At 54.8% G+C, this 57,671-nt stretch carries 54 protein-coding genes (1 of these 54 running past the window's edge); 29 read left to right on the top strand and 25 right to left on the bottom strand.

Annotated features, from left to right (window positions below):
* Positions 1-78, top strand: partial view of an oxygen-dependent tRNA uridine(34) hydroxylase TrhO gene (trhO, locus tag DYU11_RS10170; RefSeq protein ID WP_119667581.1) — the 3' end only. It extends 891 nt beyond the left edge of the window; the window shows 78 of its 969 coding nt (coding positions 892-969); its start codon lies off the left edge, out of view; its stop codon occupies positions 76-78.
* Positions 79-202: 124 nt separating this feature from the next.
* Here the strand turns inward: trhO and DYU11_RS10165 are convergent, their stop codons facing one another.
* The 4 genes from DYU11_RS10165 to DYU11_RS10150 form a co-directional block, all read right to left on the bottom strand.
* Positions 203-1,111 carry a lysylphosphatidylglycerol synthase transmembrane domain-containing protein gene (locus DYU11_RS10165; protein ID WP_158600260.1) on the bottom strand — a complete coding sequence of 303 codons (909 nt, stop codon included), beginning with the start codon at positions 1,109-1,111 and terminating at the stop codon, positions 203-205.
* A gap of 15 nt (positions 1,112-1,126) precedes the next feature.
* Entirely contained in the window at positions 1,127-2,083 is a 957-nt protein-coding gene (locus tag DYU11_RS10160; protein WP_119667579.1) for a glycosyltransferase family 2 protein, read from the bottom strand.
* 314 nt (positions 2,084-2,397) lie between these two features.
* On the bottom strand, positions 2,398-2,841 hold the full coding sequence (locus DYU11_RS10155) for a cold-shock protein (RefSeq protein WP_119667578.1): 444 nt from the start codon (positions 2,839-2,841) through the stop codon (positions 2,398-2,400).
* A 205-nt stretch (positions 2,842-3,046) separates the two neighbouring features.
* Positions 3,047-3,550, bottom strand: a complete 504-nt coding sequence (locus DYU11_RS10150) for a GNAT family N-acetyltransferase (RefSeq protein WP_119667577.1) — start codon at positions 3,548-3,550, stop codon at positions 3,047-3,049.
* Positions 3,551-3,604: 54 nt separating this feature from the next.
* Between DYU11_RS10150 and surE the strand changes: the two genes are divergently transcribed.
* Positions 3,605-4,381, top strand: coding sequence for a 5'/3'-nucleotidase SurE (gene surE / locus DYU11_RS10145; protein WP_119667576.1), 777 nt, complete (start codon positions 3,605-3,607; stop codon positions 4,379-4,381).
* A 93-nt stretch (positions 4,382-4,474) separates the two neighbouring features.
* Positions 4,475-6,040: a GH3 auxin-responsive promoter family protein gene (locus DYU11_RS10140; protein WP_119667575.1), complete on the top strand. Its 1,566-nt coding sequence runs from the start codon at positions 4,475-4,477 to the stop codon at positions 6,038-6,040.
* A 37-nt stretch (positions 6,041-6,077) separates the two neighbouring features.
* Here the strand turns inward: DYU11_RS10140 and DYU11_RS10135 are convergent, their stop codons facing one another.
* Both DYU11_RS10135 and DYU11_RS10130 read right to left on the bottom strand, forming a co-directional pair.
* Entirely contained in the window at positions 6,078-6,716 is a 639-nt protein-coding gene (locus tag DYU11_RS10135) for a LysE family translocator (RefSeq protein WP_119667574.1), read from the bottom strand.
* Positions 6,717-6,791: 75 nt separating this feature from the next.
* A complete protein-coding gene (locus DYU11_RS10130) occupies positions 6,792-7,340 on the bottom strand; it encodes an NUDIX domain-containing protein (RefSeq protein ID WP_119667573.1) in 549 nt (182 codons plus the stop codon).
* A gap of 168 nt (positions 7,341-7,508) precedes the next feature.
* On the opposite strand from DYU11_RS10130, the gene DYU11_RS10125 reads away from it, so the two are divergent.
* Positions 7,509-8,516 (top strand): cation diffusion facilitator family transporter, encoded by a 1,008-nt coding sequence (locus tag DYU11_RS10125; RefSeq protein WP_119667572.1) that lies wholly within the window; start codon positions 7,509-7,511, stop codon positions 8,514-8,516.
* 120 nt (positions 8,517-8,636) lie between these two features.
* Entirely contained in the window at positions 8,637-9,173 is a 537-nt protein-coding gene (locus DYU11_RS10120) for a hypothetical protein (RefSeq protein ID WP_119667571.1), read from the top strand.
* Between the two features lie 41 nt (positions 9,174-9,214).
* On the opposite strand, the gene DYU11_RS10115 is transcribed toward DYU11_RS10120, so the two are convergent.
* Positions 9,215-11,038: an AMP-dependent synthetase/ligase gene (locus DYU11_RS10115; protein WP_119667570.1), complete on the bottom strand. Its 1,824-nt coding sequence runs from the start codon at positions 11,036-11,038 to the stop codon at positions 9,215-9,217.
* A 229-nt stretch (positions 11,039-11,267) separates the two neighbouring features.
* On the opposite strand from DYU11_RS10115, the gene DYU11_RS10110 reads away from it, so the two are divergent.
* From DYU11_RS10110 to DYU11_RS10095, 4 genes are read left to right on the top strand one after another with little or no spacing between them, the layout of a single operon-like run.
* Positions 11,268-11,975: an SIR2 family NAD-dependent protein deacylase gene (locus tag DYU11_RS10110; protein WP_119667569.1), complete on the top strand. Its 708-nt coding sequence runs from the start codon at positions 11,268-11,270 to the stop codon at positions 11,973-11,975.
* Positions 11,972-12,385, top strand: a complete 414-nt coding sequence (locus DYU11_RS10105; protein ID WP_119667568.1) for a rhodanese-like domain-containing protein — start codon at positions 11,972-11,974, stop codon at positions 12,383-12,385. The genes DYU11_RS10110 and DYU11_RS10105 overlap by 4 nt, the downstream gene beginning before the upstream one ends.
* A gap of 55 nt (positions 12,386-12,440) precedes the next feature.
* The gene (locus DYU11_RS10100; protein ID WP_119667567.1) at positions 12,441-13,205 is read left to right on the top strand and encodes an endonuclease III domain-containing protein; all 765 of its coding nucleotides are present in this window, start codon (positions 12,441-12,443) and stop codon (positions 13,203-13,205) included.
* Between the two features lie 54 nt (positions 13,206-13,259).
* The gene (locus DYU11_RS10095) at positions 13,260-13,934 is read left to right on the top strand and encodes a putative outer membrane beta-barrel protein (protein ID WP_119667566.1); all 675 of its coding nucleotides are present in this window, start codon (positions 13,260-13,262) and stop codon (positions 13,932-13,934) included.
* An 18-nt stretch (positions 13,935-13,952) separates the two neighbouring features.
* On the opposite strand, the gene DYU11_RS10090 is transcribed toward DYU11_RS10095, so the two are convergent.
* Positions 13,953-16,367 carry a TonB-dependent receptor gene (locus tag DYU11_RS10090; protein WP_119667565.1) on the bottom strand — a complete coding sequence of 805 codons (2,415 nt, stop codon included), beginning with the start codon at positions 16,365-16,367 and terminating at the stop codon, positions 13,953-13,955.
* A 35-nt stretch (positions 16,368-16,402) separates the two neighbouring features.
* On the opposite strand from DYU11_RS10090, the gene DYU11_RS33195 reads away from it, so the two are divergent.
* Positions 16,403-16,564 (top strand): hypothetical protein, encoded by a 162-nt coding sequence (locus tag DYU11_RS33195; protein WP_158600259.1) that lies wholly within the window; start codon positions 16,403-16,405, stop codon positions 16,562-16,564.
* A gap of 50 nt (positions 16,565-16,614) precedes the next feature.
* Complete coding sequence (locus DYU11_RS10085; protein WP_119667564.1) at positions 16,615-17,535, top strand: NmrA family NAD(P)-binding protein; 921 nt, start codon at positions 16,615-16,617, stop codon at positions 17,533-17,535.
* Between the two features lie 42 nt (positions 17,536-17,577).
* On the opposite strand, the gene DYU11_RS10080 is transcribed toward DYU11_RS10085, so the two are convergent.
* A complete protein-coding gene (locus DYU11_RS10080) occupies positions 17,578-18,624 on the bottom strand; it encodes an LLM class flavin-dependent oxidoreductase (RefSeq protein ID WP_119667563.1) in 1,047 nt (348 codons plus the stop codon).
* Between the two features lie 442 nt (positions 18,625-19,066).
* Between DYU11_RS10080 and DYU11_RS10075 the strand changes: the two genes are divergently transcribed.
* The 9 genes from DYU11_RS10075 (at position 19,067) to DYU11_RS10035 (ending at position 27,106) form a co-directional block, all read left to right on the top strand.
* Entirely contained in the window at positions 19,067-20,791 is a 1,725-nt protein-coding gene (locus tag DYU11_RS10075) for a tetratricopeptide repeat protein (RefSeq protein ID WP_119667562.1), read from the top strand.
* 188 nt (positions 20,792-20,979) lie between these two features.
* On the top strand, positions 20,980-21,450 hold the full coding sequence (locus DYU11_RS10070) for a MarR family winged helix-turn-helix transcriptional regulator (protein ID WP_119667561.1): 471 nt from the start codon (positions 20,980-20,982) through the stop codon (positions 21,448-21,450).
* Entirely contained in the window at positions 21,447-21,890 is a 444-nt protein-coding gene (gene arr, locus DYU11_RS10065; protein WP_119667560.1) for an NAD(+)--rifampin ADP-ribosyltransferase, read from the top strand. The genes DYU11_RS10070 and arr overlap by 4 nt, the downstream gene beginning before the upstream one ends.
* A gap of 179 nt (positions 21,891-22,069) precedes the next feature.
* Positions 22,070-22,486 carry a ribosomal maturation YjgA family protein gene (locus tag DYU11_RS10060; protein ID WP_119667559.1) on the top strand — a complete coding sequence of 139 codons (417 nt, stop codon included), beginning with the start codon at positions 22,070-22,072 and terminating at the stop codon, positions 22,484-22,486.
* A gap of 89 nt (positions 22,487-22,575) precedes the next feature.
* Positions 22,576-23,022 carry a nuclear transport factor 2 family protein gene (locus DYU11_RS10055; protein ID WP_119667558.1) on the top strand — a complete coding sequence of 149 codons (447 nt, stop codon included), beginning with the start codon at positions 22,576-22,578 and terminating at the stop codon, positions 23,020-23,022.
* 284 nt (positions 23,023-23,306) lie between these two features.
* The gene (locus DYU11_RS10050; RefSeq protein WP_119667557.1) at positions 23,307-25,094 is read left to right on the top strand and encodes a S8 family serine peptidase; all 1,788 of its coding nucleotides are present in this window, start codon (positions 23,307-23,309) and stop codon (positions 25,092-25,094) included.
* A gap of 56 nt (positions 25,095-25,150) precedes the next feature.
* On the top strand, positions 25,151-25,909 hold the full coding sequence (locus DYU11_RS10045) for a hypothetical protein (RefSeq protein WP_119667556.1): 759 nt from the start codon (positions 25,151-25,153) through the stop codon (positions 25,907-25,909).
* On the top strand, positions 25,854-26,816 hold the full coding sequence (locus tag DYU11_RS10040) for an ATP-grasp domain-containing protein (protein WP_119667555.1): 963 nt from the start codon (positions 25,854-25,856) through the stop codon (positions 26,814-26,816). The genes DYU11_RS10045 and DYU11_RS10040 overlap by 56 nt, the downstream gene beginning before the upstream one ends.
* Before the next feature lie 17 nt (positions 26,817-26,833).
* Positions 26,834-27,106 carry a hypothetical protein gene (locus tag DYU11_RS10035; protein ID WP_119667554.1) on the top strand — a complete coding sequence of 91 codons (273 nt, stop codon included), beginning with the start codon at positions 26,834-26,836 and terminating at the stop codon, positions 27,104-27,106.
* A 14-nt stretch (positions 27,107-27,120) separates the two neighbouring features.
* Here the strand turns inward: DYU11_RS10035 and DYU11_RS10030 are convergent, their stop codons facing one another.
* From DYU11_RS10030 to DYU11_RS10015, 4 genes are all read right to left on the bottom strand, one after another.
* A complete protein-coding gene (locus tag DYU11_RS10030) occupies positions 27,121-27,474 on the bottom strand; it encodes a tellurite resistance TerB family protein (RefSeq protein ID WP_119667553.1) in 354 nt (117 codons plus the stop codon).
* Positions 27,475-27,522: 48 nt separating this feature from the next.
* Positions 27,523-28,371, bottom strand: coding sequence for a DUF6671 family protein (locus DYU11_RS10025; RefSeq protein WP_229365757.1), 849 nt, complete (start codon positions 28,369-28,371; stop codon positions 27,523-27,525).
* An 8-nt stretch (positions 28,372-28,379) separates the two neighbouring features.
* Positions 28,380-28,652, bottom strand: coding sequence for a hypothetical protein (locus DYU11_RS10020; protein WP_119667552.1), 273 nt, complete (start codon positions 28,650-28,652; stop codon positions 28,380-28,382).
* A gap of 198 nt (positions 28,653-28,850) precedes the next feature.
* Positions 28,851-30,287 (bottom strand): NADP-dependent isocitrate dehydrogenase, encoded by a 1,437-nt coding sequence (locus DYU11_RS10015; RefSeq protein WP_119667551.1) that lies wholly within the window; start codon positions 30,285-30,287, stop codon positions 28,851-28,853.
* Between the two features lie 93 nt (positions 30,288-30,380).
* Between DYU11_RS10015 and DYU11_RS10010 the strand changes: the two genes are divergently transcribed.
* From DYU11_RS10010 to DYU11_RS09990, 4 genes are all read left to right on the top strand, one after another.
* Positions 30,381-31,304, top strand: coding sequence for a LysR family transcriptional regulator (locus tag DYU11_RS10010; RefSeq protein WP_119667550.1), 924 nt, complete (start codon positions 30,381-30,383; stop codon positions 31,302-31,304).
* A 114-nt stretch (positions 31,305-31,418) separates the two neighbouring features.
* Positions 31,419-31,940, top strand: coding sequence for a GNAT family N-acetyltransferase (locus DYU11_RS10005; protein WP_119667549.1), 522 nt, complete (start codon positions 31,419-31,421; stop codon positions 31,938-31,940).
* A gap of 4 nt (positions 31,941-31,944) precedes the next feature.
* Positions 31,945-32,907 carry an NAD(P)-dependent alcohol dehydrogenase gene (locus tag DYU11_RS10000; protein ID WP_119667548.1) on the top strand — a complete coding sequence of 321 codons (963 nt, stop codon included), beginning with the start codon at positions 31,945-31,947 and terminating at the stop codon, positions 32,905-32,907.
* 374 nt (positions 32,908-33,281) lie between these two features.
* Positions 33,282-33,974, top strand: coding sequence for an FkbM family methyltransferase (locus DYU11_RS09990; RefSeq protein WP_158600258.1), 693 nt, complete (start codon positions 33,282-33,284; stop codon positions 33,972-33,974).
* 49 nt (positions 33,975-34,023) lie between these two features.
* On the opposite strand, the gene DYU11_RS09985 is transcribed toward DYU11_RS09990, so the two are convergent.
* Complete coding sequence (locus DYU11_RS09985) at positions 34,024-34,788, bottom strand: LytR/AlgR family response regulator transcription factor (RefSeq protein WP_119667545.1); 765 nt, start codon at positions 34,786-34,788, stop codon at positions 34,024-34,026.
* Between the two features lie 167 nt (positions 34,789-34,955).
* Between DYU11_RS09985 and DYU11_RS09980 the strand changes: the two genes are divergently transcribed.
* Positions 34,956-35,618: a hypothetical protein gene (locus DYU11_RS09980; protein ID WP_119667544.1), complete on the top strand. Its 663-nt coding sequence runs from the start codon at positions 34,956-34,958 to the stop codon at positions 35,616-35,618.
* A gap of 47 nt (positions 35,619-35,665) precedes the next feature.
* Here the strand turns inward: DYU11_RS09980 and hisS are convergent, their stop codons facing one another.
* Positions 35,666-37,027, bottom strand: coding sequence for a histidine--tRNA ligase (gene hisS, locus DYU11_RS09975; RefSeq protein ID WP_119667543.1), 1,362 nt, complete (start codon positions 37,025-37,027; stop codon positions 35,666-35,668).
* 152 nt (positions 37,028-37,179) lie between these two features.
* Between hisS and DYU11_RS09970 the strand changes: the two genes are divergently transcribed.
* Positions 37,180-39,462, top strand: coding sequence for a DUF11 domain-containing protein (locus DYU11_RS09970; RefSeq protein WP_119667542.1), 2,283 nt, complete (start codon positions 37,180-37,182; stop codon positions 39,460-39,462).
* Positions 39,463-39,531: 69 nt separating this feature from the next.
* Here the strand turns inward: DYU11_RS09970 and DYU11_RS09965 are convergent, their stop codons facing one another.
* Positions 39,532-41,061 (bottom strand): P-loop NTPase family protein, encoded by a 1,530-nt coding sequence (locus tag DYU11_RS09965; RefSeq protein WP_119667541.1) that lies wholly within the window; start codon positions 41,059-41,061, stop codon positions 39,532-39,534.
* Between the two features lie 184 nt (positions 41,062-41,245).
* Here DYU11_RS09965 and DYU11_RS09960 point away from each other — a divergent pair, with 184 nt between their 5' ends.
* Entirely contained in the window at positions 41,246-43,045 is a 1,800-nt protein-coding gene (locus DYU11_RS09960) for an IPT/TIG domain-containing protein (protein ID WP_119667540.1), read from the top strand.
* Positions 43,046-43,375: 330 nt separating this feature from the next.
* The gene (locus tag DYU11_RS09950) at positions 43,376-45,424 is read left to right on the top strand and encodes an LTA synthase family protein (RefSeq protein ID WP_119667538.1); all 2,049 of its coding nucleotides are present in this window, start codon (positions 43,376-43,378) and stop codon (positions 45,422-45,424) included.
* A gap of 99 nt (positions 45,425-45,523) precedes the next feature.
* On the opposite strand, the gene DYU11_RS09945 is transcribed toward DYU11_RS09950, so the two are convergent.
* From DYU11_RS09945 to DYU11_RS09920, 6 genes are all read right to left on the bottom strand, one after another.
* The gene (locus DYU11_RS09945; protein ID WP_119667537.1) at positions 45,524-46,690 is read right to left on the bottom strand and encodes a hypothetical protein; all 1,167 of its coding nucleotides are present in this window, start codon (positions 46,688-46,690) and stop codon (positions 45,524-45,526) included.
* 14 nt (positions 46,691-46,704) lie between these two features.
* Entirely contained in the window at positions 46,705-47,958 is a 1,254-nt protein-coding gene (locus tag DYU11_RS09940) for a YaiO family outer membrane beta-barrel protein (protein ID WP_119667536.1), read from the bottom strand.
* 27 nt (positions 47,959-47,985) lie between these two features.
* Positions 47,986-49,431, bottom strand: coding sequence for a glycosyltransferase family 2 protein (locus tag DYU11_RS09935; RefSeq protein ID WP_119667535.1), 1,446 nt, complete (start codon positions 49,429-49,431; stop codon positions 47,986-47,988).
* Positions 49,428-50,384, bottom strand: coding sequence for a HEAT repeat domain-containing protein (locus DYU11_RS09930; protein WP_229365756.1), 957 nt, complete (start codon positions 50,382-50,384; stop codon positions 49,428-49,430). The genes DYU11_RS09935 and DYU11_RS09930 overlap by 4 nt, the downstream gene beginning before the upstream one ends.
* Before the next feature lie 166 nt (positions 50,385-50,550).
* On the bottom strand, positions 50,551-50,940 hold the full coding sequence (locus DYU11_RS09925) for a response regulator transcription factor (protein ID WP_119667533.1): 390 nt from the start codon (positions 50,938-50,940) through the stop codon (positions 50,551-50,553).
* A gap of 71 nt (positions 50,941-51,011) precedes the next feature.
* A complete protein-coding gene (locus tag DYU11_RS09920) occupies positions 51,012-53,630 on the bottom strand; it encodes a PAS domain-containing sensor histidine kinase (RefSeq protein WP_119667532.1) in 2,619 nt (872 codons plus the stop codon).
* A gap of 339 nt (positions 53,631-53,969) precedes the next feature.
* Here DYU11_RS09920 and DYU11_RS09915 point away from each other — a divergent pair, with 339 nt between their 5' ends.
* A complete protein-coding gene (locus DYU11_RS09915) occupies positions 53,970-54,908 on the top strand; it encodes a hypothetical protein (protein WP_119667531.1) in 939 nt (312 codons plus the stop codon).
* 21 nt (positions 54,909-54,929) lie between these two features.
* Here the strand turns inward: DYU11_RS09915 and DYU11_RS09910 are convergent, their stop codons facing one another.
* From DYU11_RS09910 to nirD, 3 genes are all read right to left on the bottom strand, one after another.
* The gene (locus DYU11_RS09910) at positions 54,930-55,619 is read right to left on the bottom strand and encodes a response regulator transcription factor (protein ID WP_119667530.1); all 690 of its coding nucleotides are present in this window, start codon (positions 55,617-55,619) and stop codon (positions 54,930-54,932) included.
* A 2-nt stretch (positions 55,620-55,621) separates the two neighbouring features.
* Positions 55,622-57,088 (bottom strand): ATP-binding protein, encoded by a 1,467-nt coding sequence (locus tag DYU11_RS09905; protein ID WP_119667529.1) that lies wholly within the window; start codon positions 57,086-57,088, stop codon positions 55,622-55,624.
* A 106-nt stretch (positions 57,089-57,194) separates the two neighbouring features.
* Complete coding sequence (nirD, locus tag DYU11_RS09900; protein WP_119667528.1) at positions 57,195-57,548, bottom strand: nitrite reductase small subunit NirD; 354 nt, start codon at positions 57,546-57,548, stop codon at positions 57,195-57,197.
* Between the last annotated feature and the right edge of the window lie 123 nt (positions 57,549-57,671).

Below are 57,671 nucleotides of genomic sequence, written 5' to 3'. Positions count from 1 at the left end.
AAACATTCTGAGGGCTATACTCCGGCGCTGGGCTTCAAAAGCCGCAAAGGTCAGGAAGCTGCCGAACTTCGGCAGTAGCACGACCAACGGTCAGTGTACCTTCATACGAACCATACGACCGGGGCTGCTGTCCCGGTCGCTTTTTTTGTACCGTATAGCGGATGAAACTTACGTAGGGAGAGCAGTCGGGCACGAGGGTCCATCAATCCTGCTTCACCCAAAACCCCTGCAGCGAACTGACGGCCGCTACCAGATAAAACAGCAGACTGGTTGCCAGCGCATCGGGCGTGCGGATGGGTAACCACTGGCTCATCTGCACAAACACCAGTTCCCGCATGCCAATCCCGCCGATCGTCAGCGGCAGGGCAGCGGCAATGGACGACGCCAGAAACGTCAGCAGGTAATCGACGAGATGACTGCTGACCCGTAGCGCCATCAGCAGGCACGTACAGCCGAGCAGCTGCAGGGTTTGTACGCCGAGTGCCACCGCTACCCCCCGCCAGAAAACCGTTTTGAACCGCCTGAACACCAGCCGAACGCCGATATACGCCACGACAACCACAAATCCAGCCGCAATCAGTCCTATCCAGGGCGGCCCTATCCCGGGCGGCACCGGCAGGAGGGTCTGCACCGACGTACTGAAACCCGCGGCCAGGCAGCCCAGAACAAGAATGGCCAGCAACCCCAGCAGACGATCCAGCAACAGGGTTGACAGCACCAACCGATACCCAACCCCGAATTTGTTTCTGAGTCGAACAGCCTTGTAGCCATCCCCGCCGATGCCCCCCGGCAGAAACAGGTTGTAGGCCATACCCGTGTAGTACAGCGGCAGCAGGTAGCGAAACGGAGCCTGGATGCCAATGCCCCTGAGCATGGTCTTCAGCCGGAACGTACTGGTTATCTGCGACGAGTTGTAGGCCAGTACGGCCGCCAGTAGCCACTCCACCCGCGCCCGGCTCATCACCCTCCCGACCGCCGGCCAGTCGGTTCGCCAGATCAGGTACGAAATGGCCAGCACACTCAGCACAGCTTTCAGCAGCAGCGGTCCCCATTTCCGGCTGCGCGTTGGCTCATCGGCTACGGGTTGCCCCGGTGACTGTACGGCATGCATCGGTACGTTTTTCATTCAGCGGACGGCCGGAGCCGGTTGAAATTCCTCCCGGATGCGGTAGGTAAGTTTATGCGCGGACTCGTAGTACGTCCGCATCTGGATTTCGGCGATGACCCCGAAGGTCAGCAGTTGCAGCCCCCCGAGCAGCAGCACGGCCGCCAGCGTCAGCAACGGACTGTTTCCAATGGGATCGCCCGCGAGCCGGAGCACGAGCAGGTAAATGCCTAACCCAATGCCGAGGCTGATTGCCAGCAGACCAACCGGCCCGAACAGGTGCATGGGCCGGCGGAAATACCGCTGCATGAACACGATGAACAGCAGATCGCTCAGCACCCGGAACGTCCGGCCCAGTCCGTATTTCGACGAACCGTGCAGTCGAGGATGGTGCTGCACGTCGCGCTGGGTCATGCGGGCTCCCTGCATGGTAGCGAGGACTGGAATAAACCGGTGCAGTTCGCCGTACAGTCCCAGATCGCGGGCCACCTCGCGCCGGAACACCTTGAGCGTACAGCCGTAGTCGTTGAGATACACACCGGTCAGGCGCTGAATCAGGGCGTTGGCCAGGCGGCTGGGCAGCTTGCGAAGCAGGAACCCATCCTGCCGGTTGGCCCGGTTGCCGGCCACTACGTCCCAGTTCTCTGCCTGAGCGATCCTGACCAGTTCCGGAATATCCATCGGGTCGTTTTGCAGGTCCCCGTCGAGGGTCACGATGTAGTCGCCCCGGGCGGCCTGAATCCCCGCGGCCATGGCAGTGGTCTGGCCGTAGTTGCGGTACAGCATCAGCAGCCGCACGTGTTCGTCGGCCCACTGCCGGACGTTCCGCACGGTGGCATCCCGGGAGCCGTCGTCGACCAGAATTACTTCATATGCGTGGCCCGCCAACGCCGTCCGGATGCGGTCGAGCAGCGGCCTGACGTTGTCGGCTTCATTGTAGAGCGGTATGACCAGCGAAATAAGCGCATCGTTTTTCATAAAGAGACGGGGGTCGGCACAGGAACCGGCCGCCGTTCAACGGTTGTTGGCTCACTGAGCCGATGTCGGTGTAGAACCGTTTTCGGGCGGCCAATCGACTCCTTAACGCCGTGCGTACTAGAAAGCCGGGCTCCGTTCCGACGAATTCATCTGATAACAGCGGTTGTTACTCAACTTTCTATTTGAATGACTAAGGTAGGCAATTAAGGTGTGGCCGCAAAAAAGCCCGGCTTTCCGAGCCAGGCTTTGCGTACGATATGATGTTCTTGTCGGCTATGTGCAAACCGACAGCCAGCAACTCTCGGCTGATTGATTCAGACCGCTTTCTTAACATTAATGGCATTGAGCCCCTTGGGAGTCATCTCCACCGAAAAAGTTACCTTATCCCGCTCGCCGATCGGTTCCTTCAGCGCATTAACGTGCACAAAGATGCTCTCCTGCGACTGTTGATCTCTGATGAACCCATAGCCTTTCGACGTATTGAACGACGTTACGGTACCACGACGGATCACCTCCTGCGCGGCAACAGCATCCTGCCGGGGAACGCCGATCTGGATTTCCTCCTGGTTGATTTCCCGCTTTCGGTTAGGATCAGGCGGAGTAGAGGTGATGTTGCCGTACTCGTCTACATACGCCAGCATCTGGTCGAGCGATTGACCTTTCTGCGCATTCGCCTTGCGATCATCCCGCTTTTCCTGCTTATCCTTTTTCTTTTTCTGCCGCTGCTTCTCTTTCTCTTTTTTACTAAATGTATCCATAATTTGTGTTTATTCCGGCGGGCTTATCATGCCTGTCAAAGCATGATTTTTAACTCGGAAGTGATGCCCTGGTAAAGTCGGGTGGCGTACTAGGCAAGTAGGACTAAATCATGCCACCACTTACTGAACTGAATATAGCAAAAATAAGTTGTTTGTCCTCACTTCTATCTGTAAACTTTCTGTTATCCCTGTTTTTTTGGTCAATTTAGCCCAGTAGCTTCCCCATTACGTAGTCATTCATCCAGTACGGGCCGATGGGAATGTCTTCTTCGGAGCGCACCTCAAACCCCTGCTTTTCGTAGAAAGTCCGGGCTTTGTTGTGGCGGTTCACGTTCAGCAGCAACTCCCGCCCGCCCTGCCGGCGGCAACGATCCTCCACCGCCGTCAGCAGCTGCCGACCCAGCCCGGTACCCTGGGTTTCGGGCAGGACGTAGATTTTGTGCAGTTTAAACGTATGGGCCCCGGCGTCATGGATGCTAAACGAAGCAAACCCAAGCAGTTGGCGGGCGGGCGTTTCGGCGAGGATGAACTCATGCCCCTGTTCTGTCATCTGCCGGGTCAGGGCGTCGAGGGAATACATTTGGGCGAACATAAAGGCAATCTGCTCCTGGCTCAGGATCGGCCGGTAGGTTGGCTCCCAGATTTTTGACTGTAAGTCGATGATAGCGGGAATATCATCGGGGGTGGCGGTGCGAAGTTTCGTCGGCACGTTCGGGGCTTATTTTGTATTTTTACCCCACAATATTACCACAACCCACTTTACATGGCGGAGCAAAAGCCCCTGATTTTAGTAACGAATGATGACGGTATTACGTCGCACGGGATTCGCACACTGGTTGAACTGATGCAGCAGCTGGGCACAGTAGTCGTTGTAGCCCCCAACAGTCCGCAGTCAGGTATGGGTCACGCCATCACCATTGCCAACCCCCTCCGCTTATACCCGACCGACCTGTTTACCGATGTGATCGCCTATGAATGTTCGGGCACCCCGGCCGACTGTGTCAAGCTGGCCAAACACCACGTGTTGAAAGACCGCGCCCCCGACCTTGTTGTGAGTGGCGTAAACCACGGCGGCAATACGTCCATCAGCGTGTTATATTCCGGCACCATGTCGGCGGCCATTGAAGCGGCCATTGAGGGAATTCCGGCCATTGGTTTTTCGTTAGGAGATTTTACCCGACAGCCTGACTTTTCGCACACGCATGAGCACATCCTGTCCATCACGCGCAACGTACTGGAACGAGGTATGACCAAAGGCACGGCTCTGAACGTCAATTTTCCGCCCCGGGGCAGCGAGCCGCTGAAGGGCATCCGGATCTGCCGGCAGGCCAATGCCAAATGGCAGGAGGTGTTCGACGAACGGCGCGACCCCCATGGCCGCCGGTATTTCTGGCTGGCGGGCGAGTTTGTCAATTACGACACACACGCCGAGGATACCGACGAGTATGCGCTGGCCAACAACTACACCTCCGTGGTGCCGTGTCAGTACGACCTGACCGCCTACGCGATGGTGGATGAACTGAAGAACTGGAACCTGTAATTCGTTCACCGTTTCAAGTGTATGGATTACCGTCAGGAACGCCTGATGTATGTATATCATTTCTGAAACGGTGAACTCGTAACAATAACGACTATGCCATTACTAGGAAAGATGCTGAAGAACGGGATTCGCCTGACGAATGTCGTTCAGCGCAAACGCATCAATGCGCTCAAATTGCAGCGCAAGGTGTTTCGCAAGCTGATCCGGAAAGCCCACCATACGGCTTTCGGAGAAAACTATAAATTCGACGAGTTACTCAACGCGGTCGAATTTGGCTCGGAACGGGAGTTTTACGAAAAATATAAGCAGCACGTGCCCATCCACGACTACAACCGGATGTTCAACGAGTGGTGGCACCGGGCGCTGGATGGGGAAGAAAACATTACGTGGCCGGGCCGGGTCAAGTACTTCGCCCTCAGCTCGGGTACGTCGGAAGCGTCGACGAAGTACATTCCGGTTACGAAGTCGATGTCGCGGGCCATTCAGCGCACCAGCATCCGGCAGATTCTAACCCTGGGCCGCTACCAGAACCTCCCGTCTACGCTGTACGAAAAAGGCTACCTGATGCTGGGTGGCAGCACTAACCTCAACGCCCGGGAGGGCCACTACGAAGGCGACCTGAGCGGCATTACGGCCAGCCAGATTCCGTTCTGGTTCCAGCGGTTCTACAAACCCGGTAAGGAGATTGCGCAGGAACGCGACTGGGCGCTGAAGCTGGACGAAATTACGGAACAGGCCGCCGACTGGGACATTGGCTACGTAGTGGGTGTGCCGGCCTGGATTCAGTTGCTGATGGAGAAAATCATCGCCCGCTACAAGGTGAAAACCATTCACGACATCTGGCCGAACCTGATGGTGTTCTGCCACGGCGGGGTCTCGTTTGAACCGTATCGGAAAGGCTTCGAAAAGTTGCTGGCACGCCCCATTACGTACATTGAAACGTACCTGGCGTCGGAGGGTTTCATTGCCTACCAGTCGCACCCCAACGCCGACGGCATGCAACTGGTGCTGAACAACGGGATATTCTTCGAGTTCATTCCGTTCAATGACCGGAACTTCACGGCCGACGGCGAGCTGACGGCCAACCCCGAAACGCTGATGATCGATGAGGTGGAGGAAGGCAAAGAGTACGCTCTGCTGCTGTCGACCTGCTCGGGGGCCTGGCGTTACCTGATCGGCGATACCATCCGCTTCGTGTCCAAGAAACGGGCCGAGATCGTGATTACGGGCCGCACCAAGCACTTCCTGAGCCTGTGTGGCGAACACCTGTCGGTCGATAACATGAACAAAGCCGTTGAGCTGGTCTCGGAAGAGATGGGTCTCGACGTGCGGGAGTTTACCGTGGCGGGCGTAACGCACGATACCCTGTTTGCTCACCACTGGTACATCGGCACCGACGACCCCGTCGATACCGACGTACTGCGCGACCGCATCGACGCAAAGCTGAAAGAGCTGAACGACGACTACGCCGTGGAACGCAAACACGCGCTAAAGGAGATTACCGTAACGGCCTTACCTACGGCTACGTTCTACCGCTGGATGGAATCGAAGGGCAAGATGGGCGGACAGCACAAGTTCCCGCGTGTGCTGAAGAAGAACCTGATTGCCGACTGGGAAGAGTTTCTGAGTAAATCGCTGGGCAAACCCGTAAATCAGTAAGCATGAACTGGTAAGCTCATTTTACGTCAAAATGAGCTTACCAGTTCATTGCCTTCATCATCGGTTCGTACAGACGGGTGTAGGCAATCTGCACCGCCACCGCCAGAAAGACAAAGCCCGTGATGCGGTTGAAGACGGAGATAACCCGGGGGGTAAAGAGCCGTTTGAGCCGGTTAGCGTAATACGCCAGCGCCGACTCAGTGGCGAACACCCCGAGCAGACTGGCCCCCATGAACCCGTACTGCTCAGCTGTGGTATAGTGCAGGTGCGACCGGATGTATGCCACGATCGTTACCCAGGAGATGAAATTGACGGGATTCAGCGCATTCAGGAAAAAGCCCGTCGATACGTAGTACAGATAGTTTCCAAACCGGGTCTGCGGATAAGCCAGCCGGGGCGTTCCCTTCAGGATGTTGACCAGCCCCATGGCCGTCAGGAACACCACCCCCACCACGGCCATAATGTGCTCGATGCCATTTACTTTCGGAATAAACGACGTACCGAGTAAAGCCGCGAGCACGAACAGAATGTCGCCGATGATGACGCCCAGCACGATCTTCATGCCCGAGCGAAATCCGTTGTCGACACTGTTCTGAATAAGCGCAAAGAAAACCGTTCCGAAGGTCAGGCAAAGCGCGATGCCGACCAGGAAACCATACAAAATTGGTAAAAACACAACTGACGTTTAGTTTATGAACTGAAGTGGAACAACGATGGCCCGACGGCTGCGTTGCCAACGCGAAACGGGCATTCAGATACCCCGCAGCCGGGCTACCATCAGCAAGCCGGCTATGCTGAGCGAATCGGTGATCTGGCTGGTCATAACCATCTCTACGGCGTTGGCCAGCGGCAGCTTCCGGACCTGCAGCTGCTCGGTTTCTTCGGGCGCATGCTCTCCCTGAACCAGGTCTTCGGCGATGTACAGAAACCCCTCCTCGTCGGTGGCGGAATTAGACGTATGGATTCGGGCAATTTTCGTCCACGTTCGCGCTTCCAGGCCCGTTTCTTCTTTCAGTTCACGCCGGGCCGACTCCAGCGGATCGGTGCCGAGCGGGGAGCCGCCCTCCGGGATCTCCCACGAATATTCGTCGAGTGGATAGCGGTACTGCCCGACGAGATACGTATTGCCCTCGGCGTCGATGGGGATAACGCCGATGGCCTTATTCTTGAAACTAACGACTCCGTATATGCCTGGGGTTCCGGCGGGGGTTACTACCTCCTCATGCCTGATACTTAACCAATTATTCTCGTAGCGAACCGACGAGTTGAGCGTCTTCCAGGGATTCTCGGTTGCATTCATGACAACGAAAGTACGAACTTTTCGGCTACAAATGGCTAAATTTGCGCTAAGGCGCTGGACGCCGGACCCGGTCCGCCGTTGCGGTTGGATGCTGGTTCAGACAGGGCGACGCAACGATTGGGACGCTCTCTTCCCGCCGACGTCCGGTATCCAGCGCCTTTTCCAGACATGACAACTCCACAACAAGTAAAATACCGCTGGATGACGTTCTCGGTAGGGCTCAGTATCGTCCTGCTGCTGATCAAACTGACGGCCTATTACCTCACCTCCTCCACGGCGATCCTGACCGACGCGCTGGAATCCATCGTTAACGTAGTGGCGAGTGGCTTTGCCCTGTACAGCGTGTACCTGTCGGGCCAGCCCCGGGATCAGAACCACCCGTACGGCCACGGCAAAATCGAATTCCTGTCGTCGGGGTTCGAAGGCGCACTCATTACGTCGGCGGGGATTTTCATTCTGATTCAGGCCGTTTACAGCTTCTTCATCACCAAAACACTGACGAACCTGGACTGGGGCCTCGGCCTGGTAGCCCTGACGACAGCGGCCAATGCCGGAACGGGCCTGATGCTGGTCCGGACGGGCCGCCGGACTGATTCGCTGGCCCTGATGGCCGACGGGCGCCACCTGCTGACCGATAGCGTCAGTAGTCTGGTGGTGCTGGCGGGCGTAGCGCTGGTGTGGGTCACGAACCAGCTCTGGCTGGACAGTGTCCTGTCGCTGGTGCTGTCGCTGATCATCATCTACAACGGGTTCCAGCTCATCCGGCAATCGGTGGCCCGGCTCATGGACGAAGCCGACGTACCCACGATCGAGCGCGTCGTGAGTCTGCTCAACAGCCACAAAGACCGCAACTGGATCGACGTTCATAACCTGCGCGTTCAGAAGTACGGTGCTGATCTGCACATTGACTGCCACCTGACGCTGCCCTACTATTGGGATCTGAACCAGGTGCATATGGAGGTTCATCACTTTGAAGACACCTTGAAAGACGGGTTTCGGAGCGAGGTCGAGATTTTTGTGCATACCGACCCCTGCGAACAGGAGTGCTGCCACTACTGCCGCGTTGCCGACTGCCCGGTACGTGCCTTACCGTTCATGCGTGACGTGGAATGGACGGCCGAAAACCTGCCCCTCAACCAGAAACACTTCGTGGCCCTGGCCCCACCGACAGCGTAGCCGGATTGACTATCAACGCTTTCTGTGATTGAGTTTATTTTGTAGCTGATCCATTACGTCACTTTTTTTTGTTTTTCGTTTATATCGTATAGATTTGGTCGTGACTATGCCTCTATTGTCATGATCAACCACGCATTCCGTTTCCTGTGTTTTCTTAGTTTCATCAACTCTCAAACGTTCGGACAAGCGGCTGCGCAGGATTCGTATTGGCTGAGCGGTGGTCTCGGAAAAAGCCACCTGCCCAGTCTGATGATTGCCATGGGCTACGAGCCTAAAAGCAGCCCCACTGTCCTGATAGCGCGTTATTCCGTCAATGCCGAGTTTATGCAGGCGGTTGAACCCGGTCTGAAAGTGAGTGAACTTGGCCTGCTGTACGGTTTGCGGACAGGTAAGTTTCGTTTTGCAGCGGGCCTGAGCAGAGTTTGGGGAAACGACCGGGGCAAATACCTGTATACGGATCCCGACCCGCTGTGGGGATCGGGCCAGCATTACGAATTCGTAAAGTATGGCACCATGGGCATACCGGCCGAAGTCCGGTATTATACAGCCTTAAAATACATAGGCATCGGCGTGACCGGCTTCGGCAATCTCAACCCCAGGCGTTCCTTTGCGGGCATCAACGTATCCGTTTACCTCGGCCGTTTGCCATCGAATTAAGAGTTCTGCCAGTGCGATCCGGTAAGCATCCGGCTTTGCGATTAACGGGCCAAACCAGAGCCTGGCCCGGCTGCAACACCCGCGTATAACCCGGCGATCTGCTCACTGTACCGCGCCTGAATGACCTTCCGTTTGAGCTTGAGTGTAGGCGTTAATTCACCGGCCTCAACGGTCCACTCCCGGTCGAGCAGCTCAAATTTCTTAACTTGTTCGACGTGGTTGAACGCCTGATTGTATTGATCGATGGCTTCGGCGATCAGGCGCTTTACCGACTCGTCGGCGGCAGCGGCCGCGTCGCCGGGGTAGGGTCGCTGCTGCTCGGCAAACCACTCGCGAAGCATCCGAAAAGTCGGGACAATCAACGCGCCGACAAACTTCTGCCCTTCGCCGACGACCATGATCTGTTCAATCCAGGGACTTTCAACCATCTTGTTCTCTATGGGCTGGGGCGCTACGTATTTACCGCCACTAGTTTTGAACAGTTCTTTTTTGCGATCCGTGATTTTCAGAAACTTCCCGTTCACTAACGTACCGATGTCGCCCGTATGCAGCCAGTCGCCGGAGATCGCTTCGGCCGTGAGGTCCGGGCGTTTATAGTACCCCATCATGACATTGGGGCCCTTGCACAGGATCTCACCGTCGTCCAAAAACGACACCTCGACGTGTTTCAGCAGCGGGCCAACGGTTCCGAACATCCGGTTGTTTTCGCTGAACCGGTTGCCACTGATAATCGGTGACGCTTCGGTAAGGCCGTAGCCCTCCATCACCACAATGCCGGCCGCGCCGAAGACTTTCAGCAGCCGTACCTGACAGGCTGCAGCCCCCGTAATGATCGCCCTGACGCGCCCCCCCAGTGCTTCCCGCCATTTGCTGAAAAACAGCCGGTCGGCCACGGCCAGCTGCAGCCGGTAGCCCAGTCCGAACGACTTGTTGACGTCGTACTCCTCCCCCAGCCGCAGCGACCAGGCAAATAGCCGTTTTTTGATACCCGTCAGTTCCGCCTCTTTCGCCAGAATTCCCTCGTACACCTTTTCAAGCAACCGCGGCACTGTCGTAAAGACCGTCGGCTGCACCTCCCGGAGATTGGCCGCAATCGTGTCCATGCTCTCGGCGTAGTAGATCGACGTACCGCAGTAGATGTAGCAGTACGTAGCCATACGCTCAAACGCGTGGTTCAGCGGCAGGAAGCTGAGAGCCCGCCGGCCGCGCACCCCGATTTCGTTCATGACCAGCGCGCTGTCGAACGTGTTGCTGAGCAGGTTATGGTGCGACAGCATCACGCCCTTGGGTGTTCCGGTGGTTCCGGAGGTGTAGAGAATCGTGGCCAGGTCAGTGGGCTGCACGCGCCCGCGCAGCACGTCGAGCCGCTGCAAATCATCGGGCGTAAGGTCGGTATGTAAGGCCGTCCACGAGCGGGCACCAACTACCGGATCGAACGTGAAAATAGCCTGAAGATCGGGCAGGGTCGGTTGCAGAGCGGCCACCTTCGCGTACAGCTCCGCACCATCGACGAACACGACCCGAACGGCCGCATCCTGCAGCACAAACTGCAGCTCGGCGGGGTTAATGGTCGGGTACACCGGCACTGACACCGCCCCGACCTGCTGAACGGCCAGATCGACCATCATCCATTCGGGTCGGTTCCGGCTCAGGATAGCGACCTTATGCCGCCCTTCGATTGTGCCATCGCCCTGATCGATACCGAGGGTCAGCAACCCAATGCTCACCTGGTTAACCCGGTCGATAACATGCTGCGTGCTGTATGTTTTCCATTGCCCGGCCTCCTTGGCCGCCAGCATATCCGTCAGCGGACAGTGCGCTAACTGATACGTCAGGCAATCGAATAATCGGTTTGGCTCGTCCATGTCTCTTAATCCTGCCGGCAGTCGGCAAAACCCTTCTGCTGAAATCCCTTTAAACTCCGGTATACTCATAGAGACTGTCGACGCCGGCATTTTGTTGTCGTTCGCCAGGATTCCTTCGGCCTAAACAAACGTACGACGATTTGCCATATAGTCAGAAATCAGCGAAAGAGGGGCAATTGACCAGGCTGACAGCGTGCAGGCATTTCAATCTTTTCGTACCTTGTAGACGATGGAAGCACGCAAAAAACTTGTTGTCCTGTCGGGTGCCGGGATCAGCGCCGAGAGTGGCATTCCCACCTTTCGGGCCTCCGACGGCCTGTGGGAAAATCACCGCATCGAGGACGTAGCAACCCCCGAAGCCTGGCACCGAAATCCTGTACTGGTGCAGGAATTTTATAACCAGCGCCGGAAGCAGGCACTGAGCGTTGAACCCAATGCCGGCCACCTGGCCCTGGTCAGACTCGAAGCGTATTTCGACGTAACAATCATCACCCAGAACGTAGATAACCTCCACGAAAAAGCGGGCTCGTCGAACGTTGTGCATCTGCACGGCGAACTCTTTAAATCGCGCAGTACGATGGACCCGGCCCTGATCTATGACGTCGAAGGCTGGGAAATCAGGATGGGCGACTGCTGTGAAAAAGGCGCACAGCTCCGCCCGCATATTGTCTGGTTCGGCGAGGCCGTTCCAATGATGGACCTTGCGATGGACATCACGGAACAGGCCGACCTGTTCATCGTGGTTGGTACGTCGCTGGCCGTATACCCGGCTGCGGGCCTGATCTATTCCGTCCGGCCCGGCGTCCCGATCTACATTGTCGACCCGAACATACCGGACGTAGCGAAACGTAAGAACATGACCATGATCCCCGAGCCGGCCACCGTTGGTCTGACCCGACTGGCGGATCAACTCATTGCCGAAACCCAAACCGTATGAAAACGCTCCTTTTCCTGATCCTCCCCTGGCTCTATGCCCCCAATCCGCACCCCACTGTTGGTGGCCCGGTCGTGTTCATTCAGCAGGATGGGCCAAAAAACCTGACTCCGCAACAGGCCGCGCAGTTACTGAAAGAATCGCCGGGGGTGGTGATCCTCGACGTCCGTACCCCAACCGAGTTTTCGTCCGGGCACATCAAAGGGGCCATCAACGTCGATTACAACAGCCCGACCTTCCAGCAGCAGGTAGCCAGACTGGACAAGACAAAACCGTATCTGGTGCACTGTGCCGTAGGTGGCCGTAGCACGCAGTCGCTGCCGATTTTGCAGAAACTGGGTTTTACCAACGTCCGGCACCTCGACGGGGGCGTAAAAGCCTGGCAGCAGGCCGGGCTGCCGTTAGTAAAATGACAACTATTTCCAGCATTACGGGTTAAACAGGGGCACTCAACGTCCCTGTTTTCGTATGCAACCTCCACCCGATTTAGCCGCTAAAACCCGTCAGGCACATGCCGTATTGAACCAGTTATACGGCGTTCAGGAAATTTACGGCCGGGCGGATCCCATGCACGAACTGATCGGTACGATCCTGTCGCACCGGACGACCCACGCCAACGAGGTAACGGCCTACCGGACCATGCGGGAGCGTTTTCCGACCTGGGAGCAGGTTCGCGATGCCCCCCTCCCCAACCTGATCGACGCCATCAAAACGGCCAATTACCCGGACGTAAAAGCGCCATATATCCAGAACGTGCTGGCGCACATCATCCGCGAACGGGGTGACGTCAGCATCGACTTCCTGCACGACCTGTCGACGGAAGCCGCCATGAAGTGGCTCACCGACCTGCCGGGCATTGGCCTGAAAACCGCTACGTTGCTGCTGCTCTTCAACTTCAGAAAACCGGTGCTGCCGGTCGATACGCACGTACACCGGGTTACGCAGCGGGTAGGACTGATTGGCCCGAAAGTCAGTGCGGAGAAAGCCCACGCCATTCTGCTGGCGTACCTGCCCCCGGATGCGAAAGAACTGTTTAACTTCCATAAGCATTTTTACTGGCATGGCCAGCGCATCTGCACCTGGTACACGCCTAAATGCAGCGAGTGCGTGCTGCGCGACATGTGCGACTACTACCAGTCGGGCGGAACAACGACGCTGAGCAGTACGCCGGTGCCCAAAAGTAAGCGGGTGGGCAGTACATTAAAATCTGAAACCAGGGTTACAAAAGAATAATCAACTACGTATTTTACCTACTCGTTATTGTGCACCATCAACACCTCACCTTTTATGAAACTGATTATACGCTCGTTCCTTCTCGGCTTAGCCGGGCTGCTCTCCGGTCATTCAGTCGTTGGGCAGGGTAAACTTTCTCTCTCGCTAAGCGCTTCGCCAACGTTCCAATACAGTAAAACAGAACAAACCGTACTGGTACCGATAACTACCAATGGGCAACCAGTTACGGCGCAACCGGTTGATTTTCGGGCAGAACGGACAGGCTGGGGCTACTCGGTCGGTTTGCTGGCCCGTTATAACCTGACCGCCCGTTTCTCTTTTTCGACGGGTATTTTACTAAATCGTGTTCGCTACAACGTACCAACCATCAGCACCAACCCTGCTAATGTGCCATTTACGTTAATTGCCACTAGCCAGCGGAACTACCAGATTCCGGTTACCATCAACTACCTGACCTCCGGCAAACGGCTATCGCCCTATGTTTCGGCGGGTGGGTTATTCGCCCTGCCGTCGGTAACCATTTTTGAGAACGGCGAAAAGAGTAAATTCCCTAATCAGGACATACATATTCATCCGATGCTGGCGGCCGGTCTGGCGTATCGGCTGAGCAACCAGTTATCGGTGATTGCTCAGCCTACCTTTGCGTACATCCTACCCCAACAATCCTTCAGCAGGTATCAGAATTACCAGGTAGGCTTACAGGCGCAGGTACTGTACACTGTCCGGTGACCTACCCCCTTGGATCACCTACTGAATTCGCTTGCTTTCGTCGTCCAGACCGGCGTTCCGACGGCGGGCGGCTTTGACCTGATCGCTGCCGAAGCTGTAGGTGAAGTTCAGCCGTACCTGCCGACTCTCATAGCCTCCGCTGGCGTCCATGTACAACCCGCCGAACTGGCTGATACCCCGCCACCGCTGGCTGTTGAAGGGGTCGGTCAGGGTCACCACCAGCGAGCCCCGATCGTTCAGCACCTTGTGCGACACCCCAACGCTGGAACCCCAGTACCGGCGGTTGAGGAACGTACCGCCCCAGATCGACGGTGAGGTGTAGTAACCCGACACTTCGACGTTCCACCGGCGTGGCAGCGTAATCGTGTGCTGGCTGTAAAAACTCAGTACGTTCGCGTTCAGGTTGATGACCTTACCCTGCCCGAAATCAGCGCGGTTGCGGGAGTGGTAAGCCGTTAGGCTGGTGTACACGTTCCACCATTTCGTCAGACTGACGGGGTAACTTACGCCCAGCGAAATCACGTCCTGGCGGGCCAAGTTGCGGGTCGTGATGAAGTTCCGATTCCGTTCGGTCGTATCCGTAATGCTCGTAAAGAAATCCGTTGTGCGGCTGACACTCAGCGACGTAGTGAGCTTGTAGGCGTAGGTGTGCGATACCTGCACCGTGTTCGTGTACTGCGGGCGCAGGAACGCATTGCCTTTCTGATACGTCAGTTCGTCGGCCTTGTACTCGAATGGGTTCAGATCCTGGTAGCCCGGCCGGTCAATCCGGCGGCTGAACGTCAGCGCGTAGCTGTTTTTGGCGTTGGCCGAGTACGTAAGCCCGGCGCTGGGAAACAGGTTGACGTACCGACGTGTTACGTTGCCATCGCCCTGAGCCTGAGCACTGGTCAGCATACCCTGGGAGTACGTCTGCTCAACCCGCAGCCCAGCCTGCGCCCGGACTTTGCCGAATAGACGGTTGAACGATGCATAACCGGCATTGATCCGTTCCGTGTACCGAAAATCGTTGGTCCGGTCTGTGTTTAGCTGATCGCGGCCGTCCACTACGTCGAAGAAATCGAAGGCGTTGCCCGTTGTCACCGACGACAGCTTGAAGCCTGCACTCAGTTTGCCGCCCCACAGTTTCTGTTCGTAGTCGGCTTTCAGCGTGTATAGATCGATGTCGGTCAGGGTTTTCATGCGGTAGTTGCGCTCTTCCAGCACGATCTGCTCAATGGGGTCGCGGTACTGGTTCGGCTGGTAATTGTTGTTCGATCCGGTGTAGCGGCCATAGTCGGCGTCGATGTTCAGCGTCCGGCCGGTTGTATCGGCATACTGGTAGTTCAGGTTGGCGTTCAGATTGCCCCGCCGGCTTGTGTTCCGGTTGTTGGCAATCAGGATCGACGTAGCCGGACGATTCAGCGGTCCAATGGGCGTTTGGCCGTCGGTCAGCGACTCACTGCCCCGAAGGTTACCATTCACCAGCACCCCCAGCGTGCTCCGGCGGCTCAGGAAGAAATCGGCCCCGGCCTTCACGTTATGCGAGCCCGACCCGGTAGTAGTTTCTGACCGCTGGTCGTAGTATTGCCCCGACTGCCGGCGGTACAGGTTGATGAACGACCAGTCGCGGGCGATGCGGTTGCTATACGTAGCGAACAGGTTCACGCCTTTGGTGCGGTGGTTGAGCGAGAGCGACCCGTTCTGCTTCGGGTAAAAACGACCCTGCGCCAGTCCCAGCGTCAGGCTGCCGTTGGTACCGTAGTTTCTGTTTTTCTTCAGCCGGATGTTGATGATCCCCGCGTTGCCCGACGCATCGTAGCGAGCCGAGGGCTGTGCGATAATTTCGATGGCTTCAATGTCGGATGCCTGCAGCGTGCGGAGGTAAGCCGCCAGATCGGCCTGCGTCAGGGGCGACAGCTTCCCGTCGATGTAGATACGTACTCCGTTTTTGCCCTGCAGCATGATGTTATCGCCCGGATCGACAATGACACCCGGCGCTTTCTGAAGCAGTTCGAACGCCGAACTACCGGCGGCCGTGAGGCTGGCCTCTACGTTCAGCACAGTTTTGTCGGGTGTCACTTCGAGCAGGGGTTTACGGGCGCTCACCTTCACCTCGCTAAGCTGATTGCTGACATCCGTCAGCATTAGCGCAGGCAACGTTACGGTCTGGCCCTTGCTTATTGAAAAACGCTCCGAAAAACCCTGACCGTAGCCGACGCCCGTAACGCTGATGCGGTACGAACCGGCCCGGACAGCCGTAAATGCATAAGCACCAGAGTCGCTGCTGACCTGGGCTTTTACGAGCGAAGAATCGTTGGTGCTGAGCAGCATAACCGTTGAGAACGGAACCGCCTGCCGGCGCGTGTCCTGTACCAAACCCCGTATGGTAGCGGTCTGGGCCAGGAGCAGATGGGTGGTGAACAGCAAGCTGATGGACAGTAGACATTTCATAGCCTTAGCGTTGACAGATTTGATGAGTCAAAGCTATGCCCCTACCCTCCGTCAACCCACCGGCAATCGGTGAACCGACAAACGCATCGCCGAACGGACGTCGATGTCATTCGTCGGCGTATATGACCGTTCGTCGGTACCCTGAACAACTCACCGGCTACCGCCACCCATCCGGCCGAACGTCTGTTGCCCCATAACTTTACATAGCTTCATGAGTTAACTAAACTGGTGCCCTTACGCACACGGCATGAATTCAGCAAACCAGGCAACAAAAACCAACCTCATCATTCTGGCCGGGGCAACCGGCGATCTGGGCCAGGCCATCGCCCACCACCTGCTCCAGCGGGGTGCCCACGTCAGGGCACTGGTCCGCCGGGGCAGTACCAGCCAGGTACTTTCGTCGCTCCGGACTCAGGGAGCTACCGTACTTGAGGTTGATTACACCAGCGATTCGGAACTGACGCAGGCCTGCACGGGCGGTTCCTGCGTGGTGTCGGCCCTGTCGGGGCTGCGGGATGTGATCGTCGATACGCAGACGCGGCTGCTTCATGCCGCCGTGAACGCCGGAGTGCCCCGCTTCATCCCCTCCGACTACTGCATCGATTTCACCCGATTGCCCAAAGGCAGCAACCGGAACCTCGACCTGCGCCGGGACTTTTCCGAACGGCTCGACAAAGCTTCCATCGCGGCTACGTCCATTCTGAACGGCATGTTTACCGACCTGCTGACCGGGCAGGCCCCCGTCGTTCAGTTCGGGCTGAAGCGGGTGCTTTATTGGGGGGATGCCGACCAGCCGATGGATTTTACGACCACCGACGATACAGCCGCCTACACCGCGGCTGCCGCCCTTGATGCCGATACGCCCCGGTTTCTGCGGATTGCCGGGGAGGTAAGTACCATCCGGGGCATACAGCAATCGGCCAGCGACGCGACGGGGCAACCGTTCGGCCTGCTGCGCGTTGGTGGCCTGGGCGTACTCAACACCCTGATTAAGATAACCAAACTCGTAGCGCCCCAGCCCAGCGAAGTGTTTCCACCCTGGCAGGGGATGCAATATTTGCACAACATGCTGAGCGGACAGCCGAAACTCCAGCCGCTCGACAACGACCGCTACCCCGACATCCGGTGGACATCAATCCGTGACGTATTAGCCAAACGCCCGGCCTAACTGAATAGAACCGGGCGTTACAATACGGCTTAGGCGGGTTGGTTACACGCCGACGCTGCTCTCGACAGCTTTCTTTACGGCCGGGGCCACAACGGTACCCAGCAGTTCGATGGCCCGCATCACGTTCGCGTGCGGCAACGTACCGACGCTGATGTGCAGCAGGAACCGGGTGTTGCCGAATAGCTCATGCTCCCACAGAATCTTGTCGATCACCTGCTGCGGACTACCCACCAGCAGCGACCCTTCGGCCGAGCGCATGAACTCGTACTGGGCGCGGTTCATGGGCGACCAGCCCCGCTCCCGCCCGATCTGGCTCATAACGTAGGCATACGGTCCGTAAAACTCATCGGCGGCCCGCTGCGAATCGTCGGCAATGTAGCCGTGGGAGTTGATGCCCAACTGCAGCCTGGCGGGGTCGTGACCGGCCTTGGCGTACGTATCTTTATACAACCGGGTAAAGGGCACGAACCGCTCCGGCATCCCGCCGATGATGGCCAGCGCCATCGGCAAACCGTAGTTGGCGGCCCGCACGACCGACTCGGGCGTACCACCAACCCCTACCCAGATGGGCAGTTCCGGTTGATGCGGTCGGGGGTAAACGCCCCGGTTGTCGATCGACGGCCGGAAACGGCCCTTCCAGGTAATTTTCTCTTTTTTGTTCAGCTGCACCAGGAGGTCCAGCTTTTCGGAAAACAGCTCGTTATAATCGTTCAGGTTATTACCGAACAGCGGAAACGATTCGATGAACGAACCCCGCCCGGCGATGATCTCGGCCCGCCCTCCCGACAGCAGATCGACGTGCGCGAAGTCCTGAAAGACCCGCACCGGATCGTCGGAGCTAAGCACGGTAACGGCGCTGGACAGCCGGATCTGTTTGGTTTTGACCGCTGCGGCCGCCAGCACCACCGCCGGCGAGGATACGATAAAATCGGGGCGGTGGTGCTCACCGATGGCGAATACATCCAGACCGACCTGATCGGCCAGTTCAACTTCTTCCATCAGGTTCATCATCCGCTGATGCGGACTGAGCAACGTACCGGTGGTTGGATCGGGCGTATTTTCGACGAAGGTTGTGATGCCAAGTTCCATAATCAAAAGTGTATTAAATGTAGCTACATCGTTTTTACTATAACACCGGAACGAAGGAAAAACGTTGCATAGCCGGTGACGTAACCGTTCGTTTCGGGACTCATGAGTCGAGACGGGCCTTGAAAATTACCCCACGCCGGTACGTTTTCAGCCCAACAGACCCGGTTCCGGACGCCAGGGGCGGCCAGACGTTACACCCAGTAAGCCCCCGATGTCCTGGACTTCTGGAGACAGTCAATTTAGCATTAAGCATAAACTATTCACGATCAACAGCTTATACCGCTTGTTAAATACATCATCCGTTTATTAGAAATGTATGGCTCACGCTCCGTGTATAGCTCATATTTACCATGATCAAATGAAAAAGTGTGTCTTTGTATAGCGTGTAAACCGGCTGGCAAATTGCCTGAAAAGTCATTGATTCACGAGTCATCCACATAGTATGAAAAAGCTACTGTATTACGCCGTTATCCTTACCCTAGCGACAAACTGCAAACAGACCGATAAGCAAACGACTACCCAGCGTGCCCTTCCGGCAGGCACGATGACGTACTGTGCGCCACAAGCCACAGACAAAGACTGGTATTCGGCCGGCACCAAAGCGCCAAAATTGACCGGACTGGAAGGAATTGATTTTAACATTTCTACTACCAGTCAAGAAGCACAAGCCTATTTCAATCAGGGTCTGATGCTGTCGTACGGGTTCAACCATGCGGAAGCCGCCCGGTCCTTCTTTGAAGCCGCCCGGCTTGACTCAACCTGCGCAATAGCGTATTGGGGATTTGCGTACGTGCTTGGCCCCAACTACAACGCAGGTATGGAGAAAGACAATTACCAGCGTGCTTATCAGGCTTCCCGAAAAGCCCTTTCTCTCTCAGCCAGCTGCAGCGAAAAAGAAAAAGCACTCATCAAGGCATTGACCTATCGCTACGCGCCAGATGCGCCCAAGAACCGCAGTCACCTCGATAGTGCTTTTGCCAGTGCCATGAAAAAGGTATACAACGCATATCCCACCGATCCGGATATCAGCGCCCTTTACGCCGAATCGCTGATGGACATGCATCCCTGGGATCTGTATGATAAAAAAACAAAAGCCCCACGGCCCTGGACACCCGAGATCGTGACCATCCTTGAAAAGCTAATCCGCCAACATCCCAACCATCCGGGTGCACCGCATTTTTATATTCATGCCGTTGAAGCCTCGAAACATCCGGAACGGGGCCTGGCAAGTGCCAATCTGCTCATGTCCCTCGTTCCCGGTTCGGGTCACCTGGTACACATGCCTTCCCATATTTACATCTGGACCGGAGACTATCACCTGGGCTCGGTTGCCAACCTGAAGGCTGTTAAAATCGATAGTGCTTACGTTACTGCCTGCCACGCCCAGGGTGCCTACCCGCTTTCCTATTACCCGCATAATTATCACTATCTGTCGGCGACAGCTACGTTCGAAGGCAATTCAGCGCTGGCCTGGCAAGTGGCTAAAAAAGTGCAGCAGCATACGGCCAGGGACATCATGAAGCAACCCGGCTGGGGAACCCTGCAGCACTACTTCACAATTCCTTACTTTGTGGCCGTGAAGTTTGGCCTGTGGGATAGCCTTCTGGCGGTAAAGCCGTTGGGTGAGGACCTGGTGTATCCACGTGCTGTGCTGCATTATGCGAAAGGCATGGCCTACCTTGGCAGGAACGATGTGCCAAATGCCGAAAAAGAGCTTAGCCGGTTAAACGAACTGGCCAGCAATCCGGTGTTGAAGGAAATCACCATCTGGGACATAAACAGTACGTTCGACATCACGCAAATTGCAGTAAACGTGCTCTCGGCCGAAATCTTTCGGCATAAACATGAATATGACAAAGCGATTGCTGCGTTCAGGCGGGCCATTGCCATTGAAGACGACCTGAATTACAATGAGCCACCGGATTGGTTTTTTTCGGTACGGCATCACCTCGGAGCCGCTTTGCTGCAGGCCGGAAAATACGCTGAAGCGGAGAACGTCTACCGGGAAGACTTAAACACCTGGAAAGAAAATGGCTGGGCTCTGGCTGGCTTGTACCAGGCGCTTCAAAAACAAGGAAAAACGCAGGAGGCACAGCCGGTTAAAACGCGTTTTGACAAAGCCTGGCAGTATGCAGATTTTAACCTGATCAGCGGCTCTTCGCGGTAGCGCAACTCCAGATTGCATTCCTACCCTACCCCCTACATACCCGGCCCCGGCGCCGATGGTTGACCGCTCCCTTTTCCTGCCTGCCTGCGCCCGTCAGAACTGTTGTGTTGGCAAAATCTCTGGCCAAATCAGGGCAGGCTAATCAAATTTATTTATCTTTGTTACTAAGATACTTACTGAGTTAGTTTATGTCTCTCCGAAACAAAGTTGTTGATGTCCGAAAGGCCAGCCAGCAGTACGCGTATACGTCTTTGGAACTGCATGAAACCATTGCCCGAAAGGCGGGTTTTGGCGGAACAGATCATAAGTACCTGGGCTTCTTTCTGCAACGAGGCAGTTTGACGGCAGGCGAACTGGCAACCTTAACGGGTCTGACAACGGGGGCCGTTACGGGCTTAATCGATCGGTTTGAGAAGAAACAGCTGGTGCAACGCCAATACGACCGGACCGACCGGAGGAAAGTCCTGGTTGTACCCGACACCCAAAAAATCATGGCCCTGCTGGAGCCTTTTTACCAACGGTTCCAGCAGGCAACGGAAGAACTGATTGCCACGTTCTCTGCCAGCGACATGGAAACGATTGAAACGTACCTGCGAAAAAGCATAACGCTCATGCAGGAAACAAAACTTGCGTTTAACGAGCCAACCGAACACCCATGAGCAGCGAAAAACCGTCGAATCAGTCGGCCACGGGCACGATTTTAGACAATGGCCCTTTTTATCACGGCACGAGAGCCGACCTGCAGGTTGGCGATTTGTTGACAGCCGGGTTCAGGTCGAATTATAGACCCGAAATCATAATGAATCACATTTACTTTACGGCCCTGGTCAATGGGGCGGGGCTTGCGGCAGCCTTAGCCAAAGGGGATGGACGGGAACGGGTTTATATCGTTGAACCCACGGGGAGCTTTGAAAACGACCCGAACGTTACCGACAAGAAATTTCCGGGTAATCCCACCCGCTCGTATCGCAGCACAGCCCCGCTGAAGATTGTTGGCGAAGTAACCGACTGGGACCGGCTTACACCGGAGGCACTCAAAACATGGCGGGACAATCTGGCAAAGCTCAACGCCGACCCGAAAGCCGTAATCATCAATTAATTGCTGAACTGGCTCAGTAATCTGGCGATTAACAGTACCTTGAGGGGTGTACAGAGTCGGCCCCGGCAGGACCTGAAGAGTACCCAACCTGAACGAAGTAATCGTGGACCTTCATGGCTTTCAGGCATCGTTTACACTAATTCTACCAGACCATCAATAGCTCCACACACCCCGACCCGATGCTGACCTTTAACCTCCGTTTTTTCCTGCTTGCGCTTATTCTTTTTATCGTTGAGGTACTGATCGCCCTGTTTGTCCGCGACAGTTTTGTGCGGCCCTACGGGGGCGATTATCTGGTGGTGATGCTGCTGTATTGCGCGGTGAAAACGGTTATAAACGCGTCTCCCTGGAAAATAGCCGTCGGTGTATTGCTGTTTTCCTACGCGCTGGAGACATTGCAGTTCGTCCACATCGTTGACCGGCTTGGTTTGTCGGACAACTCGCTGGCCAAAACCGTTATCGGCTACGGGTTCGAGTGGTGGGACCTACTGGCCTATACACTTGGCATAGCTACCGTACTTATGCTGGAAGGGCTTTGGGGGAAAGACGCTTCCAGAGCCGTATCTCACACGGTCGCGGCCAATAAGCGACCGTAGTGAACGGGTATGAGTAGCAACCTGCCCTATTTATCCTACCTTCGTTAAACCACTGACTGACAGCCAGCAAACACCGGTTCACTGAACGCATGAAATCTCTTTTTCTTAGTATCCTGGCAATACTCCAAACCCTGACTGTTTTTGCCCAGACGGATGAAGAAGTGCTTCAGAAACTGGAGTATGACTGGCTGATCGCCGAATTCAAAAACGACACGGCAGCGATTGCCAGTTTGATGGATGAAACATTCGTTGCCGTTGGACTAACGAAAACCTATTCGAAACAGGCCGAACTGGACGGCATTTTCACTACGATGAACGAGCGGATCAGGGCCGGCCACGTTGTTGACTCCCTGTACTTTGATGACGTTCGCATTACGATCTACGACAATACCGCCGTCGTTACGTTCATTAGCGTCACGAAAGGAACCATCAAAGACGTTCCGTTTGCGAACCGACGCACCCGAATGTATGATGTCTGGATACGGAAAAATGGCGTGTGGAAGGCGGTCTCCTCGCAGGTGACACCCATACGCTGAAAACCGCCCCCCTTACCCCCGCGACAAACCTGTCAATTCGTTTCAGCCACCGCCCGAACGGTGCTGCACCCCCTGTTCTTTCCTACGTAGCCTCACCCGGGCCAGCTCATGTGTTTGATTATCAATATTTTAATATCAAAGCAAACACAAACCGCTTCCTCAAATCCACCCCCGGCAACTACCGTTCGCTCAAACCTTGTTACCATCGGCCAATAACCTTACGACTTTTTGTCGGGCAACACCCCGAACCCAACTGTTCGTAAACTCCTTAACACCAAACTTTTATGAAAAAGCAAACCAATCCGGCGCCGAAGGAAAACCAATCCGCAACGGCCGCCGATGCGCCGACCGGGCAGAGCTACTTACTGGAAATTAAAGTACCGCAGGCCGAACCACTGCTGGGCGCTACGGTCCGGGCCAGCACGGTGGCCTCTGTTCAGGGTTTTACCATCGATCCTACGTTCAGCCCGGTTCCGGTCAAACCTTCCAACACGCAGCGGATGGCTATGCTGGCTGCCAGCGAAGACAACCAGCACGTGATTGTCCGGGCCACCCTGACCGATGAACAACGGGAAACGGCTAAAGCCAATCCCGATGTGATTGAAATCTGGACCGATGCCGTTATTGAACCCATTGCCTGCCCGATTCCTCCCTGCGACTGTTCGCCCAACACGCCACGCGGCACAATCAACGACGTAGCCAATTATCTGGGTGTAAACCAGATCTGGAGCGCGGGCAAGCGGGGCGAAGGCATCGTGGTTGGGGTTGTGGACGGCGGCATTACGGCGACCGGCCGCTCACTGGCACCCGGCGAAGCGCCCACACGGACCATCAACAACGTCATCGGTGGGTGGCCCGTAGCCAATTGGGGCACCCGCGGAGCCAGCTGGGGTCACCACGGCAACATGTGCGCCACCGACGTGCTGGGTATGGCCCCCAACTGCCGGATCTACGACCTGCGCATTGCCGATGCCAGTTCCACAACGGGCGTAATCTCCAATGCGCTCCAGGCGTTTCAGTGGGCCATCGACCAGCACCGGACCAACGGTACGCCCCACATCCTGACCAACAGCTGGGGCATCTTCAATACGGCTTCGGCACCCGACTACGCCAGCAATCCCAACCACCCCTTCACGCGTAAGGTCGTAGAGGCCATTGACGAAGGCATCATCGTGCTGTTCGCGGCCGGCAACTGCGGGGATACCTGCCCGGATGGCCGCTGCGCGACGAGCGGACCGGGACAAAGCATCTGGGGGGCCAATGGTCACCCACGTGTGATGACCGTCGGAGCCGTCAACAAAGACGAGCAGTTTGTTGGCTACAGCAGCCAGGGCCCGGCCTCGCTGGACCCACACAAACCGGATTTCTGCGGTATTACGCACTTCACCGGCTATTTCAACTCCGACAGTGGTACGTCGGCCGCAACGCCTATCGTAGCGGGGTTGTGTGCTTTGATGAAGCAGGGAAAACCATCGGCAACCCACAACAGCATCAAGGACGCGCTCATTGCAACGGCTAAGAACATTGGTCCGTCGGGCTGGGATCAGCACTCAGGCGCGGGGATCGTGCAGGGCAAACGCGCCTACGACCGGCTCACCAAACTGCTGATCAAGGAAGCGAAAATTGAGAAAGTTGAGAAGTCCGAAATCAAGGAGATCAAGATTGAAAAGAACGAGAAGCTGGAAATCAAGGAACCGAAGCGTGAAAAAATTGAGATCAAAGAGCAGAAACTGGAAATACTCGAAGGCAAACGCCTGAAAGACCTCCGCGACGTAACGAAGCGCGTTCCCGAACTGCCCATTCCAATTCCCGAGCCCATCCGGAACCCGATTCAGCCGGGGCAGACGGTCGAACCGGGCGGAAACGACCTGGAAAGCCGCCTGGCGCAGCTCGAATCCTACATCCAGGCCCTCGATACGTTCATCAGCACGGATATGCGTCCGGACCTGAGCCAGGGCGCGCTCGCGAACGAAGGCGACCTGCCAACCGGTCAGGGTACGGCCGACCAACTGACGAAGGAAGCCAACGATGCGATGATGAACAAGATGAACTACGACAACTCCCCCCGGTAAGCAACCCGGTCACGGCCGGAAACCAAATCTGGTTTCCGGCCTAACTCCAGTTCGGTATGATCCTGATTCTTTGCCATCCGCACGACGTAGAAGCGGCCTGGCTGTACGAGCAGCTGCAACGGGCCGCTCCCGACCAGCCCCTGCTGATCGCCACCGCCGACGAACTGATCTATGCCCGCAGCATCCGCCAAACGCTGGTGGGCGACGATGATACGTTTCTGATCCGGCTGCAAAACGGCCGAACCATCCTGAAAGACGAAATTTCGGTGGTGATCAATCGCCTGTATTACCTCGATCCGGTTGTCTGGAAAGCGGTCAGTGATAAGCAGTATCAGTACGTAGCGCAGGAACTGAACGCGCTGTTTCTAAGCCTGCTGCACGCAGTCAATCCCGCCCGCTTGTTTAACCCACCGACGCCAGTATCGCTGGGCGGCCGGCATCTTTCGTCCGCCGAGTGGCAGTTGCTGGCCGTACGGGCCGGGCTGCCGATTGCACCCGGCTGGCCGCCCCCCGAAACGCAGGCCTTCACGGCACCCGACGCCCGGCTGCTGGTTTTGTCGGGTGAGCTATTGGGTACCGTACCGCCCGGTATCGACGCCGACGCCTGCTGCCGACTGGCGCAACTCAGCGGCACCCGGTTGCTGGAACTGCACTTTATGCAAAGCCCCGACGGTTTTGTGTTCATGGGGGCAACGGCCTTTGCCGCCCTCAGCTACTACGGCGATGCACTCGTTCACCACTTCCTTACCCTGACAAGCCATGATTTTAATCTGGGGCATTCCCAGCGAGCCGCCCATCCGGCGGTTGCTGGATGAACTCGACCAGCTCGGCGAACCCTATGTAATGGTCAGCCAGCGGCAGTTTGCGCAAACTAACCTGCACCTGACCCTCGATTCGGCCGGGAATCTCGACGGGACCCTGACGTACCGGGAGCAGACGTATCCGCTCCCCGAACTGACGGGCGTTTATCTGCGGCTGGTCGATGATGAAGTGCTGCCCGAATTTCAGCAGCTGACGCCCGATGACCCGCTGCGTGCTCACGCCCGCCGGCTGATCCAGCACCTGACGCTCTGGACAGAATGGTCGGGTAGCCGGGTGGTAAACCGGATGTCGGCGATGGCGTCCAACAACGCCAAGCCCTACCAGGCGCAGTTTATCCGGCAGCACGGGTTCCGGACGCCCGACACGCTGATTACCAACGAGCCGGCTCAGGCCCACGAGTTTTGCCGGCAGTTCGACAACCGCGTGATTTATAAATCGATCAGTGGGGTCCGGTCGATCGTGCAGCAGTGGGATTCGGGTGCGGATACCGAAAAGCTGGCTCTGATCCGCCACTGCCCCGTACAGTTTCAGGAGCAGGTTGAAGGGTTCGACGTTCGGGTGCACGTGATCGGTGAGCTGACCATCGCAACCCGGATCACGGCCCATGCTACCGACTACCGCTACGCAATCCAGCAAACCGGCGAAGCAGCTACCCTGTCGCCCTACGACCTCGACCCCGACGTAGCAGCCAACTGCGTGAACCTATCGCAGGCGCTGGGGCTCGATTTTTCAGGAATTGATCTTCGGATACAGCCAAACGGTGCCGTTTGTTGTTTTGAGGTTAATCCGTGTCCCGCTTACTCCTACTACGAGTCGCATACCGGTCAGCCGATTGCTGCCCGGCTCGCCGAATACCTGAGCGGCCACGACCAGTACTACCGGCGTATCTGGCACCTGTAAATTAACCGACTGCAATTATGGCACAAACGACGCTGACCCTAACGAAAAAAGAAGGCGGGCAAACCCTCCGCTCCGAAACGACGGTCGACCTGAGTCAGGCGGAACGGGACGAACTCCTCGACGAGCTCAAAGCGCACGGGTCGCCGAGTTTCGGGGAGTTCGCCACCATTTATGTAGCCCCCGAAACCTACACGCTGCACGTTGGGGAGGAGGCTATCGATTTTAAACCGCAATTCTTTCCGGTCAGGTACGCATCCATCCTCGACGACCTGATGGGCAGGCTCGCCTGAGGAGTTACGCCCGTTCAGAGCCGCTGAATCTGGTCCGTAAAGCGCTGAATCAGTTCCCGCTCTTCGCAGGAAACGGTATCGTGCGCCCGCGCCACACGGATCAGGATGTCAACGAATCGTTTCTTGAGGGGTTCGCTGAGTTCAGCCCGCTTCTCGATGAGCCGGCGCATGCCAAAGCTATACGCGTCCTCGACCGATTCGCCGATGTTTTCCCGCAGGAAAAAGGAATAGAGGGCCAGGTCGCCGTGGGGTTCATCAACAAACACCTCCTTGACCGTCTGCATTTCTTCCCGCTGCAGGCGACCGTCGGCCTTGGTCAGGGCATACACGACACTGCCGATGCCCAGTGATACATCTGGTGAGTACATACTAGTCTGTTACGTTTATGTTCTAAGAATACGGATAAAAGCCTGAGTTTATGGATTACAGAAATCGCAGTACATGGGATCTTCCACTGCCTGACCGCGCGGAAACGATCGCTCTTCGGTATGGCCGCATCGCTGACAACGGTATACATCCGCCAGCACCGACCGCGTCGGCAGGCCACACAGGCCGCAGGGCAATCCGGTTTTAACGTCGGTCCGGCCGAAACCGGGCGTGTCGCAGTGGGGGCAATGGCTCTGCACCCGGGCAATCAGCTTTTGTGCCGCGGCTTCAATCACCTTCATCCGCATCGGGTTGTGCATCGCCCGCATATCCGTTTCGACATAGGCCGCCCCAAACGTGGCCTGCAGGGCGTGAAAAGCGGGCAGCAACTGGCGGTACGTCGTAATGCCCTTCAGGAGACCGGCTGTCTGGCCGGCACCACTCCGCAGAATCAGCGCGTGCGACGGAAACCGGGTCATGGCCGCAAACCGCAGCAGCTCCTCCTCCGTGGCGACCGCTGCCCCGGCGAAGTTGGTTTCCGTACTGATCACCCGGACGAATATCTCCAGGTCATGTTTCCGGTCCATCAGCAGGAGCACTTCATCATCGGCGGCCGTAAAGAACAGGTGCGGATGCGGCCCGAACGCCCCTTCACTCGCGATAGCCAGGTCGCAGCCCGTCAGGTCCATCGCCATCCGGCCTTTCTGACGGGCTGTTTCCAGCGGATCAAGCGTTCGATCCACCTCACCGGAAAACGTACCCAGCTGGTCGGTATCCAGATCGTCGGGGAGCAGACACCGAACGCCCAGTGCGGATTCCACCAGCGGAGCAATCACCCTTTCTTTCTGATGTTTGGTCGCCACCACCAACCGCCGACCTGCGAACCAGTGTGACATCATTCCGTGGATCAGAACAACACGGCAGCCTCCCGGGGTACGGTTACCGAGACGCCCGCATGCAAACTAATTCCGTCGTGGCCATTTCGCTCAATGTACTGCCGCACGTCATATAATTCCCGTTGCAGGTCCTTAATCCGTTTCTCGCGGATCTTGATATCCTCCTCGTTGTCGGACTGGCTGATCTTGTTTTCGTGAAACTGAATTTTCACGTACACCATCTGGGTCAGCAAATCGAGCGCATCCTGGGCGCTGAACTGACCATTGAGCAGCTGAATAGTCATACGTAGTAAGAATGGTTTGTGGTTCGTAGTTTGTGGTTTGCGGTTCGTAGTTTGTCGTTCGTGGTTCAAAGGTTGCTGGCAATGAAACATATCGTTAATTATCAGGCAGTTAAATTAAATCTGAGTGTTAACCACAAACTACGAACCACAAACCACAAACCATTTAACATCTATAAAGTGAGGTACAAACAGTAAAGACTATTGCCCCTGCCCCATCGAGAAGGCGGGTTTACCGTTGAAGGCGTACAGATTTTCCGTTTTGATTGCATCGATCTGCTCGTCGATGGCCTTCGACAGAATGTCGACGATATGGCGGCTGTTGATCGGGTGGCCGTTGGCAGGCAGAAACCGGCAGCGCCAGTGGTCGGTGCAGAACGTCTCCTCAAATCCTTCGGGCCATACCTTGATACCCCGGTTGGTGATCATGCTCAGTTTCAGATCCGGCGTATTGACCGGATTCATCAGCGACGCCAGCTCATCAGCGTTGGTGCCTTTCCAGTGTACGAACACATCGACGCCCACCAGTTCCTTGGTGCCGCTGGGTTTACGCTGGTATTTCGGCAGTTTCAGCGTAGTTCCCTTGGCATAGGAAACCGGCTTCAGCGTCAGCGGCTGCTGACCAAGGTTGGCGACAACGGCCTGCGCAAACTCCTTCGTACCCACTTTCTGGCGGCTGACCCCTTCCTTGTAAATGTCGTAGGTGTGGATACCGTCTTCGATGGTTCTGAGCCAGGCATTCTGCACGCGCTCGGCTACGTCAGTCTGACCGATGTGATTCAGCATCATAATCGCCCCCTGCAGCAGGCCCGACGGATTGGCCAGATTCTGCCCGGCGCGACGCGGAGCCGATCCGTGGATAGCTTCGAACATGGCGCACTCTTCGCCGATATTGGCCGACCCGGCCAGCCCCACCGATCCCGCGATCTGGGCCGCTACGTCCGACAGCACATCGCCGTAGAGGTTGGGCATCACAATGACGTCGAAAGCCTCCGGCGTATCGGCCAGTTTAGCCGCGCCGATGTCGACAATCCAGTGTTCGTTTTCAATCTCCGGGTATTCCTGCGCTACTTCGTCGAACACCTGGTGGAACATGCCGTCGGTCTGCTTCATGATATTGTCTTTGGTGAAGCAGGTCACCTTTTTGCGCCCGTACTGCCGGGCGTATTCAAACGCATAGCGGACAATCTTCTCGCAACCCGGCCGGCTGATCAGCTTCAGACACTGCACAACTTCGTCGGTTTGCTGATGTTCGATGCCCGCGTATAAATCCTCCTCGTTTTCGCGGATGATCACCACGTCCATAACCGGGTGCTTGGTTTTCACGAACGGATGGAGACTAGTACACGGCCGCACGTTGGCGTACAGGCCGAGCATTTTACGGGTCGTTACGTTCAGGCTTTTGTAGCCCCCACCCTGGGGTGTGGTGATGGGCGCTTTCAGAAACACTTTGTTGCGCCGGAGGCTGTTCCACGATTCTTTGGAAATGCCCGAGGTATTGCCGGCCAGGTATACTTTTTCGCCTACTTCGATTTCGTCGATCTCGAGTTGAGCGCCCGCAGCCAGAATAATCTCCAGGGTAGCATCCATAATTTCGGGGCCGATGCCATCGCCTTTTGCAACGGTGATTCTCGTCATGATTGGTTGGTGGTTATTAGTTCGTGACAAAAGTCAGCAAGTAGATTTATAAATAAAAATTTATAGTTTTGATGAATTACATAAGCGTTTTTTATGAACTACACATTACACCAATTGCAGGTGTTCTATAAAATTGCGCAGACGCAGAGCATCACGAAGGCCGCCGAGGAGTTATATCTGACCCAGCCAGCGGTATCAATTCAGCTGAAAAATTTCCAGGATCAGTTCGACATTCCGCTCACAGAGGTTATCAGCCGTCGGATTCACCTGACCGATTTTGGCCGGGAGATAGCCGAAGCAGCCGAGAAAATTCTGAACGAGGTGTATGCCATCAACTACCGGACCCTGGCGCATAAAGGCCTTCTAACCGGTAAACTGAAGATTTCGGTAGTGTCGACGGGCAAGTACGTGATGCCCTATTTTCTGTCGGGGTTCATTGGGCAGCACGAAGGCATTGACCTCATGATGGACGTAACCAACCGCCAGAAGGTACTGGAAAGCCTGGACAGTAACGAGGTCGACTTTGCACTGGTATCGATCCTCCCCGATAATCTGAAAATTAACCACGTCGGGCTGATGCCGAACAAGCTGTATCTGGTTGGTCGGGAATTTCAGCAGGAGCCGGGCCAGATACATACGCCTTCGCTGCTGAAAGACCTGCCGTTGATCTACCGCGAAGCCGGCTCCGGTACGCGATTCATGATGGAACAGTTCATCGAGCGCAACCAGATCACCGTGCGCAAAAAGATGGAGCTGACCTCCAACGAGGCCGTCAAGCAGGCCCTGATCGCCCGGCTGGGTTATTCCATTATGCCGGTGATCGGTCTGCGCAACGAGATGGTCAACCACGATTTGCAGATCATTCCGGTCGAGGGTTTACCGATGGCCACGATGTGGAACTTGGTCTGGCTCAAAAACAAGCAATTCTCGCCCGTTGCGCAGGCATACCTGGACTACATCCGGCATGAGAAAGACAACGTAATCCACCAGCAGTTCGGCTGGTACGAACGGTATTGAGCGTTGTATGAGCGGCTTTGAGGTAAACCCATTAAACGCTTACCTTTCGCCCGGCAACGATCAGACGGTTTTTACAGCCAGCCGAACGACCGGTTTACGTAGTCATTCCTGTTTATGATTAAGCTAAGACCCGCCCAGATCACTGATTCTTCAGCTATTGCCGCCCTTCATGCCGACAACTGGCGACGCACGTACCGGGGCATTTACAGCGATGCGTTTCTGGACCGCGACCTCGACGGCAACCGGTCGGCGCTCTGGCATGGCCGGTTAAGCACCCCAGCCGATAATCAGTACGTAACACTGGCTGTTGAGCAGGAAACGGTTGCCGGTTTCGCGTGCCTGTACCTGGACAATGACCCGACTTTTGGTTCGCTGCTTGATAACCTGCACGTAGTGGCCCGTTTCCGGAATCAGGGCATCGGCCGTTTACTGATGCAGGATTGCTGGCGGCTGGTAGCGGAAAAAGCCACGATCAAAACGATGTATCTGTGGGTATTCGAGGCCAATCAAAACGCCAGGTCGGCTTACGAACGACTTGGCGGAACGAACGTTGAAACCGTTCAGCACCAGAACGAAGACGGAAGTCAGGCGATGATCTGCCGCTACGTCTGGAACGAGCTTACGTTAACTGTTTAGCCTTATGAAAGCAGCGATCTACACCCAGTACGGTCCGCCCGAAGTAGTAAATATTCAGGACGTTGACAAGCCCATCCCGACCGACAACGACGTGCTGATCAGGGTCCACGCAACGACCGTAAACCGAACGGACTGCGGCTTCCGGAGCGCAAACTACTTCGTTTCCAGGTTCTGGAGCGGGTTACTCAAACCCAAATTTCACATCCTCGGTTGTGAATTTGCCGGCGAGGTTGAAGCCGTCGGCAAGCACGTAACCACGTTCAAGGCAGGCGACAGAGTGTTTGGCTATAACGACGCACGATTCGGTGGTCATGCTGAGTACACGGTGATGGCCGAACAGGACGCCATCGCCACCATACCGGGTTCACTGACCTACGAGGAAGCCGCGCCGATTACCGAAGGCGGCCACTACGCGCTCTGCGACATTCGGGCGGCCAGGGCGCAACCGGGGCATACCGTACTGGTATACGGCGCTACTGGAGCTATCGGCTCGGCGGCCGTTCAACTGCTCAAACACCTGGGCGCCACCGTGACGGCCGTTTGTGCTACCAGTTGCGTCGATCTGGTAAAATCACTCGGCGCGGATCAGGTGATCGATTACACACGTCAAGACTATACCCATTCCGGTCAGACCTATGACTTCGTGTTCGATGCCGTCGGCAAGAGTTCATTCGGCCAGGCCAGACGGGTGCTCAAAAAAACAGGCGTGTACATTTCTACCGAGTTAGGCAAAACCGGCGAAAACGTATTCCTGGCCCTTACGGCCCCACTTTCGAGCGGCCCTAAAGTCCTGTTTCCGCTGCCGACCATTACTAAAGATGACGTACTCTTTCTGAAAAAACTGGTGGACAGTGGGGAGTTCAGACCCGTCATTGACCGGCGGTATCCGCTCGATCAGGTCGTTGAAGCCTACCGGTACGTAGAAACCGGCCAGAAGATTGGCAACGTTGTGCTGTCAATACGGTAATACAGCCCCCTTTTTCACCTGGCTCAACCTACCATTTTCCAGACCAGCCCGTACGCGGATGTCGGCACAAGGGGCCAACATCCGAGGATTATTTTTTCATCAGCAACCATCGATTGAATATTCCCCCCTTTATTAATATGTTGGTTTTCAAATAACTGCATAATATTGGATAAAATGACACTTTGATTATATATTAAAAGCCGATTAAAATATTTTCCTTTCATGTTCGACCGGGTCGAGCTAACTTTAATAAAATCCTATGCCACTCATTTGTTTTTCACGAGAACCTTTGGCTACTAATTCGTGCTGTTATGCGCAGAGACCTCATTCTACTCTTTCGATTTTGTTCGAACTTCGGTCTGCCGAACGGGTTCATGCTTTTCCTCACCTTTAAGTTTGGTAATATAAAACGGGTTCGGCTCCCCCGAATCAAACATCCGCTGCGTCTGCGACCCAACACCACCGACGTACCGACGTTCAATCAGGTGTTTCTGCAAAAAGAGTACGATCTGCACGTCTCAACGCCTAAAGTCATCATTGATGGCGGGGCCAACATCGGTTTGTTCGCCATTTTGATGAAGAACAAATACCCCGACGCCAAGATCATCTGCATTGAACCGGATCAGGAAAACTTCAGCTTACTACAGGCCAATACAGCCGCCTACGACGGCATCTATTGCGAGAACTGCGGGATCTGGAACAAAGACACCGTCCTGAAAGTCTTCGATAAGTACAATGGTGGGAAATGGCAGATGATTGTTGAAGAAGACAACCAGCACGGAACCATCCCCGCCATTACGTTAGGCACCCTTTTTGAAAAATACTCAATTCAGCAGGTCGACATCCTGAAACTTGACATTGAAACCAGCGAAAAACAGGTGTTTCAGGATAATTTCAAAGGCTGGCTGCCCAAGGTTAAGACCATCGTTATTGAACTGCACGACTGGCTTGAGGAAGATTGTTCCAAACCATTTTTTTCGGCCATTAACCAGACGTTCTCCCGGTATAAGTACTACATGAAAGGCGAGAACACCATCATCGAGAACAAGGATCTTGATTTTGCCTGAGTGCGCTAGCCGGTACTGACAACTTACTTTGGCTTGACAGGGCTTTGGCCTATCCCGGCTCACCTCCAGCCATTTGCTCACTGACGTATCGTTTGTAAACTTTACCAATTCGTAGCTCCCTCCCACCGATCCGTACGTCATCAGGCCCCAGTTTTTCAATCCGGGCGGTATTGACGATGTGCGACCGGCTGATGCGTACAAACACCGGTTTGGGTAACCGCTCTTCGGCTTCTTTTAGGGTCATACGGGTTACGTAGACTTTCGTCAACGTAGTGATTTTCACGTAATTTTCCAGGCTTTCCAGATACAGCATATCCGCACAGGGTATGCTTTGCTTTTCCCCGTTGACGGTACACACCAGATTAGACCCTTCCGCCGACGTAGCTGTACTCCTCGGCGTTGTGGGTAAAGCCAGCACATGACCGGGCGTCTGCAGGTAGCGGTACAGTACGTACACACCAAGTCCCGCGACGGTGTACACCCAGAAACTGATGATGTGGGGGAACGTGTGGCGCACGGCAAACTGGCTGCTCAGGATAAGATGCATGTTGACCGAGAAGCCGGTCATAATCAGGAGGGTCCAGCCGGCGTAGGCCAGCGGCTTGTTGTACAGATAAAGCCGCTCAAACAAAAGTCGATTATGAACGACCAGCCAGCCGTATAACAACAGCAAAAAGAAATACGGCAGGTACTGGTTAACACCCAGCCGCTGGTTTATGTGGTATTGATCGGAAACGTAATGCACAGCCACCAAAGCCAATAAGCCCAGCAGGTTGCGCACCACCACATGGTTGAGAAGTTGCCGAAACGTCATTCGGCAATTTACGGCATCAGAGCCGGATAGGCGTAACGTATGTGACGAAAGCCGTTGGTCACTGGCAAGATAACCTGGTCACTAAGCCCTTGCCGACTAGGTTTCATACCCGGACCTTTGGAATGTCGCCGTACGAGCTAAACCCAATCCGTACGCGGTCTGTTTCCATGCATTGGCTTCATACCCTTAACATCTCAGTTCACGTACTTGCCGGAATGGTGGCGCTGGTCGTCGGTTTACGTTCGCTGCTGGCGCCCAAGCGACGCGGTGCCCATACGCGCTACGGACGAATTTTCCTCAGGCTGCTAACGGTTGTTGTCAGTACGGGATTCGTCGGACTTATTTTTTTTCGCAGCAGTTCGTTCCTGATCATGCTGACATTGCTGGCGGGTTACGTTGGCTACGCGGGCTACCGAACGGTCAAACTTCGGGAACGACGCACCTCGACCGCCGATGCCCTCATCGCCGGACTGGTACTGTTGGCGGGCATCGGCTACCTGCGCTGGGCCAAACAGGCTGGTGGCGACTGGAACCCATCGGTAGTCTACTCAACCCTGGGAGCGCTGGCGCTGGTAACTACCTACGACGGTCTGAAACACGTCTGGCTGCACGAACGGCTGAGGACGTGGTGGCTTTATGAACACATTTACAAGATGCTATCGGCGTTCAGCGCGTTACTGTCGGCATTTACGGGTACTGTTCTACCAGCGGCCAAGCCGTATAGCCAGATTGGTCCTTCAGCGGTTTGTCTTTGCCTCATCGCCTACTCGATCTGGCGGCAGGTCCGACGGTCAAAACAAGTACCCGTACGATCACTCGCCGAGACCTGACAGTGCGACTCGGCGAGTGATCGTACCTACACCGAATCGAGCGCTCGTTAGCGTACCAGCTCGACAATCTCCGCTGCATTCAGCTTCTGCTGTTCGCCGGTCACCATGTTTTTAATCGAAAGCTGGCCGGTCTGGACTTCGTCCGAGCCGATCAGCACGACGTAGGGGATGTTTTTGGTGTTGGCGTAATCCAGCATCTTCTTCACCTTCGCCAGGTCGGGGTACACTTCGGCGGCTACGTCGGCCTGGCGGAGCCGGGTCAGCAACGGCAACGCTACGGTACGGGCGTCCTGATCGAACGGCACGATCAGGACGCGGGTCCCCTGCCCCGCCGAGGCCGGAAATAGGTTCAGTTCCTCCATGACGTCGTAGATACGGTCCACGCCAAACGAGATGCCCACACCCGATAAACCCGGCTGTCCGAACGCGCCGGTCAGGTTATCGTAACGCCCGCCCCCACTGACGCTACCGATCTGTACCTCGTTGGCTTTCACTTCAAAGATGGCGCCCGTATAATACGACAGCCCCCGCGCCAGAGTAACATCCAGCTCTAACCGCGAGTCGGTCAGGCCGTATTGGTCAACCAGTTGCCAGACCTCTTCCAGTTCGGCAATGCCTTTCTGCGCTGTTTCGGAGGTTGTCAGCCAGGTTTTCAACTGCTGCAGTACGTCGGCAGGTCTACCGCTTATGCCGAACATCGGTTCCAGGTTCGTGATGGCCTCGTCTGAAAAACCCCGCTCGCGCAGTTCATCCAGTACCTTGTCTTTTCCGATTTTATCCAGTTTATCGATAGCCACGGCCAGCGGTCCCTCCTGACCAGCAGCGCCAATCGCTTCGGCAATACCGGCCAGTACCTTCCGGTTGTTGATCTTCAACGTAAACTTGTCGATACCCAGGTTGCGGAACACTTCGTGCACCATCAGCACAATCTCCGCTTCGCACAGCAGCGAGTCGGTGCCCACTACGTCGGCGTCGCACTGGTAGAACTCCCGGTAGCGGCCTTTCTGCGGCCGGTCGGCCCGCCAGACAGGCTGCATCTGGTAGCGTTTAAAGGGCATCGGCAGGGCGTGCCGGTTCATGACCACGTAGCGGGCAAACGGCACCGTCAGGTCGTAGCGCAGCCCCTTTTCAGAGATTTTAGGCGTCAGTTTTTTGCTGCCTTCCTGTAGGTCAGTCTCGGTCAGTCCATTGGCAAAATCGCCCGAGTTCAAGATTTTAAAGAGAAGCTGATCCCCTTCCTCGCCGTATTTCCCCATCAGTACCGACAGGTTTTCCATAGCGGGGGTTTCGAGCGGCTGGAACCCAAACCGCTGGAACGTCCGGCGGATGGTGTCGAAAATAAAGAGCCGTTTCTGCATCTGGTCCGGCCCAAAATCACGGGTGCCTTTCGGCAACGATGGTTTCTGCATGCTGCAAAATTAATGCACCGGCGGGTAGAATTAGCGGCATAGAATGTCTATTTCGAAGTCTCGCTACGTATAAATTAATTACCACGGTGTGGTTGCATTAACGAGTTGGTAAGATGTAGTTTTACCCGATCATATTTACGTACTATTCACGCATGAAGCACCTTTTCGCTCTTATCTTTTCTTTAACCGCTCTTTATGTTCAAGGTCAGTCTGTTGTGTATGTAACGCCGTTAGGGGCCGGTAACCAGTCGGGCAGTTCTTGGAGCGATGCGTTGCCGGGCAACCAACTCCAAAGTCGATTGGCATCGGCCAGTTCAGGTACTCAGTTCTGGGTAACGGGTGGTACGTACAAACCAACAACGGGCACGGACCGCGCTATTTCGTTTCGTATCCCATCAGGGGTACAAGTTTACGGTGGGTTCTCAGGAAGTGAGTCCACGCTTAATGGTAGACCTTCATCGACCTCAGAACCAAGTAGTACCACCTTTTCAGGTGATATAGGACTTATTCGTGATTATTTAGACAATAGTTACCACGTTGTCCGATTTGATAATGTAAATGACCAAACACTATTAAACAGAGTCACTATTACCGCTGGCTATGCCAGCGGACCAATATTAAACGGATCAATTCCTCATAGTTACGGAGCGGGTATATTTAATAATGCACAATACAGTGGTAATCGAAGCTTACCTACAATTAGTGACTGCGACTTTATTGGTAATACTGCTGTTTCCTATGGGGGAGCCATTTGCAATAGCGCTACTCTACAAGCTAGAGCCGTATTAACTTTATTAAACTGTCGATTCATAAACAATTCAGGATATGGAGGGGGCGCTATTTATAACGAAGCAGGCTCAACTGGTCAGTTTCAACTCTTTGCCACTAATTGTGTATTTACTGACAATAGAGCTTCTTATTTTGGTGGCGGTGTCAGTAGCTCCATTCGTGACGCAAGTACTAACAATGTTACCTTCACTAATTGCATTTTTACGGGCAACCATGCTGGGTGGAACGGTGGAGCCATTCATAACCAGAACGACAGCGGAAGTAGTTTACAAATAAAAGTATTGAACAGTTTGCTATTTAATAATTCTTGCCGGTATGGTGGAGCCGGAATTAATAATAACAGCACAGGAGCTTCCATATCTATTCAGGTTACTAATAGCACTCTTGTTAAAAACAATAATATTGAGGGTTTAGGAGGGGCTATCCGTAGTTCTTCTTTTGAAGCTCGGTTACCAGTAAGAAGCACCATCCAAAATTGTATCGTTTGGGGGAACAGTAGTGGTATTTTTGACGAAAAAAATGCTACATCTTTAATTACATATTCTGATATACAGGATAAAACTGACAGCTTATCTTCTCCCACCGGCAATCGTAGCATCAATCCTTTTTTTAATGATTTTGAAAACAACGATTTCCGGCTTCTTTTTGGCAGCCCCTGCATCAACACCGGCGATCCGGCCAGCACAGCCGCTACCGTTTCGGAGAAAGACCTTGATGGCAATCCTCGAATTGCTGAGAACCGAATTGACATGGGCGTTTACGAATTTCAGCTTACTTCACAGCCGACCGCCGACCTCAGCCTCAGCCTGCAGGTCAGCAACCGGACACCGAATCCGAACCAGCCTATTTCGTACATCCTGATCGTAACGAACAACGGTCCCAGTCCGGCCACCAACGTAATCTGGCAGAACCGCCTGCCCGACAACTTAACCTTTGTCGGGGGAGACAATGTATCAGCTACCAACGGTATTCTTAGTGGTCAGATTGGGTCACTGACTTCAGGAGCCAGCGCATCCTTCACGTACCAGTTACGTCCGACGCAATCAGGACGGTACGTGAATGCGGCTCAGGTTACGTTTGCCGACCAGCCCGACCCTGACAGTCAGCCTGACTCCGGTACGGGTGATGGCCAGGATGATGCAGCAGCCATCGAGATTCGCACCGCGAACGGCGACGGACCGGTATTCGTCTCCGCTAACCCTAATCAGGTTCCGCTGCCTCCGCTGCAATCCAACCAGCCAACACCTGATCCGAACAAGATTGATCTTTCCTTAGCCCTTTCGGTAAGCAATCGTTCGCCCAGGGTCGGCGACCTACTGACCTACACCCTGGTCGTCAGCAATCGGGGTGGTGCAACAGCCAGTACTGTCAACGTCATGGTTTATTTGCCCAATGGTCAGCCGTTTGAGTCCAGCGACTCCCTTACACCCACCGGCGAAGCATTATCTGGTGGCGTGAATACCCTGGCTCCCGGCGCTCAGGCCGTATTCATTTATAAAACACGAGCTACGCAACCCGGTGCCGCCATCACCCGGGCTCAAATCCGGCAGGCCAGTCCACCAGATGTTGACTCTACACCTGATAACGGCACGGAAAACGGCGAAGACGATACCGCCCAGATCAGTATTCGCACCGTATCGAACTAACCAGCCAGGCAAAAACAAACCCCGAACGGCTGGCCGTTCGGGGTTTGTTTTTATACTCAATTCGGTTGCTTAGAACCGGTCGTCATCATCGTCCTCTTCTTCCTCGAAGCGGGTGCCGGGACTGAACATCGATCCCAGCAGGTCTTTAAACTGCTGGCCAGTGTCCATGGCCTTCTTCCCGATAAGCGAGTGTTCGGCCAGGCCGTGGAGGGCAAACTCCATCATAAAGAGCTTCTCCTGCCGTCCGAGCCGGGGATGGTACTGATCGACCAGATCATCCAGACCGTCGATGGTCCGGAGCCGGGCTTCGTAGTCACGGTTGCTCAGGTCGTTCAGAATCTCCATGACGTTGTTCTCGCCAAACCAGTCGGCTATCTTCTTATACGGGTTGCCACGCTTGTCTTTCTTAGCCTTTTCCGGATTTGGGAAGTACTGCAGAAACTGGTTGCGGACGGCTTTACCGATCAGGTTCTGGGCTACAATGACCGGTCCTTCGACCTCGCCTTCGTACACCAGCTCCACCTTGCCGCAGATCGCCGGAACTACCCCGTACAGATCAGCGATCCGGACATACGTTTCTTTCTCACCATTCAGCAATACGCGTCGTTCGGCGGCAGACAGCAGGTTCTCATAGGCCGAGATGGTCATCCGGGCCGACACGCCACTTTTCGAGTCAACGTACTCACTTTCACGGGCTTCGATCGCTATCTGTTCAATCAGGTCAGTGATCAGATCATTGGTTTTCACCATACCTTTCTGCTCCGTCTTGACAATAGCCTCCTGCATGGTGATTTTCTTACCGATCTCAATCGATTTCGGGTAGTGCGTCACGATCTGGCTGTCGATCCGGTCTTTCAGCGGGGTCACGATGCTGCCCCGGTTTGTATAATCTTCCGGGTTGGCCGTGAATACAAACTGAATGTCGAGCGGTAGCCGCAGCTTAAAACCCCGAATCTGGATGTCGCCCTCCTGCAGAATATTGAACAGCGAGACCTGGATACGTGCCTGCAAATCAGGCAGTTCGTTGATGACAAAAATACAGCGGTGCGACCGCGGAATCAGTCCGAAGTGGATGGTCCGTTCGTCGGAGTACGGCAGTTTCAGCGTAGCGGCCTTGATCGGATCCACATCGCCGATCAGGTCAGCCACCGATACGTCGGGCGTTGCCAGTTTCTCAGTGTAACGGTCGCTGCGGTGCATCCAGGTGATGGGCGTCTGATCGCCTTTTTCCTGAATCTGGTCGAGGGCATACCGCGACAGGGGCTGCAGCGGATCGTCGTTCAGTTCAGAACCGGCTACGACCGGAATGTACTCGTCGAGCAGATTGATCATCAGGCGGGCGATCCGGGTTTTTGCCTGCCCACGAAGCCCCAGCAGGTTGATGTGGTGCATGGACAGAATAGCCCGCTCTACTTCCGGAATTACGGTATCTTCATAGCCCCAGATGCCGGGAAAAACCACTTCCTTTTCTTTGATACGCTCGATCAGGTTATCCCGAAGTTCCTGTTTGATGGAGCGCGGCTCGTACCCGGCGGCCTTCAGTTCGCCGAGTGTTGTAATCTTTAGTAAGTCCTTTGATTTCAGGTTGCGGTAGTTCATTGGCAGCAATTAATAATACAACGTGAATACCCGTCCCGGCGAGCAAGAAGCGTTTGAATGGTACGCTGTTTGCTGTATAGTATTCACCATCCGGATAACAGGCTTTTGGAACAAATGGTTTTTCGATACTGAAAATGGTTAATTTTACCAGTCTGATCGAGGGTGCAGCCGTTCTCTGCCGTGTATGAAATCAATCCTACTCCGTTACATTAGCTTTCTCCTGCTTATTACCTTCTCGGGTTGCCGAATCAAAAATTCCCCGCCGGAATTGGCCAGCACACTGCCTGGACAGGGCTTTATCGGACAGGAGATTACGCTGACCGGCTACCAGTTCGGGCCGGAACCCATCGTCAGTTTTGGCCATTCGGGCACGTTCGTGACGGCCACGATTACCAATAGTACGGAACAGGCCATCAAAGCCATTGTGCCGCGTATGACCACCGGCCGAACCCAGGTACGGGTCGTCACATCCGAGGGAACCTCTGATCCGTTGCCCTTTCTGATTCTGCAGCCCGCCCCCACGCTCACTACTGTGGCACCAACCAACGGCCTGCCCGGTACATCGGTCGTGTTAAAAGGCGATTTCCTGGATCAGCTAAAAAGTGTCCGATTTGGGCAGGCCACGGCCACCATCCGGGACAGTACGGCGCAGCAGGTTACGGTCATTGTTCCGAACAACGTACCGCGTGGCCCGCAGCTCATCACCGTCGAGACCCAGGGGGGTAGCCTGACGGGCGATTTTCTGGTGGCCGGCACTCCCCAGATTACGGGTATTTCGCCGAAACGGGCCCGGGCCGGTACTGAACTGATTATCCAGGGCGTGAACCTCCTCGATGGGGTGGTGCGCATCAACGGCCAGTTGACCGACCGCAACCAGACCCGGGTGCAGGACACCGAAATCCGAACCGTTATTCCGGCGAACGCCACCTCAGGACGAGTCAGCGTAACGGTATTCGACCGGCTAACAACGATCAGTGCCGACAGCCTGCAAATTGCCTCCGCGCCGATTGTAACCGCCATTAGTAGTGCAGAGGGTATCCGGGGCGACAAAATCACGCTAACCGGACAGAATTTCCGCGACGTGTCCAGTGTGTTGTTTGGCAACGCATCGGCCACGTTTCAGATCGTAAACGATGGTCAACTGGACGTAACCGTTCCGACGCTGCCTCAGTCCGGTGAGGTTATTGTTTCGGTGAGTGGTATTGGCGGTAATGCCAACAGTCCCCGATCGTTTCTATACTACCAGGCCCCCAGCAACATCAACTTCAATCCTTCCCGGCAGGTACGCGGCCAGGAGGTGAGCATTACGGGCCAGAATCTGTTCCGCATCACTGAGGTACGTATCGGCGACCGGCCGGCCCCGATCAGCAGCCGGACAGAGGGATCCGAAATTCGCGTGTTTATCCCGAATGAAGCCGTCACCGGAGCAATCACCGTCAGCAACCGGGCCGGCAGCGGTACGTCCGGCCGGGCCCTGACGGTCGTGCAGAGGGCGGTTATCACTGAGGTCAGTCCACGCCGGGGCCGACCCGGCGACCGCGTTGTGATTAAAGGGAACTTCCTGCTTAACGCCCAGATTTTCTTTGCCGGGGCCGCGACCTTTGCCGACGATGCGGGTAAGAATGATGACACTGAACGGTGGGTAACCGTACCCAACGATGCCCAGACCGGGCCGATCCGGGTATTCAACGCAACCGGTCAGGATACCTTCACGGAGGTGTTTACGGTGCTTCGAACGGTATCGAACATTGACTTCAGCCCGAAAACCGGTAAAGCCGGAACGGAAATCACCATTACAGGTCAAAACCTGAATACCGTAACGGGAATACTGTTCGGCAACGGGCAGGGCGGCTCCGCTACGTACGAACTCGTCGGCAATACGCTTAAGGTCGTTGTTCCTCCGGCCGTAATCACCGGTCCAATTTGCCTCATCAATGACGCAGGGACGGTTTGCAGCACGGTTATTTTTACCGTAGCAAAGTAAACCAGACCCGGTTGCGCTTCGGCAAGGTATGAGAGCGTATGACAGAGTCCTGACACGGCGAAAGCAGGATTCTGTCAACAGCAGCGCTTTAATTAACGACGGTACAAAACTTTCGGCGCTGGTTGAGGCTGTTGAGCAAGTCATGCTTCGACTTTCCCTTTTTGTAGAACGGTTACCGTTCGCTTTGCTTTCTTATACCGCTACTTTTTAGGGACACCCCTTCATTCATGTGCATTCTACAAAAGCGTATTGAAACAATCACCCATTTTTTGTTACCTTTATTTTAAAATACATAACTAATTGAATTCTTTTTTAACCCGTTGCTTTTTTGTGAAGTACACCGTTACCTCGGGTCCACAACCGGTTTCCGATCGCCTAACAGTCGTTTCGCAGTTTGCCGGTTTATCGGTGGGGTGGCTTATCTGCCTGGTTGTTTGCCGGATTGGCGAACTCATTTATAACAGCGTCAGCCACGGCATACCGGAGTCGCTGCCGACAGTTGTCGCGTCTTCGCTGCTGATCGACGTTATTTATTTTCTACAAAGTTCGTTCGTTCTGTTCGTCGTTTTCTTTCTGCTATCGTTTCTATCCGGCAAACTGGCCCGAACCGTTTACGTACTGCTTTGCCTCCTGCTGATGCTCATTCAGTTGGGACTGATCGTCTACTTTGGTAAAACATCCGTATTGCTGGGAGCCGACCTGTATAGCTATTCACCAGAAGAGATTCAACAGACCGTTGGTGCCGCCGGTGGCCTGAGTGCCGGTCTCGTTGCAGGTATAGTCGCATTGGTTGTTCTGGTGCTGGTCATTTTTCGGTTCGTATCCTTCCCGCTTCAACCAACCGTTCGGTGGTCGGCCGGATTTATCGGGTTGGTTGTTATAGCCACAGTCTTCAATGCCAGCACCTGGCTGTCGGAGCCGGTGTTTAAGACCGAATATGTTAACAACCTGGTGGTTAATAAACCTGCTTATCTGGCCCAGGCAACCATCGCGCATTTTTCCGGCCCTGTCGATGAGGGCGTAGACATTTACGCGGATGCGTACATCGGCGATTACGGCGAAAGCACCACTACCGAAAGTAAGATCCAACAGATTAGCTACCTGGCCGAAAACCAGTATCCGTTTCTGCATGCTGACGACACCCCGGATGTACTCGGCCCCTTTTTCAACCAGTCGCCCACCCCACCTCACGTAGTTATTCTTATCGTCGAAGGACTTGGGAGAGCTTTTACCGGGACCGATGCCTACCTCGGCAGCTTTACCCCTTTTATCGATTCACTGGCTCAGCGTAGCCTTTACTGGGAAAACTTCCTGAGCGAAGGCGGACGTACCTTTGCTGTTCTGCCCTCTATTCTCGGTTCGCTACCGTTTGCAACCCAGGGCTTTTCGGATCTGGGGAGTCGGATGCCTGATCACCTTTCGCTGACGGGTATCCTCCGGAAAAACGGCTATCAACCGGCCTTTTATTATGGAGGAAGCGCCCAGTTCGACAACATGAACGGGCTGCTTCGCAAACAGGGTGTAAGCCGTATTTTTGATGAACCAACCTTTGGCAGCGGCTATCAGAAAATGCCCGGTATCAACGGATTCACCTGGGGCTATGGCGATAAGGACCTGTTCAGACACTACTTTGCCGTCAACGACCCGAGCGATACGCGGCCCAAACTCCAGGTACTGCTGACGGTATCTACCCACGATCCGTTCAAGATCAACGAGCAGACGGCGTACTTACAGAAAGCCGAGCAACGGTATGAAACGCTGGGCCTGACTGAGGACCAGAAGCAGGATCACCGCCAGTATACCGGTCAGTTTGCGTCCATTCTGTACATGGATGATGCGTTACGACAGTTTTTCGATACGTACCGCAACCGCCCAGACTTCAACAATACCATTTTCCTGATTACAGGGGATCACCGGATGCCCGAAATCCCGATGACTACCAAGCTGGACCGCTACCACGTACCGCTCATTGTGTACTCGCCCTTACTGAAGCGCCGGGCTACGTTCCGGTCCATCTCGACTCATTTCGACATTGCTCCGACGCTGCTGGCGTTTCTTAGGAAGAACTACCAACTCAAAACACCGGCCATAGCCAGCTGGCTGGGCATCGGTATTGACACAACCCGCCAGTTCCAGAACGTACACGCCTATCCATTGAAGATGACCAAGGCAGAATTAAGTGACTTCGTGATGGGGCCGTATATGCTCAACCAAAAAACGCTATACCGCATCAATCCCAACATGAATCTTGAGCCGGTCAGTGAGCCGGGGCAGTTGAGCCGTCTGAACGCTACGTTTGAGCAGTACAAGCGAAAGAACGATAAATTCCTCACCGACACTAAACTGGTTCCTGATTCTGTACTGGCCCGCTATAAGTAGCCCCGAAGGTACGTATAGACTGACCGACCAGTAACGACTTACGTCACGTACCGAAATACGGTTCTGTAATGAACGGCCTGTCAGTTGTTTCTGCGTGGTTTAGTTGGCCCGGATGCGCCGATAATAGTCTTCCAGAATTTGGGTCATCATGGGGCGATACACCCGCCAGAAAAAACCTTTCCGTTCGGTAAGGCCTTCGGTCATGTACGCAAACGGTGACAGCCATTCGATACCCCGAAAATAAGCCGACGACATACTCACGGGATTGTCGCAAAAGTCACCGGCAAAGTAATAGAAGGCATAATCGGGCCCGTCGTGCATCAATATGGCCGGAAATCTGGTTGGGAGTCCGTAGCGCCTGAGCTCCCGCCGACCTTCGTCTGTCGGATAGATTTCATAGGATGCTACCTCGTTATTGATCCGGGGATCGTAGCTCAGAACATCAAACCAATACGTGTAGCGCATATGTTCGGGTAAGCCAAATTTTGATTTACCAACCGGCGTAGCGAGCATTTGCGGCAGCTTCCTGGTCAGGTGCATGTCTTCTTCCAGCACAACCACCGCGTCGTTTTCCGATACGTACACGATCCCGGCTTTGGTGAACGGCCACTGCCCCTTATGCTGTCGTTTGTAATTCCTGACCAGCCAGCGCGGCAACTCCTGGTTCACCGTCGTATCCAGCGAATCGAAAAAACGACCGATCCAACCCGTCCACTGCACCCCGAAAGTAGACTCAAACTGATTCCGAACGGCCGGATCGGTCGGCGAGTTGATGTCATTGAATTCGGCAATCACCAGCTTGTGATTCTGCTTCATTTGCCGTAAAAAATGAACGTCCTTCCGGCTCATTCCCCCATAGATGATTCCGGATCGCTCGGTGGCGGTTTGGCTTTGGAACCACTCCTGCCGGTATATTCCGTACGTATCGGTATAATAAGCCAGATCACAGTCCTGGCTGAGTTGCGTGAGCTGCTGATCGGAGAAGCGTTCCAGCCCTTTGAGCCGGTACTGCTGATTGTCCAGCGGGAAAAAGCCGAAGTAATCCTGATCAATCGCATAAGGCTGGGTTTTGGTTTTGGTGAAGCGCTGGTGATTCAGAATCCACGTCAGCGAAATATGCTCCTGCCCATCCGGATGAAGCACCGTTTTGTCGACAATGGCGGCTACCAGCTGGCGTTTGGGCATCAGATACCAGGCCAGCCACATCCAGAACGGCAGCAATACCACCAGCCCGATCAGGAAGTAAGTACGGTTACGTTTACGCATGAAATCAAAAGAAACTAAAAACGGTAGCGCAGTACAAAGTCAATACCCCACTGATTGCCGCGTGGCCGGCTGTTCTGCTCCTCTGCAAACCAGGAAGCAACTACCGACGGCACCCACCGACGCCGAACGCTTTTCCGGAATTCAACGCTGGCCCGCTGCGATCCCAGCTTCCGCAAATCCTGACCCAGCAGTACGTTCCGGGCTTCATCCGGCGAAATCCCTGTGCCGCCCGCTACGGCAACGAAATCGTCGGCCGACCCGTAGTAGTACCGCACCGTACCAATGTAGGTTTGCGAAATATCGCTGCTGCCCGGCACCAGGTACGTGCGGAAGTTGAACCAGAAGTTTTTGTAATACTTCCCCAGCGATACGGTGTAAATCCAGGTCTCGTCGGTGAATCTGAGGTACCGGAAACCGGCCTCAGCTTCGAAGCTTTTGGGGAGATTGGCGTACAGCGAAAACCCCGCCCGAAACCGGGGAAACACCGGTTCATCGCCCGACAGCCCAACATTCACGTAACTATAGAACGTATTACTAATGCGTGGATACGCATCGAATTCGGCCTGAAATCCGGTGGTAGCAAACCGGTTCGCGTAGTTGATTCGGCCCGAAACGGACCCCAGTTTCGTTGACCGGCTGTAGCTGATGCTGGCAATGCGCCAGGGACTTTCGTGCAGCGCGTCGTTGTAATTTTTATCAAAATACAGGTATTCGTAACCGACGATGACCGAATTTTTGCTGGCGGCCCATTTCAGCCGGTCGGCCAGTGCGCGGGCATCGGCGTTGTCGGGATTAAGTTTCAGAAGCTGGTTCACCACCGCGAACGCGTCTGTGGTTAACTTCAGATCGTTCAGTACCCGGGCTTTTTTCAGCAGCAGGTCGCTATCGGTCGGGTAATGACGAAGGGCCGTATTGCAATACACCAGCGCCTGGTCGGGGCGATCGTTCCAGAACTCCAGATCAGCCGCTGCGCTCAGGGCATCCCGATTTGTGGAATCCGTCTGCAAGACCAGGGCAAACTGCTCACGTGCTTCCGGCAGTTTATCACTCCAGGTATATAACCGGCCCATGAACGTACGTATCTCGGCATAATCAGGGCTTTTCTGCAAGGCCTGCTGGCAGAGCGCTATGGCCCGGGGATAATCTTTGTTGTCAAACGCAGCCTGTCTGGCCTGCCTGAACAGTTCATCGGAGCCAGGATCGGTCTGGGCGTCGGCAGGGAACTGACCCAGCAGGCAGAATACTAGAATAAGGTAGATAATCTTCACGGTACGGTCGGTTAATACATTACACTTCTAGTTGGTTGGGGTTGGCGTCGTCGGAGGGGCGGGAGCGGGTTTGCTTAGTCCCTGGCGTGTCATACTCCCCCACCCTTTTTTACCCCGCAGGTAATCAATATTCCCCCGAATGCTGCTGTAGACGGTAAACGGATGGTAAAAAAACGGCTCGATAACGGCCATCAATATCAGTCGGCCCAGGTCTCGTTTACTACGGTACTGCAAATACGTTTTCTGGTCGACCCAGATGGCAAAACACGACAGACAGACGGCGTAGCTATATACCGTAGCCAGCAGTAACCAGAAACTGGACGCATTAATAACCCCGAGAATCCAGAGCAGCAGACTGGCAATCAGTCCTAATGACTCGACAATGGGAGCCAGCCACTCGTAGAAAAACCAGAATGGATAACTGACGAGCCCCATGATGCGGTAGTGTGGGTTGAAGAACACCTTGCGGTGAAATTTCAGGCAATCCATCAGGCCACGCGTCCAGCGATTGCGCTGCCGCCCCAGAATCTGCCAGCCCGAGGGGCCTTCTGTCCAGCACAATGGGTCGGGTATGTACCGCACAGCATAGGGCTGACGGCGCTCCTCCATCATCCGGCGCATGCGCATGACCAGTTCCATATCTTCGCCTACGGTTTTATGCGAATAGCCCCCGGCTTCAATGACGGTCTGTTTGTCAAACAGGCCAAGCGCCCCCGAAATGAGCAGCAGGCCGTTCACTTTGGCCCAGGCTACCCGGCTCAGCAGAAAAGCCCGCATGTATTCCAGCACCTGCGCCCGCGCAATCAGGTTCCGGGGTACGTTGACCTGAATCAGCCGGCCGTCACTAACGACGCAATCATTGGCCAGGCGAATCACGCCCCCCGTTGCAATCACTTTCTGATCGGTTTCTTCCAGAAACGGTTTGATCATACGTAACAGCGCGTCCCGCTCCAGCACGCAGTCGACGTCAATACAGGCAATCATTCTGCCGGAGCAGACATTGATACCGGCATTCAGCGCATCCGACTTGCCACCGTTCCGTTTATCAACCACAGTCAGGTGCGAAACGGCCTCATCCTGTGCTTTGTAGACCCCCAAAATCTCCTTGCACTCGACCCGTTGCTGGATCATCAGGGCGGTTTTCTCCAGCTTGTAGGCATCGATCAGCCGCTGCAACGTATCGTCTTTACTCCCATCATTGACGATAACTACTTCAAAATTCGGGTACTCCAGGGCCAGCAACGACATGGCGTTATCAACGATGTTGAGGGCTTCGTTATAGGCCGGTGCGATGATGGAAATCTTGGGCGAAAGGGGCGACGTCAGAATCTGTCGGTAATCGACAAACGACGTTTCCGCTACGTGCTGCCTGATTACCCGATACGATGCAATGGCTGAAGCCGAATAGATCAGCATCAGCACCAGCGTATACAACAGAAACAGGTACGTAAACAGGTCGGCCCAGATACTCATGACAGCTTCGGGTCAAACAAATGATCAATGTACCGCGGCTCAGTGGTTAATCCGGCGAGTTCATCCCTCGACAGACCAATCTCTTTCAACGCTTTGAGGGCCGTAAAGCGAACGGTGCCATCAGTATGGTCGGTATACCCTACAATCAGATCGATCACATCCGGATCCCCCTGGTTGCCCAGCACCTGTAAGGCACGGATTAACCGTTCGCCCGTTGCCTTCCGAATGTAGTCGATCAGGAACGGTATGGTTTCGGGCGAACCCAGGTACTCAAACGCGTCGAGAACGGCCATCTGAATACGTTCATTATCGGTACGCAGCAAACCGCCCAGTTCCGTGACCTTATCGAACCGATTGAAGTGACGGCACAACCGAATCCCAAACAGCATCCAGTCGGGATGGGAGGACGTTAACCAGGCATCAAACGGCGGCAGTTGGCTGATGTCCATTCGCCGAAAGCGTTCCAGCAGTAAAATCTGCTCCCAGTCCGACAGTCGAAAGCTGGTATTTTCCACATCGCGCAGCCAGGTTTGATCTCCCAGCGACACCATCGCCGTAATCAACTCCAGCCGCAGCGTCATATTCCGGGTGGTCAGCTTGCGCTTCAGTAAAGGCAGGGCCAGCACCATCTGCAACTGACTGATAATCCGGGTAGCATACGCCTGTTCGTACCAATGGCCACTTTTCAGGAGCCTGTAACAGGTTCGGTGCAGATTCAGGCTGGTGAGCAGTTCGCGGAGAGCGGCCTGCCCTTCCTGGCGGAATAATTTACTGGTGGCCAGAATCACCGTAAGAATCACCCCCCCGGCGCGGGGGTCTTTTTTTAGCTCTTCGCGAAAGCTGATCACTAACTCCCAGGTTGAATAGTCGCCGGCTAACCAGATGGAAATCTCATCCTCAATACGGGCCTGCAGGGTGTCCGCCCAACGTTTCCGGCGGTTTCGAATAACCATTAAAACGAAGATGTAGCCGACGAGTATGAGGGCGGTTGTTATGGATCCAACAACGAGCGTTCCCAAAAGCAGCTGAAAGGGGCTGAGATCATCCAGCCAGTACGTATCAAGCACAGGAAACCAATCACGCTGGACCAATAGATCTCCTGACACCAGCCTGTCCACCCTATTTGCTGGCCAGATGCTTTCGAACGCGACTTACTATTTCGTTCGGGCTGAACGGCTTGAGGGCGTAGTCATCGGCACCGAGGCTGAACGCTTTTAACACGGTTTGCTCCTGACCGGTCGCCGAAAGCATTATGACGGGTATGCGGGCGTTAATTGTTTTCTTAACGTACTCCAGAATTTCCAGACCACTATGATACGGCATCATAAGGTCGGTGATGACCAGGTCAGGTGTGTTTGCCCGCAGACATTCCAGCGCCTGTTTTCCGTCAGAAGCAGTGAGTATTGTGTACCCTTCTTTCTGAAGCCGATACGACAGCATTTTGAGGACCAATGCTTCATCTTCAGCGATTAAAATAACCTGTGATTTGGTTCGTGGTGCGCCTTCCATTTAGTAAAGTTAACGAAATTTTGGTTTCGTAAACATTGACTAATCAAAAAGCGCTGAAATCGTTACTTACATTAAAGGTCGGTCATATTACCTTCGAGCTTTTTTTCCAGAATCGCCAGGCTCCGGTCAATGTCGAGAAACAAGCCTGCGAGCCTATCATTTGTCTCACTATCAAACCGTAACGTTTCTTCTTCAAGCTCTTTCAGCCGGCTGGCTATGCTGAGCATGGCCAGCGAATTGAGCGACGACCGGAACTTGTGAGCAACCTGGTTAAACGTTGACCGATCGTTTTCTTCCATGGCGGTAAACAGGTGTTGTCGATACTGCGGCAAATCCCTGACAAACAAAGCCATCAGCTCAGCCAGCAGTTCGGCATCATCGCCAGTTATCTCGTCCAGATACGCCAGATTCACCAGTTCGTGGTCAGTAGGCACGTTTGCCGGTTGACTACCGGGGGTTGCCTTCGCGGAAGGTGTCGGGGCAAATCGGGTGATCACTTCGCCAATTTGCTCGATCCGGAGCGGTTTGGTCAGATACTCGTTCATACCTACTGCCAGACAGCGTTCGCGCTCGCCGGGCATGGTGTAGGCAGTCATGGCCACGATTGGGGTGGTTAATTTCAACCGCTGACGAATGGTCTGCGTAGCCGTGTAGCCGTCCATTTCCGGCATCTGAATGTCCATCAGGATCAGGTCAAACGCGCTTTCTTTCAGGATTGCCACGGCTTCGAGTCCATTGTTGGCTTTGGTTGGCTTTAGTCCGAAGCGCATCAGGAACCCATCCAGTACCTTCTGGTTCATTTCGTTATCCTCAACAACCAGAATCCGCATAGCGGAGGGGTCCGGCATGGGATCAGGAGCCGGCACCGACGGGCTGGTTACTGTCGAAGGCGCGACTGACCGATCCGGAACGACACCCGGATCTGACACGGCGAGCGGAATCCGGGCGGTAAACGTGGTTCCCTGCCCCACGTGGCTCTCTACGTCGATCGTCCCGTTCATCAACGTAACCAGGCTCTTGGCAATGTTCAGACCCAGCCCCGTACCGGCTGATCGGAACAGCGTATCCGACGCGATCTGACTAAACCGGTTAAAGATGTGGTTGAGGTCGCTTTCGGGAATTCCGACGCCCGAATCCGCAATGCGGAACACAACGTTGACAACCCCGGTACGGTCTGAGGCTTCGGCATTCACGCTGAGTTTCACGAATCCCTCTTTAGTAAACTTCACCGCATTGTTGCCCAGATTCAGCAGAATTTGCGAAAGCCGGATGGGGTCAGCCATCAATACGGTCGGAACGCCCGGATCTACCTGTACGTCATACCGAAGCTTTTTCTGGGTTGCTTTTGCGCCCAGATCGGCCCCAACGCCCTGAATGAGTTCTTCGATATTGATCGGTTCGGGCTGTAGGGTTAACTGCCCCGATTCAATACTGGAAATATCGAGCAGTTCGTTGATGAGCGCCAGTACGTTATTGCCCGACATCTTAATTCCATCCAGGTATTCCTGTTCTTCGGGCGACAGCCGCTTGTGACTCAACAGTTCACTGAATCCCAGAATAGCATTCAGGGGTGTCCGGACGTCGTGGCTGATGTTGGCCAGAAAAATCTCGCGTTCCCGCAGCGACTGTTCGGCAATGGTACGTGCCCGTTGCAGTTCCTGCCCCTTTTGACGGGCCTCCGTAATGTCACGAAAAATAGAGATCGCGCCCACAAGATCCCCTTCCCGATTATACAGCGGCCGGGCGTGGGCAGCCAGAAACCGAACATCGCCTTCGGTTTCCAGCAACAGATTGTCCGTCGCAACGGCTTTGCCGTTCAGAGCCTGATTCAACGGCAGATCAGCTGCTTCCAGCGGCTTTTTTGTATCGGCCTGCAACAGCCGGAAACGCTCCGCCCAATCAGAAAACTGAACAGGAATGTCGGTCGACGACGTATTCAACAGGCTTTGACCGGCCTGGTTCACGTAGATAATCTGCTGCTCGGTATTCAGAACGGCCACCCCCTCCGGAATAGCCTCCAGGTACTGGGTTAACTCTTTCTGACGGTCTAGGGCCAGCTTGGTAAGCCGTTCGCGACGGAGCATATACCGGTAAAAGACGTACAGCAGGGCCATTGCGAGCAGCAGCACCAACCCATCAATAACCGTATCGAGCAGACGAACCGTTTTAATCTGTTCCCGAATGCGTTCCTGATCATCGAGCAGGCTGTCGGCCAGGGCCAAACGAAACGTCCGCAGCGACCGCACCAGCCGCTGAATCTGCCTGGGGGCGTTATCCTGCTTACTTAGTCCCGATTGGAAAATAGTTTCTGCTTCCGCCTGTAACCGACGCGCCAGGGGATAGAGTTCAGGGGTATGGCGACTGAGCGCAACGAGCGAATCAAGCAGTGGCCGGATGGCGGCCGTGTTCCGCGCCGAGCGATTGTTTTTGTAAATGGCCTGCGCTGTTTTGTCAGTTAGCTGGTCATCGGCCGGATAGCTCAGTTCGAGCGTCAGTTCAATGGTGTTGTTCAGCACCGCAATCGTTTGAATCACCGACTGACTGCCGCTATTTACCTGATTATACGCCGTTGTCTCGTAGTAATGGCGCGTGGTCAGCAGCAAAATAGTCAGTCCGAAACCGACAAGCAGCAGAATACGGACAGTACGGTTTCGGCTTTTTCGTTTTATCGGCGCAGGTGATTCAACCATCGATTAGCACGACAAGGTGCAGTTTTTAAGCAGGCAAGAACGTAATAATACGTTCATTAATTGCTTTGTGCATTGACAAATGTAGAATTAGTAATTGGTTTTCCACGAGTCCGGACAAGCAACGAACGGTCGTTTCTACAGTAGGCCTGAACGAGGTGAAGCCTTACCAGCAACTGCTTGCCCGTAATTTAGTGCGTATACTGCCGGAGCAGGCCTTTGTTGTATTATTCTTTGTTTTATTTTGCACCCTGTTACATGTTTTTTTAGTTGTACTGTTTAGTGTCGCTACAACTATATATCACTACCTGTCTGTTATTACCCACGTAAGCGTTTGTAAACATGAAACATTCTGTACCGTTCCTCTTCATTGTTGCTTTATTTGGTATGACCAGTTGTAAACTGGACGTAATTCAACCCGAAGAGTCCCACCTGAATTCAACGGGGCGTATGACAGCCGATGTTCAGGCCGATTACAGAGGAGTGTACGTCGATGGCTTTCGGCATATACTTGGCAACAGCCAGCGCGAAGATTCGTTACTGACCTGGTGCGTGAGCCATTCCATCAACGCCATCAGCCTGTACGACCTCAACACGGTCATGGGCGATGAACGCTACACCGAACTGGCCTGGTTTGTCAAGAAAGCACGTACCAACTACGGCATCAGCCAGGTAGCCGCCGTTCGTGGTTCGTCGGCCAACTTTACCCAAAACGCAACGTATGATGCGTCCAGAATGGATCTGAATGAACGCTTCAACGTATACAACCTGGAAAATGAGTGGTGGAACAATGGCCCTTCCTGCAACTTCTCCTGCTACAGTACCATTCTGCAGTCGATGAGCAACAAAGCCCGGAATGCATCCCCCCCCATAACGGCTGAGGCTTATATAGGCTGGTTCCAGAATCCGACTGGTCAGGAATCACAACAGGCAAAGACACTGGTTCGCTGGCTTGACCGCATTCTGGTACACGACTACCGTCCGTATCCGCAGTTTGGCTACATGCAGAGCCGGCTGTCGCTGCTTGGCAAGGCCGCTCAGAATCAGAACCGGGTGCTGGATGTCATCGTCCTGTTCAGTGCCGAGCCGGAGTTTATGCAGAACTATTTTAGTGTCAGCGGTCAGAATCATTCCTTCGATGAAGCCTACGCCGACATCGTCAATCAATTCAATGCCGCTACGTTTTCCGGGAAAAATAACATCCGGCTGATCGGCTATCAAATCTTCGATTATTCATTCGCTAAACAGGCCCGACCAACGTATATATCGCTTTTTCAGTAAGCTGATTACGTACCAATCCGGCTAATTTGCCCCGGAATTTTTGCGTTCCTTTAGCGCCAGCCGGACCAGATCGACGGTGTTTTTGACCCCGGCTTTGCGGATGATGCTGGCGCGTTGGTTGGCGACCGTATTGGGGCTTATGTCGAACCGATCGGCGATTTCACGGCTGCTCATGCCTTCGGTCAGGCAGGTCAGAATCTGCTCTTCGCGCGGGGTGAGCTTATTCCACAGGGAGCCGGCCGAGCCGGTCTCATCGGTTGCTGGTTCCCGGTTCCGGCGCGACGCATTGGGCAGGACCAGATGCCGGATAATGACCGACGACGCGGAGGTCGGGTAATACAGATCACCGGTGGCGACGACGCGGACCGCCCGCAAAATTTCGTCTTCACTGGTGTCCTTGAGCAAATACCCCGCAGCTCCGCTCTGTACGGCATTCAGAATGTAATCGGGGTTGTTGTGCATGCTGAAAATCAGTACCCGGACCTCAGGGTACCGTTGGGCAACAACCCTGGTTACCTCAATACCCGACATGCGCGGCATGGTGATATCCAGCAGCATGACATCGGGTTTAAGGGCAGGAATTAGATCGATGGCCTCGTCGCCGTCGGTGGCCTCGCCAACAATCTGAATATCAGCTTCGTCTTCGAGCAGCGTACGAATGCCTTTTCTCACTACGGAATGGTCGTCGGTAATCAGCAGTCGTATCGGCATGGTTAGCTATGCGTTGTGTCGGATAAAATCAGTTTGACCATCACTTTGGTGCCTTTCTTCGGTTTCGACGAGATGGTCAGGTCGCCGTTGAGCAGCCGCGCCCGGGTTCGCATGTTGTCGAGGCCGTTGGTCGGTGATACGTTCCTGGCTTTGGTTGCACCATTTTGGATCGAAAATCCTTTCCCGTCGTCTTCCACAACCAGCGTAATGCTGGACTTCAGCCGTTGGAGTCGGATGCGTATGGTTCGCGCATCGGCATATTTGACCGCGTTGTTGAGCGCTTCCTGCGCGATACGATACAGCCCAATTTCGACGGGTTGCGGTAATCGGGCATCAAGGCCCGTGCCTTCAAAAGTAATCGCACTGCCCGACGATTGCGTCGTTTGTTCGGCCAGCAGCTGCAAGGTAGCTTCCAGACCGAAATCACCCAGAACCGAGGGCATCAGATTGTGCGAAATCTGCCGGGTGGTCTGGATGATGTCCTGAATTGTGTGGCAAAGCTCCTCAAACCGCAGCCGTTGTTTCTCGTCCGGAAACTCGCCTTTTTTCAGCTTACCTGCCTGTAACTTCAACCCCGTCAGCATCTGCCCGATGCCGTCGTGGAGTTCGCGGGCGAAGCGTCGGCGTTCTTCTTCCTGACCCTCCAGCAGAGCCGCCGACCGAACGGTATCCTCGGCCCGCTGGAGCTGGTACTTCTCCTCCGTTGTCTGCAACAGTTCCTGCCGGGTGTCGACCAGCGTTCGATTGGCCCGTTCGAGTTCCAGGTTGGTGGCTTCCAGTTTGTTGTTAGCTAGCCGCAAAGCTTCTTCTGACTCAGCCAGTCGACGGATAACCGTACGGGTTCGCTTCACTACCGGACGAAAGATAAACAATCCCTCAATAAACAACGTCAGCAGCGTAGCGGCCCCCAGCAGCCAGTCAACCCGTTCGAGGTACTTAACCCGCGCGAAGCTTTCGGCATCGAACCGAAATACGATATCATTCATCCGGCGCAGATACGACGGTTCTTCACGCAGAATCACCTGTAATGCACTCTGTTTCTGCGCGATAGGCGTCCGGGCGTTGCTGATCTGGGCAAAGCTCCGGTACATGGCCTGAAACGACGACTCAAGCTGCCGGAACATGGCATTGAGCGAATCACTTTTCCGCACGGCGTAGTCTTTCTCCATGAACAGGGTGCCGTTCCGAAGCTGCACGTGCGTTCGGCCCCAGACCGACAGTAACGAATCGAACGAGGTTTTGTCGGCCGATGGAATTCCGGCAATCTGTAGCACCGTGAGCTTTGTAAGACGCTGGCTCAGCATGCGTTGCCGACCCGCTACGTTCAGCACGCGCCCGTCGTCGTTGAGGTTATTGATGGTTTGCTTGATGAACAGCAGCCCGCTGACCGTTAGCAGCGCAATACACGTTAGCGCAATCACGTAAAAGCGCGTAAGTCGGCGGGCTACCTGTTGGTCAAGCTGGTTCATCTTGTGTGGTTTGTGGTTTGTAGTTTGTGGTTCGTGGTTTGTAGTTCGTGGTTACGGTTCCCCGGCGGGGAACCGTAACCACGAACTACAAACCACGAACCACAAACTACAAACCAATATACACCAATCCATCGTCTACCAGAATTGGGTACGTCCTGATTCGGTACTCGCTATCCGTCAGGCAGTGGCCCGTTTCCAACGAAAACGTCTTTTTGTGAAACGGGCAGGCTACTTTCGGCTCATCGCCCTGGCTACCAATCATGCCCCGGGCGAGGGCCGTCTGCTGCCGGTGCGGACAGGCATTATCGGTGGCGTACCACTCGCCCCGGCGGGCGTAGTTAAAGAGGGCAATCTGACGGTCTTCAATCAGGACACAGGCCCCGCCGTTGTCCGGAACATCCGCTACGTGGCAAGCCAGATGCCACGTCAATTCTTCTTTATCGATTACGATTGACTCCATGATGGTTTATGGTGTTTGAGTGCGCTTTTGTCATCCCGAGGAACGACCGGGCCGCCGGAGCGGGGATCTTCTGTAGCCGGAGGTTCTCAGTCTCACCCGAAGATCCCCGCTCCGGCGGCCCGG

Source organism: Fibrisoma montanum, assembly GCF_003583365.1.
Classification (GTDB): Bacteria; Bacteroidota; Bacteroidia; order Cytophagales; family Spirosomataceae; genus Fibrisoma; species Fibrisoma montanum.
Note: the sequence above shows the minus strand (reverse complement) of the source record. Positions and strands in the feature narration are given on the sequence as shown.

What these genes read in the sequence shown, in the direction of transcription:
- DYU11_RS10030 (WP_119667553.1), bottom strand. Translation starts at nt 27,474, where the DNA reads ATGTACTCACCAGATGTATCACTGGGCATCGGCAGTGTCGTGTATGCC.
- DYU11_RS10035 (WP_119667554.1), top strand. Translation starts at nt 26,834, where the DNA reads ATGGCACAAACGACGCTGACCCTAACGAAAAAAGAAGGCGGGCAAACC.
- DYU11_RS10110 (WP_119667569.1), top strand. Translation starts at nt 11,268, where the DNA reads ATGGAAGCACGCAAAAAACTTGTTGTCCTGTCGGGTGCCGGGATCAGC.
- DYU11_RS10005 (WP_119667549.1), top strand. Translation starts at nt 31,419, where the DNA reads ATGATTAAGCTAAGACCCGCCCAGATCACTGATTCTTCAGCTATTGCC.
- DYU11_RS09905 (WP_119667529.1), bottom strand. Translation starts at nt 57,088, where the DNA reads ATGAACCAGCTTGACCAACAGGTAGCCCGCCGACTTACGCGCTTTTAC.
- hisS (WP_119667543.1), bottom strand. Translation starts at nt 37,027, where the DNA reads ATGCAGAAACCATCGTTGCCGAAAGGCACCCGTGATTTTGGGCCGGAC.
- DYU11_RS10080 (WP_119667563.1), bottom strand. Translation starts at nt 18,624, where the DNA reads ATGGAACTTGGCATCACAACCTTCGTCGAAAATACGCCCGATCCAACC.
- DYU11_RS09970 (WP_119667542.1), top strand. Translation starts at nt 37,180, where the DNA reads ATGAAGCACCTTTTCGCTCTTATCTTTTCTTTAACCGCTCTTTATGTT.
- DYU11_RS10040 (WP_119667555.1), top strand. Translation starts at nt 25,854, where the DNA reads ATGATTTTAATCTGGGGCATTCCCAGCGAGCCGCCCATCCGGCGGTTG.
- DYU11_RS09980 (WP_119667544.1), top strand. Translation starts at nt 34,956, where the DNA reads ATGCATTGGCTTCATACCCTTAACATCTCAGTTCACGTACTTGCCGGA.
- DYU11_RS10050 (WP_119667557.1), top strand. Translation starts at nt 23,307, where the DNA reads ATGAAAAAGCAAACCAATCCGGCGCCGAAGGAAAACCAATCCGCAACG.
- DYU11_RS10020 (WP_119667552.1), bottom strand. Translation starts at nt 28,652, where the DNA reads ATGACTATTCAGCTGCTCAATGGTCAGTTCAGCGCCCAGGATGCGCTC.
- DYU11_RS10025 (WP_229365757.1), bottom strand. Translation starts at nt 28,371, where the DNA reads ATGATGTCACACTGGTTCGCAGGTCGGCGGTTGGTGGTGGCGACCAAA.
- DYU11_RS10090 (WP_119667565.1), bottom strand. Translation starts at nt 16,367, where the DNA reads ATGAAATGTCTACTGTCCATCAGCTTGCTGTTCACCACCCATCTGCTC.
- DYU11_RS09930 (WP_229365756.1), bottom strand. Translation starts at nt 50,384, where the DNA reads ATGGTTATTCGAAACCGCCGGAAACGTTGGGCGGACACCCTGCAGGCC.
- DYU11_RS10085 (WP_119667564.1), top strand. Translation starts at nt 16,615, where the DNA reads ATGAATTCAGCAAACCAGGCAACAAAAACCAACCTCATCATTCTGGCC.
- DYU11_RS09985 (WP_119667545.1), bottom strand. Translation starts at nt 34,788, where the DNA reads ATGACGTTTCGGCAACTTCTCAACCATGTGGTGGTGCGCAACCTGCTG.
- DYU11_RS09945 (WP_119667537.1), bottom strand. Translation starts at nt 46,690, where the DNA reads ATGCGTAAACGTAACCGTACTTACTTCCTGATCGGGCTGGTGGTATTG.
- DYU11_RS10140 (WP_119667575.1), top strand. Translation starts at nt 4,475, where the DNA reads ATGCCATTACTAGGAAAGATGCTGAAGAACGGGATTCGCCTGACGAAT.
- DYU11_RS10095 (WP_119667566.1), top strand. Translation starts at nt 13,260, where the DNA reads ATGAAACTGATTATACGCTCGTTCCTTCTCGGCTTAGCCGGGCTGCTC.
- DYU11_RS09935 (WP_119667535.1), bottom strand. Translation starts at nt 49,431, where the DNA reads ATGAGTATCTGGGCCGACCTGTTTACGTACCTGTTTCTGTTGTATACG.
- DYU11_RS10010 (WP_119667550.1), top strand. Translation starts at nt 30,381, where the DNA reads ATGAACTACACATTACACCAATTGCAGGTGTTCTATAAAATTGCGCAG.
- DYU11_RS33195 (WP_158600259.1), top strand. Translation starts at nt 16,403, where the DNA reads ATGCCCCTACCCTCCGTCAACCCACCGGCAATCGGTGAACCGACAAAC.
- DYU11_RS09920 (WP_119667532.1), bottom strand. Translation starts at nt 53,630, where the DNA reads ATGGTTGAATCACCTGCGCCGATAAAACGAAAAAGCCGAAACCGTACT.
- DYU11_RS10060 (WP_119667559.1), top strand. Translation starts at nt 22,070, where the DNA reads ATGCTGACCTTTAACCTCCGTTTTTTCCTGCTTGCGCTTATTCTTTTT.
- DYU11_RS10120 (WP_119667571.1), top strand. Translation starts at nt 8,637, where the DNA reads ATGATCAACCACGCATTCCGTTTCCTGTGTTTTCTTAGTTTCATCAAC.
- DYU11_RS10160 (WP_119667579.1), bottom strand. Translation starts at nt 2,083, where the DNA reads ATGAAAAACGATGCGCTTATTTCGCTGGTCATACCGCTCTACAATGAA.
- DYU11_RS10165 (WP_158600260.1), bottom strand. Translation starts at nt 1,111, where the DNA reads ATGCATGCCGTACAGTCACCGGGGCAACCCGTAGCCGATGAGCCAACG.
- DYU11_RS10130 (WP_119667573.1), bottom strand. Translation starts at nt 7,340, where the DNA reads ATGAATGCAACCGAGAATCCCTGGAAGACGCTCAACTCGTCGGTTCGC.
- DYU11_RS10105 (WP_119667568.1), top strand. Translation starts at nt 11,972, where the DNA reads ATGAAAACGCTCCTTTTCCTGATCCTCCCCTGGCTCTATGCCCCCAAT.
- surE (WP_119667576.1), top strand. Translation starts at nt 3,605, where the DNA reads ATGGCGGAGCAAAAGCCCCTGATTTTAGTAACGAATGATGACGGTATT.
- nirD (WP_119667528.1), bottom strand. Translation starts at nt 57,548, where the DNA reads ATGGAGTCAATCGTAATCGATAAAGAAGAATTGACGTGGCATCTGGCT.
- DYU11_RS10045 (WP_119667556.1), top strand. Translation starts at nt 25,151, where the DNA reads ATGATCCTGATTCTTTGCCATCCGCACGACGTAGAAGCGGCCTGGCTG.
- DYU11_RS09910 (WP_119667530.1), bottom strand. Translation starts at nt 55,619, where the DNA reads ATGCCGATACGACTGCTGATTACCGACGACCATTCCGTAGTGAGAAAA.
- DYU11_RS10070 (WP_119667561.1), top strand. Translation starts at nt 20,980, where the DNA reads ATGTCTCTCCGAAACAAAGTTGTTGATGTCCGAAAGGCCAGCCAGCAG.
- DYU11_RS09960 (WP_119667540.1), top strand. Translation starts at nt 41,246, where the DNA reads ATGAAATCAATCCTACTCCGTTACATTAGCTTTCTCCTGCTTATTACC.
- DYU11_RS10115 (WP_119667570.1), bottom strand. Translation starts at nt 11,038, where the DNA reads ATGGACGAGCCAAACCGATTATTCGATTGCCTGACGTATCAGTTAGCG.
- DYU11_RS09965 (WP_119667541.1), bottom strand. Translation starts at nt 41,061, where the DNA reads ATGAACTACCGCAACCTGAAATCAAAGGACTTACTAAAGATTACAACA.
- DYU11_RS10075 (WP_119667562.1), top strand. Translation starts at nt 19,067, where the DNA reads ATGAAAAAGCTACTGTATTACGCCGTTATCCTTACCCTAGCGACAAAC.
- DYU11_RS09925 (WP_119667533.1), bottom strand. Translation starts at nt 50,940, where the DNA reads ATGGAAGGCGCACCACGAACCAAATCACAGGTTATTTTAATCGCTGAA.
- DYU11_RS10155 (WP_119667578.1), bottom strand. Translation starts at nt 2,841, where the DNA reads ATGGATACATTTAGTAAAAAAGAGAAAGAGAAGCAGCGGCAGAAAAAG.
- DYU11_RS10015 (WP_119667551.1), bottom strand. Translation starts at nt 30,287, where the DNA reads ATGACGAGAATCACCGTTGCAAAAGGCGATGGCATCGGCCCCGAAATT.
- DYU11_RS09990 (WP_158600258.1), top strand. Translation starts at nt 33,282, where the DNA reads ATGCTTTTCCTCACCTTTAAGTTTGGTAATATAAAACGGGTTCGGCTC.
- DYU11_RS10000 (WP_119667548.1), top strand. Translation starts at nt 31,945, where the DNA reads ATGAAAGCAGCGATCTACACCCAGTACGGTCCGCCCGAAGTAGTAAAT.
- arr (WP_119667560.1), top strand. Translation starts at nt 21,447, where the DNA reads ATGAGCAGCGAAAAACCGTCGAATCAGTCGGCCACGGGCACGATTTTA.
- DYU11_RS10055 (WP_119667558.1), top strand. Translation starts at nt 22,576, where the DNA reads ATGAAATCTCTTTTTCTTAGTATCCTGGCAATACTCCAAACCCTGACT.
- DYU11_RS10125 (WP_119667572.1), top strand. Translation starts at nt 7,509, where the DNA reads ATGACAACTCCACAACAAGTAAAATACCGCTGGATGACGTTCTCGGTA.
- DYU11_RS09915 (WP_119667531.1), top strand. Translation starts at nt 53,970, where the DNA reads ATGAAACATTCTGTACCGTTCCTCTTCATTGTTGCTTTATTTGGTATG.
- DYU11_RS10100 (WP_119667567.1), top strand. Translation starts at nt 12,441, where the DNA reads ATGCAACCTCCACCCGATTTAGCCGCTAAAACCCGTCAGGCACATGCC.